The 55,826-nt window shown below is 72.3% G+C and carries 53 protein-coding genes and 4 pseudogenes (2 of these 57 only partly in view); 25 read left to right on the top strand and 32 right to left on the bottom strand.

All coding sequences use genetic code 11. The features are described 5' to 3' along the window. The 4 genes and pseudogenes from FHX73_RS44280 to FHX73_RS47475 form a co-directional block, all read left to right on the top strand. On the top strand, positions 1–1,126 hold the 3' portion of the coding sequence (locus FHX73_RS44280; RefSeq protein ID WP_170305364.1) for a DDE-type integrase/transposase/recombinase. The gene continues 608 nt to the left of window position 1, outside the view; the window shows 1,126 of its 1,734 coding nt (coding positions 609–1,734); its start codon lies off the left edge, out of view; it ends in the stop codon at positions 1,124–1,126. Next, the gene (locus FHX73_RS44275; protein WP_145911799.1) at positions 1,123–2,364 is read left to right on the top strand and encodes a TniB family NTP-binding protein; all 1,242 of its coding nucleotides are present in this window, start codon (positions 1,123–1,125) and stop codon (positions 2,362–2,364) included. Before FHX73_RS44280 ends, FHX73_RS44275 begins: the two co-directional genes overlap by 4 nt. Then, positions 2,361–2,801, top strand: a pseudogene (locus FHX73_RS47770) (TniQ family protein); the annotation flags it as partial. The gene FHX73_RS44275 and the pseudogene FHX73_RS47770, both read left to right, overlap by 4 nt. A gap of 278 nt (positions 2,802–3,079) precedes the next feature. After that, complete coding sequence (locus FHX73_RS47475; RefSeq protein ID WP_281292797.1) at positions 3,080–4,264, top strand: hypothetical protein; 1,185 nt, start codon at positions 3,080–3,082, stop codon at positions 4,262–4,264. Positions 4,265–4,407: 143 nt separating this feature from the next. On the opposite strand, the gene FHX73_RS44265 is transcribed toward FHX73_RS47475, so the two are convergent. Genes FHX73_RS44265 through FHX73_RS44255 form a run of 3 tightly spaced genes read right to left on the bottom strand, consistent with a single transcriptional unit; the run spans position 4,408 to position 8,079 of the window. Beyond that, positions 4,408–5,115: a helix-turn-helix domain containing protein gene (locus tag FHX73_RS44265; protein ID WP_145911797.1), complete on the bottom strand. Its 708-nt coding sequence runs from the start codon at positions 5,113–5,115 to the stop codon at positions 4,408–4,410. After that, positions 5,112–7,481, bottom strand: coding sequence for a hypothetical protein (locus tag FHX73_RS44260; protein WP_246214264.1), 2,370 nt, complete (start codon positions 7,479–7,481; stop codon positions 5,112–5,114). Before FHX73_RS44260 ends, FHX73_RS44265 begins: the two co-directional genes overlap by 4 nt. Positions 7,482–7,488: 7 nt before the next feature. Further along, entirely contained in the window at positions 7,489–8,079 is a 591-nt protein-coding gene (locus FHX73_RS44255) for a DNA-binding protein (RefSeq protein WP_246214263.1), read from the bottom strand. Between the two features lie 667 nt (positions 8,080–8,746). Between FHX73_RS44255 and FHX73_RS44250 the strand changes: the two genes are divergently transcribed. Next, positions 8,747–9,334, top strand: a complete 588-nt coding sequence (locus tag FHX73_RS44250) for an SMI1/KNR4 family protein (protein ID WP_170305362.1) — start codon at positions 8,747–8,749, stop codon at positions 9,332–9,334. A 45-nt stretch (positions 9,335–9,379) separates the two neighbouring features. Here the strand turns inward: FHX73_RS44250 and FHX73_RS44245 are convergent. Continuing rightward, positions 9,380–9,811 (bottom strand): annotated as a pseudogene (locus tag FHX73_RS44245) (DUF4328 domain-containing protein); the annotation flags it as partial. Between the two features lie 39 nt (positions 9,812–9,850). Continuing rightward, complete coding sequence (locus tag FHX73_RS44240) at positions 9,851–10,228, bottom strand: MerR family DNA-binding transcriptional regulator (protein WP_145911794.1); 378 nt, start codon at positions 10,226–10,228, stop codon at positions 9,851–9,853. A gap of 75 nt (positions 10,229–10,303) precedes the next feature. On the opposite strand from FHX73_RS44240, the gene FHX73_RS44235 reads away from it, so the two are divergent. Next, positions 10,304–11,032, top strand: coding sequence for an SDR family oxidoreductase (locus tag FHX73_RS44235; protein WP_145911793.1), 729 nt, complete (start codon positions 10,304–10,306; stop codon positions 11,030–11,032). A 590-nt stretch (positions 11,033–11,622) separates the two neighbouring features. Here the strand turns inward: FHX73_RS44235 and FHX73_RS44230 are convergent. From FHX73_RS44230 to FHX73_RS44215, 4 genes are all read right to left on the bottom strand, one after another. Beyond that, positions 11,623–12,561: a hypothetical protein gene (locus tag FHX73_RS44230; protein ID WP_145911792.1), complete on the bottom strand. Its 939-nt coding sequence runs from the start codon at positions 12,559–12,561 to the stop codon at positions 11,623–11,625. A gap of 139 nt (positions 12,562–12,700) precedes the next feature. Beyond that, positions 12,701–13,138 (bottom strand): hypothetical protein, encoded by a 438-nt coding sequence (locus tag FHX73_RS44225; protein WP_145911791.1) that lies wholly within the window; start codon positions 13,136–13,138, stop codon positions 12,701–12,703. 36 nt (positions 13,139–13,174) lie between these two features. Beyond that, on the bottom strand, positions 13,175–14,122 hold the full coding sequence (locus FHX73_RS44220) for a hypothetical protein (protein WP_145911790.1): 948 nt from the start codon (positions 14,120–14,122) through the stop codon (positions 13,175–13,177). 42 nt (positions 14,123–14,164) lie between these two features. Next, on the bottom strand, positions 14,165–14,602 hold the full coding sequence (locus tag FHX73_RS44215) for a peptidase inhibitor family I36 protein (RefSeq protein ID WP_145911789.1): 438 nt from the start codon (positions 14,600–14,602) through the stop codon (positions 14,165–14,167). 199 nt (positions 14,603–14,801) lie between these two features. Here FHX73_RS44215 and FHX73_RS44210 point away from each other — a divergent pair, with 199 nt between their 5' ends. After that, positions 14,802–18,017, top strand: a complete 3,216-nt coding sequence (locus FHX73_RS44210) for an AfsR/SARP family transcriptional regulator (protein WP_145911788.1) — start codon at positions 14,802–14,804, stop codon at positions 18,015–18,017. Between the two features lie 234 nt (positions 18,018–18,251). Here FHX73_RS44210 and dacB read toward each other — a convergent pair whose 3' ends face one another. From dacB to FHX73_RS44195, 3 genes are all read right to left on the bottom strand, one after another. Beyond that, entirely contained in the window at positions 18,252–19,742 is a 1,491-nt protein-coding gene (gene dacB / locus FHX73_RS44205; protein ID WP_170305361.1) for a D-alanyl-D-alanine carboxypeptidase/D-alanyl-D-alanine endopeptidase, read from the bottom strand. A 350-nt stretch (positions 19,743–20,092) separates the two neighbouring features. Beyond that, positions 20,093–21,433: an FtsX-like permease family protein gene (locus FHX73_RS44200; RefSeq protein WP_145911786.1), complete on the bottom strand. Its 1,341-nt coding sequence runs from the start codon at positions 21,431–21,433 to the stop codon at positions 20,093–20,095. Continuing rightward, entirely contained in the window at positions 21,430–22,209 is a 780-nt protein-coding gene (locus tag FHX73_RS44195) for an ABC transporter ATP-binding protein (RefSeq protein WP_246214262.1), read from the bottom strand. The genes FHX73_RS44200 and FHX73_RS44195 overlap by 4 nt, the downstream gene beginning before the upstream one ends. Before the next feature lie 111 nt (positions 22,210–22,320). Between FHX73_RS44195 and FHX73_RS44190 the strand changes: the two genes are divergently transcribed. Both FHX73_RS44190 and FHX73_RS44185 read left to right on the top strand, forming a co-directional pair. After that, complete coding sequence (locus FHX73_RS44190; RefSeq protein WP_246214261.1) at positions 22,321–23,487, top strand: sensor histidine kinase; 1,167 nt, start codon at positions 22,321–22,323, stop codon at positions 23,485–23,487. A 36-nt stretch (positions 23,488–23,523) separates the two neighbouring features. Then, positions 23,524–24,189: a response regulator transcription factor gene (locus FHX73_RS44185; protein WP_145911785.1), complete on the top strand. Its 666-nt coding sequence runs from the start codon at positions 23,524–23,526 to the stop codon at positions 24,187–24,189. Positions 24,190–24,435: 246 nt separating this feature from the next. Here FHX73_RS44185 and FHX73_RS44180 read toward each other — a convergent pair whose 3' ends face one another. Continuing rightward, the gene (locus FHX73_RS44180; protein ID WP_145911784.1) at positions 24,436–25,158 is read right to left on the bottom strand and encodes a hypothetical protein; all 723 of its coding nucleotides are present in this window, start codon (positions 25,156–25,158) and stop codon (positions 24,436–24,438) included. An 827-nt stretch (positions 25,159–25,985) separates the two neighbouring features. After that, positions 25,986–26,531 (bottom strand): hypothetical protein, encoded by a 546-nt coding sequence (locus FHX73_RS44175; RefSeq protein ID WP_145911783.1) that lies wholly within the window; start codon positions 26,529–26,531, stop codon positions 25,986–25,988. A gap of 316 nt (positions 26,532–26,847) precedes the next feature. On the opposite strand from FHX73_RS44175, the gene FHX73_RS45445 reads away from it, so the two are divergent. The 3 genes from FHX73_RS45445 (at position 26,848) to FHX73_RS44160 (ending at position 29,246) form a co-directional block, all read left to right on the top strand. After that, positions 26,848–27,381 carry a hypothetical protein gene (locus tag FHX73_RS45445; protein ID WP_170305359.1) on the top strand — a complete coding sequence of 178 codons (534 nt, stop codon included), beginning with the start codon at positions 26,848–26,850 and terminating at the stop codon, positions 27,379–27,381. 149 nt (positions 27,382–27,530) lie between these two features. Next, complete coding sequence (locus FHX73_RS44165; protein ID WP_145911782.1) at positions 27,531–28,736, top strand: MFS transporter; 1,206 nt, start codon at positions 27,531–27,533, stop codon at positions 28,734–28,736. A gap of 159 nt (positions 28,737–28,895) precedes the next feature. Beyond that, complete coding sequence (locus FHX73_RS44160; RefSeq protein WP_145911781.1) at positions 28,896–29,246, top strand: hypothetical protein; 351 nt, start codon at positions 28,896–28,898, stop codon at positions 29,244–29,246. Between the two features lie 133 nt (positions 29,247–29,379). Here the strand turns inward: FHX73_RS44160 and FHX73_RS44155 are convergent, their stop codons facing one another. From FHX73_RS44155 to FHX73_RS44145, 3 genes and pseudogenes are all read right to left on the bottom strand, one after another. After that, positions 29,380–30,102 carry a DUF6193 family natural product biosynthesis protein gene (locus FHX73_RS44155; protein ID WP_145911780.1) on the bottom strand — a complete coding sequence of 241 codons (723 nt, stop codon included), beginning with the start codon at positions 30,100–30,102 and terminating at the stop codon, positions 29,380–29,382. A gap of 46 nt (positions 30,103–30,148) precedes the next feature. Then, positions 30,149–30,646 carry an SMI1/KNR4 family protein gene (locus tag FHX73_RS44150; RefSeq protein WP_145911779.1) on the bottom strand — a complete coding sequence of 166 codons (498 nt, stop codon included), beginning with the start codon at positions 30,644–30,646 and terminating at the stop codon, positions 30,149–30,151. Positions 30,647–30,715: 69 nt separating this feature from the next. Next, a pseudogene (locus FHX73_RS44145) lies at positions 30,716–30,971 on the bottom strand (IS21-like element helper ATPase IstB); the annotation flags it as partial. Between FHX73_RS44145 and FHX73_RS47590 the strand changes: the two are divergent. Beyond that, positions 30,965–31,090 (top strand): annotated as a pseudogene (locus FHX73_RS47590) (transposase); the annotation flags it as partial. The pseudogenes FHX73_RS44145 and FHX73_RS47590 sit on opposite strands and share 7 nt — an antisense overlap. 7 nt (positions 31,091–31,097) lie before the next feature. Here the strand turns inward: FHX73_RS47590 and FHX73_RS44135 are convergent. From FHX73_RS44135 to FHX73_RS45435, 4 genes are all read right to left on the bottom strand, one after another. After that, positions 31,098–31,382, bottom strand: coding sequence for a DUF3027 domain-containing protein (locus FHX73_RS44135; protein ID WP_145911778.1), 285 nt, complete (start codon positions 31,380–31,382; stop codon positions 31,098–31,100). 681 nt (positions 31,383–32,063) lie between these two features. Further along, positions 32,064–32,489, bottom strand: coding sequence for a PH domain-containing protein (locus tag FHX73_RS45440; RefSeq protein ID WP_170305358.1), 426 nt, complete (start codon positions 32,487–32,489; stop codon positions 32,064–32,066). A 22-nt stretch (positions 32,490–32,511) separates the two neighbouring features. Continuing rightward, positions 32,512–33,516: an IS3 family transposase gene (locus FHX73_RS44125; protein ID WP_170304840.1), complete on the bottom strand. Its 1,005-nt coding sequence runs from the start codon at positions 33,514–33,516 to the stop codon at positions 32,512–32,514. 20 nt (positions 33,517–33,536) lie between these two features. After that, on the bottom strand, positions 33,537–33,920 hold the full coding sequence (locus FHX73_RS45435) for a transposase (RefSeq protein WP_170304841.1): 384 nt from the start codon (positions 33,918–33,920) through the stop codon (positions 33,537–33,539). A 514-nt stretch (positions 33,921–34,434) separates the two neighbouring features. Here FHX73_RS45435 and FHX73_RS44120 point away from each other — a divergent pair. Beyond that, positions 34,435–35,160, top strand: coding sequence for a hypothetical protein (locus FHX73_RS44120; RefSeq protein ID WP_145911776.1), 726 nt, complete (start codon positions 34,435–34,437; stop codon positions 35,158–35,160). Positions 35,161–35,875: 715 nt separating this feature from the next. After that, positions 35,876–36,286 (top strand): hypothetical protein, encoded by a 411-nt coding sequence (locus FHX73_RS44115; RefSeq protein WP_145911775.1) that lies wholly within the window; start codon positions 35,876–35,878, stop codon positions 36,284–36,286. Positions 36,287–36,344: 58 nt separating this feature from the next. Here FHX73_RS44115 and thpR read toward each other — a convergent pair whose 3' ends face one another. Beyond that, positions 36,345–36,953 (bottom strand): RNA 2',3'-cyclic phosphodiesterase, encoded by a 609-nt coding sequence (thpR, locus tag FHX73_RS44110; protein ID WP_145911830.1) that lies wholly within the window; start codon positions 36,951–36,953, stop codon positions 36,345–36,347. A gap of 79 nt (positions 36,954–37,032) precedes the next feature. On the opposite strand from thpR, the gene FHX73_RS44105 reads away from it, so the two are divergent. From FHX73_RS44105 to FHX73_RS44095, 3 genes are all read left to right on the top strand, one after another. After that, positions 37,033–37,830, top strand: coding sequence for an endonuclease/exonuclease/phosphatase family protein (locus tag FHX73_RS44105; RefSeq protein ID WP_145911774.1), 798 nt, complete (start codon positions 37,033–37,035; stop codon positions 37,828–37,830). A 236-nt stretch (positions 37,831–38,066) separates the two neighbouring features. Further along, positions 38,067–39,809 (top strand): carbohydrate binding domain-containing protein, encoded by a 1,743-nt coding sequence (locus FHX73_RS44100; RefSeq protein WP_145911773.1) that lies wholly within the window; start codon positions 38,067–38,069, stop codon positions 39,807–39,809. A 131-nt stretch (positions 39,810–39,940) separates the two neighbouring features. Beyond that, complete coding sequence (locus FHX73_RS44095; protein WP_145911772.1) at positions 39,941–40,960, top strand: acetamidase/formamidase family protein; 1,020 nt, start codon at positions 39,941–39,943, stop codon at positions 40,958–40,960. A gap of 72 nt (positions 40,961–41,032) precedes the next feature. Here FHX73_RS44095 and FHX73_RS44090 read toward each other — a convergent pair whose 3' ends face one another. The 4 genes from FHX73_RS44090 to FHX73_RS44075 form a co-directional block, all read right to left on the bottom strand. Further along, a complete protein-coding gene (locus tag FHX73_RS44090) occupies positions 41,033–41,419 on the bottom strand; it encodes a barstar family protein (RefSeq protein ID WP_145911771.1) in 387 nt (128 codons plus the stop codon). Between the two features lie 100 nt (positions 41,420–41,519). Continuing rightward, positions 41,520–42,281 (bottom strand): dienelactone hydrolase family protein, encoded by a 762-nt coding sequence (locus FHX73_RS44085; RefSeq protein ID WP_145911770.1) that lies wholly within the window; start codon positions 42,279–42,281, stop codon positions 41,520–41,522. A 199-nt stretch (positions 42,282–42,480) separates the two neighbouring features. Further along, entirely contained in the window at positions 42,481–43,470 is a 990-nt protein-coding gene (locus FHX73_RS44080) for an alpha/beta hydrolase (protein ID WP_145911769.1), read from the bottom strand. A 151-nt stretch (positions 43,471–43,621) separates the two neighbouring features. Continuing rightward, positions 43,622–44,260 (bottom strand): SRPBCC family protein, encoded by a 639-nt coding sequence (locus tag FHX73_RS44075; RefSeq protein ID WP_145911768.1) that lies wholly within the window; start codon positions 44,258–44,260, stop codon positions 43,622–43,624. A 682-nt stretch (positions 44,261–44,942) separates the two neighbouring features. On the opposite strand from FHX73_RS44075, the gene FHX73_RS44070 reads away from it, so the two are divergent. Beyond that, a complete protein-coding gene (locus FHX73_RS44070; protein ID WP_170305357.1) occupies positions 44,943–45,968 on the top strand; it encodes a cytochrome P450 in 1,026 nt (341 codons plus the stop codon). 58 nt (positions 45,969–46,026) lie between these two features. Then, entirely contained in the window at positions 46,027–47,046 is a 1,020-nt protein-coding gene (locus FHX73_RS44065) for a JmjC domain-containing protein (RefSeq protein ID WP_145911766.1), read from the top strand. Positions 47,047–47,132: 86 nt separating this feature from the next. On the opposite strand, the gene FHX73_RS44060 is transcribed toward FHX73_RS44065, so the two are convergent. The 3 genes from FHX73_RS44060 to FHX73_RS44050 form a co-directional block, all read right to left on the bottom strand. After that, positions 47,133–47,564 (bottom strand): nuclear transport factor 2 family protein, encoded by a 432-nt coding sequence (locus tag FHX73_RS44060; protein WP_145911765.1) that lies wholly within the window; start codon positions 47,562–47,564, stop codon positions 47,133–47,135. 158 nt (positions 47,565–47,722) lie between these two features. After that, positions 47,723–48,049 carry a thioredoxin gene (gene trxA, locus FHX73_RS44055; protein WP_281292796.1) on the bottom strand — a complete coding sequence of 109 codons (327 nt, stop codon included), beginning with the start codon at positions 48,047–48,049 and terminating at the stop codon, positions 47,723–47,725. Continuing rightward, positions 48,042–48,509: a MerR family transcriptional regulator gene (locus FHX73_RS44050; protein WP_145911764.1), complete on the bottom strand. Its 468-nt coding sequence runs from the start codon at positions 48,507–48,509 to the stop codon at positions 48,042–48,044. The genes trxA and FHX73_RS44050 overlap by 8 nt, the downstream gene beginning before the upstream one ends. A gap of 111 nt (positions 48,510–48,620) precedes the next feature. Here FHX73_RS44050 and FHX73_RS44045 point away from each other — a divergent pair, with 111 nt between their 5' ends. Continuing rightward, positions 48,621–49,103 carry a macro domain-containing protein gene (locus FHX73_RS44045; protein ID WP_145911763.1) on the top strand — a complete coding sequence of 161 codons (483 nt, stop codon included), beginning with the start codon at positions 48,621–48,623 and terminating at the stop codon, positions 49,101–49,103. 30 nt (positions 49,104–49,133) lie between these two features. Here FHX73_RS44045 and FHX73_RS44040 read toward each other — a convergent pair whose 3' ends face one another. Then, positions 49,134–50,627 (bottom strand): S1 RNA-binding domain-containing protein, encoded by a 1,494-nt coding sequence (locus FHX73_RS44040; protein ID WP_145911762.1) that lies wholly within the window; start codon positions 50,625–50,627, stop codon positions 49,134–49,136. A gap of 157 nt (positions 50,628–50,784) precedes the next feature. On the opposite strand from FHX73_RS44040, the gene FHX73_RS44035 reads away from it, so the two are divergent. Beyond that, on the top strand, positions 50,785–51,438 hold the full coding sequence (locus tag FHX73_RS44035) for a hypothetical protein (RefSeq protein WP_145911761.1): 654 nt from the start codon (positions 50,785–50,787) through the stop codon (positions 51,436–51,438). Positions 51,439–51,505: 67 nt separating this feature from the next. On the opposite strand, the gene FHX73_RS44030 is transcribed toward FHX73_RS44035, so the two are convergent. Continuing rightward, a complete protein-coding gene (locus tag FHX73_RS44030; protein ID WP_145911760.1) occupies positions 51,506–51,751 on the bottom strand; it encodes a hypothetical protein in 246 nt (81 codons plus the stop codon). A 180-nt stretch (positions 51,752–51,931) separates the two neighbouring features. Between FHX73_RS44030 and FHX73_RS44025 the strand changes: the two genes are divergently transcribed. Continuing rightward, positions 51,932–53,689 (top strand): DUF1003 domain-containing protein, encoded by a 1,758-nt coding sequence (locus FHX73_RS44025; RefSeq protein WP_145911759.1) that lies wholly within the window; start codon positions 51,932–51,934, stop codon positions 53,687–53,689. A gap of 110 nt (positions 53,690–53,799) precedes the next feature. Further along, positions 53,800–54,009 (top strand): cold-shock protein, encoded by a 210-nt coding sequence (locus FHX73_RS44020; RefSeq protein WP_145911758.1) that lies wholly within the window; start codon positions 53,800–53,802, stop codon positions 54,007–54,009. 87 nt (positions 54,010–54,096) lie between these two features. On the opposite strand, the gene FHX73_RS44015 is transcribed toward FHX73_RS44020, so the two are convergent. After that, positions 54,097–54,471 carry a VOC family protein gene (locus tag FHX73_RS44015; RefSeq protein WP_145911757.1) on the bottom strand — a complete coding sequence of 125 codons (375 nt, stop codon included), beginning with the start codon at positions 54,469–54,471 and terminating at the stop codon, positions 54,097–54,099. A 328-nt stretch (positions 54,472–54,799) separates the two neighbouring features. On the opposite strand from FHX73_RS44015, the gene FHX73_RS44010 reads away from it, so the two are divergent. Beyond that, on the top strand, positions 54,800–55,826 hold the 5' portion of the coding sequence (locus tag FHX73_RS44010) for a serine/threonine-protein kinase (RefSeq protein ID WP_145911756.1). 776 nt of this gene lie beyond the right edge of the window; only the first 1,027 of its 1,803 coding nucleotides appear in the window; it begins with the start codon at positions 54,800–54,802; its stop codon lies beyond the right edge, outside the window.

Below are 55,826 nucleotides of genomic sequence, written 5' to 3'. Positions count from 1 at the left end.
GCGCCCGTTCTTCGCGCCGGAGACGGTGACCAGCGATCACGGAAGCGTCTACAAGAACCACCACCTGGTCCAGGTCGCCCGCACCCTCGGAGTGGCGGTCCTGCCCGCCCGTGCGATGCGGCCGCAGGACAAGGCCTCCTGCGAGCGGGCCTTCTGCGGGATCCAGTCGCTGCTGCTGGAACTGCTGCTGGGCTACCGCGGGCGCGATGTCGCGGACCGCGGTGCCGATCCGGAAGGCGACGCCGTCTGGACCGTGGACGAGATGGAGCACCTGCTGGCGACCTGGATCGTGAAGGTCTGGCAGAACCGGCGCCTCGACCAGTACGCGCCCGCCTGGGATCCGGGCGGCCGGCACAGCCCGAACACGCTGTTCGCCACCGCGGCCGCCCGGGACGGCATCGCCCTGCAGATCCCCACCCCGGACCTATACCACCATCTCCTCCCGGCCCACTACGTGAAGGTCCACGTCCGACGCGGGGTCAAGATCGGCGGATTCTGGTACGGCGCAGGCCACCCGGCCCTCGCCGATCTCGGCACCTCCCCGTCCCCGCGAAGCGGCCGCCACCGCGGCAAGTGGGCGGTCAACCGCGACCCGCGCGACTGCCGCCAGGTGTACTTCGAACGCGCCGGACACTGGCACACCCTGCCCTGGAACGGACTGCCCTCCAGCGGGGACATCCCCGCCTTCGGCGACGCGCGAGTCCAGCAAGTCCTGCGCGAGGCGGCCCGCGCCGGCCTCAAACCGCGCGAGGACAGCGAACTCCTCCCGGTGCTGCTCGACCTGATCTCCACCCACACCCCGGTGACCGCGTGGCCGAGCCGGCTGACGAAGGCCGAACGGACCGAGCGGGCCCGGGAAGCGTTCCGGGCCCGGGCCGCCGACCGCGACCGCACGGGCCCGGCTGCCAGCCACCCTCTGCCGGCCTTGCCCCGCCCCGTCGAACTCGCCCGGCAGAACCAACAGGCCATTGACGGCGAACGCCGCCGACGACGGGAGGCCGCGGTCCCCGAACTCCCCCCACACCCGGGCCTGCTCGGCGAAAACCTCCGTCGGCACAGCCTGTTCGCACTGCCTCCCGCCGACGACACGGACGACTACGAGTCAGTAGAGGAAAGGCCGCGATGACCTCCGGCGACACGGCACCGTTCGTACTGCCCGGCCCCTCTCCGGCCCGCGAAACCCTCGCCGGCTGGCAGCACTGGCGCCTGACCCGCCGGTCCTTCGTCCCGGCACCCGCCATGGACCTGGCCGCCTGGCGGCTGCTGAGCCCGAAGAAGAAGACACTCCACGACCTGCACCGCGCCGCGACCCATGCCAACCTTCCCCTGCTGACCACCCCGATGAGCCGCTCGGTCGAACGTCTCCTCAACGGCCGTATCGAGAGCAACGCCCTCAAGCTCAAGCCCGCCACCCGCGCCGGCGTGATGGTCTCCGGCGGCGGCTACCAGGGCAAGACCGAGAGCGTCTGCGAAGTCACCGCCGCCTTCGAGGACCGCTGGCTCGCCCTGCACCAACACCTCAACCCCGACGCCGCCCCCGGCTGCCGGGACCTGCACGCCCCGGTCGCCTACGTCCAGACACCGGTGACCGCGAAACCCAAGAGCACCTGCAAGGCCATCCTGAACTTCTACGACACACCCGTCAGCGCACGCATGGACCTGCCCGAACTGATCCACCAGGTCGCCGCATCCCTGCGCGACCACGGCACGAAGGTCCTGATCCTGGACGACATCACCCGACTGCGCATGCACCGCGCCGACGACCAGGACACCCTCGACCTGATCCGGGCCTTCATGAGCATGCACGTCACCCTGGTCCTGATCGGCGTCGACATCCCCGGCTCCGGACTGCTGCGCGAGGGCCGCCACGATGCAGCCACCGGCCAGTGGCACCTGCCCGCCTCCCGGCACGCCAAGATCCACGGCTTGGAAGCCACCCAGACCGAACGGCGCTTCGACCTGGTCGAGCTCGACCGCTTCCGCTACGACACCGCGCCGCAGATCGCAGCGTGGCTCCAACACCTGTGCGGCGTCCAGGCCGGCCTGCGGCTGCTCGACGCACCCGAGAACATGCTCACCACGGGCACCATGCCCGAGTACCTGTTCCAGCGCACCAACGGCGTCGTCGGCCTGCTGGAGCGACTGATCGAGGACGGCTGCCGCGAGGCCATCGCCACCGGCCTGGAGCGGCTGACCGAAGGCCTCCTCGAAGACCTGTCCATCGACCTGAGCCACGCACCGCACCGCGACCCCGCGGCCGGCGAGATCCCGGACGTCCCCACCAACCGCACAGCCCGCGGCACTCGCCGCGGCCGCAACACCGTCTTCGACGACCGCGGCCCAGCCGCAGCAGGCGCGTCATGACGGGGGACGACCCGGCCGCTCGGCAGACCCCACTGCCCCGCAGCCTGGACCCCCTGCCGGACGAGTGCCTCAACGGCTACGTCCTTCGGCTGGCCCACCGTTTGGGCGTCTCGCCCGACCACATCGCACGCCGCGCCGGACTGGGAGAACTCAAGGACAACGGCCAGACCGTTACCATGGCCGTCCGATCAACCGTGCTGCCCCCGACGATGGCCGCCGACTTCGCCGCCGCCACCCGGCTCACCCCAGCCGAGACCGCCCGACTCACCCTTGCCGACTGGGCCTCCCGCTACCCGCCCATCAGCCTCGTCCTCAACGGCCTGGGCCCCGGGCGCCACACACCCCAAATGGACTGGCTCTTCTCCACCACCACCCGCTACTGCCCGAACTGCCTGGCCGGCGACGGCTCCCCCGTCCAAGACCGGCACGGCGGCCCCTGGCAGCGCACCTGGCGCCTACCGGTGTTCTTCTCCTGCCTACGGCACCAGCGCTTCCTCGAACACCTCTGCCCCACATGCAAACAGCCCATCGCCGCCTCGGCCCATGGCCAGCTGATCACCCGGCCGAGCATCCTTGGCCTGCATCCCGCCCCGCCCTGGACAAGCCGTCACGCACACGCGAGGGCCTCTGCCAAGGCCGCCTCGACGACGCCCGCCTTCACCCCGCAGACCGCCCCGGCCCCGAACTCCTCGCCCTTCAGGCGAGGATCGCCGGGATGCTCACTCCGGAGCATCCCGCCGAACAGGCAGGCCACTACTTCACCGAACTCCAACTGGTCACCGCGCTGGTCATCATCACCTGGCCCCGGTCCCGGCCCCACCTGCCCGGCCCGGCGACGGCCGCGGCCGACCAGCACGTCACCCGGCACCACTCCCCCGACTCCCCCCAGCACTCCAACGCCCCGCCCGCCGACGCCCGTGCCTGCGCGGCCTTCCTCCACGCCGCCGACACCATCGTGACCTCCGACTTCCTGCGGGTCGCCCTCGCACAGCTCGCTCCGACGGAAAACCGGACCCGCACGGGCATCGCCCCCGTCCGCCACCACACCTGGGACCGCGCATTCAAGATCTACCGCGGCGACTGCTCGAAACGGTTCCAGCTCGCAGCAGAAACCCTGGTCCACACCTTCCGCCGCACCAAACCAGGCGGCCACCGGATCCCGCTGAGCCAGGTCGCCTACCGTCCCGAGCACGTCCCGGCGTTCATCCCCCGCCAATGGGCCGACCCGCACCTGGGCCACTTCACCGGCGCCAGCCAACGCCTCCTGCGGCGCACCGCAGCCACCTACCTCGTCCGACGCGCCCGCGGCGGATCCCTCGTCGATGCAGCCCGGTACCTCGGCATCAGGATCGGCCCGCAAGGAGCGATCGGCTTCGGCGGGGTCATCGGCAGATGGATCCGAGCTCAGGACAACCTGCACGCCTTCGAGTTCGCCGTCGACGCCATCGCCGCCGAACTCGAAGCCGCACCGAAGATCGACTACGAGCGCCGCCGCCGATACCTCGCCGACTGGGCCCTCCCGTCTTCAGACTGGCACCGCATGATGAGCCAACTACAGAAACAGCCCGGCAGCCGGGCCATCACCGACGACCGCAAACGCCTCGCCGTCTCCGCCTACCTTTGGGCCCAGGTCACCCAAGGCGAGTACTACTTCTCGCCCTGCCCACCACACATCGCCGCCGCCCCCGAAGCCCACGAGAAGTGGATGCGAGACCGCCGCGCCACCATGCGCAAACTCCAACGCACCGACCAGCATCCCCACTACCGCCGGCTCCAGCCGCTCCTTGACGACTACGCCGCCCAGCTCACCAAAGCCATCGACACCGAAATCCCCCATCCGACTACTCACCAGGCACCAGAGACTGAGTGCTTCAGTTGGCCAGTTGAGCGCAGCCGCTGACCAGCAGCGATAGACAAAGCCAAATTCCAGCAGACCAGACAATCGAGCTTCACGGCCCGCTGACCAGGCACAACACCAACACTCAACTGGCCAACTCAACCGCTCACCGGCCAACTGAAGCGCTCAGTCACAGCCGACCGGACCTACGGCTGGTCCCCGGGGACCCAGCCGCGGACTTCCAGGTAGGCGATGTCGGCGTCCTCCACGGCCCGGCCGGTCTCCACCAGCCACTCGCGCATCGCCTCGGTGACGTCCCCATGGTGGTCCGCGACCCGCCGGGACCACTCGGCCGCGTCGAACCCGCCGGTCGAGCTGGAGCCGTAGGTACGCTCCTCCGTGCCGTCCGAGCGGGGGATGAACCCGCGCCGGATGCCGCCGGAATCCTGCTCCGAACCGGCGCTGTAGACGTACTGGTCGGCCTTCATCCGCACCGTGAAGGCCAGACGGCCGCCGGCCTGCCCGGTGGCGTGGACCACCGGGGCGAGGTGGGAGGCACCGGAGCTGATGGCCTGCCTGCCCGCACGGCCGGCAATCGACTCGCCGGGCCTGCCGACCGTGTCCTTGCCGCGTACCCGCGCCTTCTGGCCGGTCTTGGTGCGGCGGCGGGCGGTGTTCGCCTCCGCGATACCGGACAGCGCCTCGGTGTCCCGCTCGCCGCCGCGCACCGCGCGCACCAGCTGACGCAGCGCGCCGACCATGCTCGCGCCCTTGCCCTTGGTGAAGAACTGGGAGACGAGCGAAGCATCGCGGCCGAGGATCTTGGCGACCTGACGCTTGGTGTAGCCCTGGTCGAGCAGCTCCTGGGTCAGGCGGGCCGCCTCGTTCGGCTGGTCCGGGTCGGCCGGGCTCACCGGTCAGCCCCCGTCTGCGCGAGTTCGGCACGGCCCAGGCCGCGCAGCTTCAGGTACTGCTCCTGGCTGGCCGGGTGCTCCACCGGGCCACTCAGGTGGCCCTTGAGGAGGTAGTCGCCAGGCTCGCCCCGGTACGGCCACATCTGGCGCTCCGTCAAGGCGATACCGTCCGTGCCGAAGTACACGACCGTGCCGGGCCTGGCGTGCAGCGCACCGGCGTGGCCGATGACCTCCTTGCCCTGGCGGTACTTCATGTCCAGCAGCGCCGCCCGGGCACCCGACCACACATAGGCCGCCCACTCCGGGTGCGCGTACGGGTCGCGGGAGAAGCCGGCCTGGCGCTGCCAGGTGACCACCGCCTCGTCCTGGCCGAGGATCTCCACCCCCGCCGGGAGCGCCTCGCCGATCGGCGTGGTGCCGGACACCAGGCGGGGGCGCTGCGCGAAGCCGCCCAGACCGAACAGCAGCACGGAGCGGACCGCGCGGGAGGCGAGGTAGGCCGCCTGCCGCTGCCGCTCGTCCCCGTGGATGCGGGAGAGGTTGGTCAGATCCGCCCAGGCCGCCTTCAACCGCTTGCCCCACTCATCCAGCGGCTTGCCGTCCTCGAACAGCAGACCGGACAGAACCTCGATCCGCCACGGCGCGAGGTGGTTCGACAGCGCGAGGTGAACCTCCGCGCCGCCCGCCCAGGTGGTGAACGTGGCGCCCGGTGTGGCCGGGTAGACCCAGGCGCGGTCACCGGTGACGGGAGCGGGCAGCAGGCCGACGTGGTTCCACCCGGCCGGGACGGTGACGCGCACGTTCCAGTGCGAGCAGGACATCAGCGCCTTCGTCTGCTCCTGCTCGGTCATCGCGGCGAACGCGGCGGCGGTGATGCGGCGCGGGGTGCCGACCGGCGACTTCCACAGGTGCTTGGCGTAGGCGAACGTACGGTCGTACTCCACCAGGGCGGGCAGACGCTCCGGGACGCGCGGCGGCAGGAGCAGCTCGGTACGGCCCTGACCGCCGGTCGCGTGCAGGAGACCCCGCAGCTCCTCCGACAGCACCGGGTAGCCGCCCGCCCACCTGCCGCTGGTCGGGATGGTGCGCGACCACAGGTCCCGGCCCGTCTGCGACGGCGAGCCCATCAGCACCGCGTCGTCCCAGTGGCGGCGCAGCGCCTGCCACAACAGCCGGAAGGCATCGCGGCAGGTGACGACGTCAGCGCCGTCCGCATCGAACCACTCCCCCATCGAGCGGATCTCCGTGCTGGTGCTGTCCGGGGCACTCGCGGGGGCGTAGCGGCCCACCGGCTGGCGCTGGTGGACGAAGTGCCCGGCCAGCTTGTCCCGGCCTGAACCCACCGCGGTGGTCCACCGCTCGGAGGGCGTGTTCAGCCACGCGGCGACCGCGTCCTTGAGGGTGGAGTAGCGCTCGGCGCCGTCGTGCCAGGGTGCACCGGCGGTGATGTAGACCCGCTCCGTACCCGGCGCGGTGGCCAGCACCGCGTCCAGGACCTCCCCCGGCGTGCGGGCACCCAAGTCGACCCGCACCACCTGGTCGCGCACCGCCAGCATCCCAGCCGCCGCGTCCAGGAACACCGTGGCACGGGCCTGCTGAACGAACCGCGGCCGGGTGGACACCAGGCCGGCCGCCACCGCCTCGAACCGCACACCCGACGCGCCCTCGGGGAGGGCGGGCAGCTCACGCGGACCGGCCTCGACCTCCGGACGCGGCGCGGCAGCGACCGGGGCGGCCGGAACGACCGGCGCAGGCTGCTCGGCGACGGCCTGGTCCTCGCCCTCGGTCGGTGCCTCGGTCACCGGGGCAGCCAGGGCCGGCGCGGCTGCGGGGGCCGGAGCCGACACGAGGGCGCACGAGTCGGCCTGTACGCCGGGTTCTGTCTCCCGGAGGCCATGCGCGAGGGCCGAAGCGGCGGCCCCGGGGAGTTGGGCGCAGGGCGACTCACCGGCGACGGCCCGGGCTTCGGCCGGGGCCAGAGCCGGTGGCTCGATGACAGCAGCGGGGCCGGTCAAGGCCGCAGCGACCGCGACAGCGGGCCCGGGCCCACCGGTCGGTGCCGACGCCCGGGCCGGCGCGGCGGCGCGGGCACGGTCCTCGGCCCTGGCGGTGCGGACGGCGACGGGGGTCGGGTCCAGCAGTGGGGCGATTCGCACCACATCGCCGACCGACAGCCCGGAGGCCTTCGCGATCGGCGCGGCCTGGGCGCCCTCGTACCCCGCGAGCCCGGCAACCCGGCGCGCACGGTGGGCGGTGAGCTTGTCCAGCTCCTTCTGCGCGGCGGCGACGGCCTTCTCGGCGGCCGTGATCTCGGTGCGCAGCTCGCGCAGACCGGCGAGCTCGGCGGTGTACGTCTTACGGTCCATCAGCAGGTCACTCCCCCGTCTCGGTACCGGGCCGACCGGTGGCCATGGTCGAGTTGGTGGTCATGGTCGAGTTGGTGGGAACGTAGGCGATCGGACCTCCGGACACCGACAGCAGGCGCGTGCCGAGCAGCAGGCCCGCCACACGCGCGTCCTCCGGACCAACCCGACCGACGACATTCGCAGGGGCCGTGAGGTCGCTCAGGTAGCCGGCCAGCCGCGCCTTCGGGAAGCGGTACCGGCCCGTGGTACCAGCGGTACCGTCGGACTCCCACCCGGCCAGGCCGGTCAGCACCGCGACCACGAAGGAAGCCACCGTCACCAGCAACACCCCACCAGCCGCGACCCGGGCCGGATCGCACCGCCACCAGCCCGACAACGCGGCCAGCAGCTGCGCCTCATCCAGCCCGGTGCCGAAGCCGATCCACTCGCGGTCCGGCTCGTCCACCCTCGCGGGGGCGTCCGAGCGCAGCACCGCGACCTCGGCCGTGCGGAGCACGGACAGATCCGCGGCCGGGCGGGCCTGCAACCGCTGGAGCGCGGCCAGCGGGAACACCTGCCGGCCCGTCTCGCGCACGCCCGGGACCACACCGGTGGCCATCAGCTTCCTCACCGTCGGAATCGAGCACCCGAGCGCCGTCCCGGCCTGCCCCGTCGTCACGAACACACCCACAACCCCCACGCCTATGCACCTCACGTGAAACGCTAGCGCGACCCTAACGCCTCCCACCAACCATCCATGCCTTTTTAGTAAGTCATACAAGCATGAGTCGGGGACGGCGGCGTCGGCGGGAGCGGTGAGACCGCGACCCGCCCGCCACCGCACGCAGGCCGGCGCGGGCTCCACGGCCCGCACCCGGACCGCCCCGGCCATGCGGTGCCGGGCCCTCCACGCCGCCCACCCTCGCCCCTCTGCGCCTCGCCGACCGCGGCCCGCGGCCCCTGGAGACGCCGGCCGGCGACCCGTTCGGTGACGGCCGGCCCCGGGGCCGCCCGCGCTCTCGACCGGCGCCCCGTGCAGACGCCCCCGCCCGAACCGGTGAACGGCATGCCGCCGCCGGCCCCCGGCCGCGGGACCGCCGGGCGAGGAACACCCCCCGAAGATCCCGCGGCCCGGCTCGACGCCCTTCCCGGCCATGGCCGCGTGGACCGGTACGGCGCTCGGGCGGGCGGCGTGGAGGGTGGTGGGCGGTGGGCCGGTGCCGGCGGTGTGGATCAGCGCGGCCCGACGTCGGTGGAACACAAGCGATCTGGAAGGCTGCGCATCCATGATCGAACCTCCACGCATCGGTATCAGTCCGGTGGTCGCGCCCGTGGCCGAGTCCTGGCACCTCATCGACGGCTGGCTGGCGAAGCACGCACCGGCCAGCCGGGCCGCGCTGCGTCCACCGGCCTCGCACCAGGCCATCGACCGGGCCGAGGAGCGGCTCGGCTTCACGCTCCCGCCCGACCTGCGCGAGTCGCTGCGGTGCCACGACGGAGACACCTCTCACTTCGGCGTTCTGCCCTGCGACCCCTTGTACTCCACGCAGCAGATCGTAGAAACCCGGAACGGGCGGATGAGCATCTGGGACGCCGATGACCCGGACCAGCTCGACGAGCCGTGGTGGGGAACGCTGTGGGTCCCGTTCGCGGGAAGCGACGGCGACGAGCACTTCATCGACGCAGGACCCGGACGGTGGCACAACCAGCTCGGGCACGCCGCCCACGACGACAGCGCCCACTTCCTCGGCTGGCCGAGCCTGGCCGTCTGGCTCCACTGCGTCGCCCAGGCGATGGTGCACCACGACGACCACGGCCGCATCGAGCCGGTCCACCCACCGCTGCTGCCCGGCGACGGAACAGTCGGCTGGTAGGCCGCATCCGCGAGTGACCTGCATGAGCGACGAGCTGAGCGGGCCTCAGGCGGACTGGGAGGCCCGCTCACCGAGCCCCGGGATGAGGGGAAGAGCGAGAGCCTCGACCATCCGGACGAAGGCCACCATCCTGACCAGCGCCAGCACGCACTCAACGAGGGCGGCCACCCGATGCAGGCCCCGGAACCCCGACACTGCGGCGCCCACGCAGACGGCCATGCCGACACCCCACCATGCGTTCACGAACCGGCCGTCCGGCAGGCCGCCCGCGCGCCGCAGATCCAGCACGACCCGCCGCGGCAGCCACAGCCGAACCAGCGGGACGAACCAGACACCAGCCACCCACCCGCGGCCGCTGCGCCGACTACCCGGGGCGAGCGCCTCCGCGCTGGTCCAGCACCACCGGATCCAGACGCTACGCACGATGGCGTCGGCCACCATGGCAAGGAGCGCGACCAGAACGAGGCACTCCGGCCGTGGATCGCTGGTCGCTGGTGCGACGTGCGACCGCCCCGTCTACGGGTGCGTGTCCGTGATCGCGATGACCTCGTCGAGGCGGTCCCGGGCGGCCCGCAGGTCGTCGATCTTGGCCTGGATACGGTCGCGCTCGGCGCGCAGCATGGCTCGTTGCTCGGCGTCGGTGTGCCCGGAGTCCCAACACGGCAGGAGTTCGGTAATCCTTCGGCTGGTCAGGCCGGCGGCGAACATCTGCTGGAAGAAGCGGACCAGGGGGATGGCGTCCTGTCGGTAGAGGCGCTGGCCGGATGGGCTGCGCTCCGCGATGAGCAGCCCCTGCTGCTCGTAGTAGCGCACGGCACGTACCGAGACGCCGGCACCCCGAGCCACCTCGCCGATGCGGATCAGCCGCTCGGCCGCGGCCTTGGTGATGGTCATGGTGGCTCTTCTCCCCCCGCCCTGACGAACCGGCACTTGCCTCTGACGTCAACGTCAGGTTTTAGCGTATCGGGCATGGACATCAACAACTCAGTTGCCCTTGTCACCGGAGCCAACCGCGGGCTGGGCCGCGCCTTCGCCCAGAGGCTGCTCGAACGGGGCGCCCGCAAGGTCTACGCGACGGCCCGCCGGCCGCAGAGCGTGGATCTGCCCGGGGTCGAGGTGCTGCCCCTGGACATCGCCGATCCCGCAGCCGTCAGGGCCGCCGCCGAGGCTGCCCCGGACGTCTCGCTGCTCATCAACAACGCGGGGATCCAGACGGGGACCGACCTGGTGACCGGTTCGCTGGACGCGGTGCGGCACGAGCTGGAGACCAACGTGTTCGGCCACCTGGGAATGATCCGGGAGTTCGCACCGGTGCTCGCCGGCAACGGCGGGGGCGCGATCGTCAACGTCCTCTCCGCCATGTCGTGGTTCGGGGGCAAGGGCGCCAATGCCTACCACCTCTCCAAGGCCGCGGCCTGGGCCATGACCAATGGCGTCCGCCTGGAACTCGCCGGGCAGGGCACGCTGGTGACAGCGGTGCACCTCGGCCTGGCCGACACCGATATGGCCGCGGGCTGGCCCGTGGCCAAGCTCGCCCCGTCGGACCTGGTCGACACGGCGCTCGACGGTGTCGAGGCGGGCTTGGGCGAGGTCCTCGCCGACCAGTGGAGCCGGGACGTCAAATCCCGGCTGCCGCTGGCGCCGGAAGAGTTCAACGCCGCGATGGACCGTGCCCTGGCGGCGCTGACCGCGGCCTGAGGACCCTCGGACCGCGCCGACCGCAGCCGGCTGCTCCGAGGCCGGACAGTAGTGCGTCCGCAGTGGATCCTCATGTCGCCGCGTCGGCGGTAGCGGCGGTCGCGGGCCCGGGCCCGGTGCCGGCGACGCCACAGGGACCAGCGCTGGCCGTAGCCGCGCCCGCCGGCACCGCCGCACCGGCCTCACCATCGCCAGGACGGCTGGTCAGACAACCTGCTGTTCGGCTTCGCTGACGGGCCGACCAAGCACAGGCCGTGGTCTGTCTCGTGCCGTCGGCTGACGGCGCTTCAGGCGGTCACCAGGGCGAGGAGCAGCCCATCGAACGGGTCACGGAGTTCGGCGGCGTCGATGGGATTGATCTCCACCTGCAGATGACCCACGTCGTCGTCACCGAGGGGAGTCAGGTACGCGGAGAAGGCGAACCTGTCCCCGACAGGTTCGGCGCCAAGCCCCAGCGGGTTGTTGCGGCCGGCAGTCAGCGCCGCCGAGAACCGAGGCCCCGACGGAGCACGCACACGGGCCCGAAGCCGCTCGCCCGAACGACAAGGCCACGACGCGCCGCCCGCACCGGGGGCCGGCGGGACGGGGGGTCAGCCGGCGGGCTGCTGTCCGGCGAGGGCGAGCTGGTGCTGTTCGGCGGCGCGGTCGTGGTCGAGCTGGGCCTGGTGCACGGTGATCTGGTGCTGCTGGTAGGCGGCGTCGACCGCGTACCAGGTGCCGATCAGGTCGGTCCGCTGCTTGCAGGCGATGTCGGCCAGGGCGGTGGCGATCTCCACGGGACCGGGGGCGGGGGACTTCCAGCGCGGGTCGTCGTAGGCGTCCACCGGGGTGGCGTAGGCGTAGCCGTTGGCCTTCATGCAACCGGACCAGGCGGCGAAGGCGGCCGTGACCCGCGGGTCGGCGGTGGCCTGGCCGTAGCTCATGCTGTTGATCTGACCGGCGAGTTGGGAGGAGCCCAGCGGGTCGGTGCCGGCCAGTCGGCGCTGCGCCTCGCCGTGGCAGCCGCCGGCGGGACCGCCCTGCGGCGAGCCGATCAGGGCCGCCCGCTCAGGGGCGGGCAGGTCGGCCGGCGCTGGTGGGCCGGACGGCTGCTGCGGGGCCGGTGCGGCGGTGTCGTGGTAGCCGAGCACAGCGGCCGCGGCCGGGTCGGCCGGGCCGTAGCGGCGGGCGGCCTCACCGCCGCTGCGCTGGCCGGCGAGCTCCGGCGGGGTCTGGAAGTCGAAACCCTGCCGCTTCATGCAGGCCGCCGCGAGCACCCACACCGCGTGGTTCAGCTGGGCATCCTGAGCCGGCGTCAGCAGGTAGTCCTCGATCGGCAGGCGCAGCGCGGCGAGGCCGGCCGGGGTGGTCGGGGCGGCGGTGCCGGCGACCGGCGCGGGTGGCAGCGGGGTGATCGGGGCCGCGCTGCCGCGGCGGGCGGCGGCCGGTCCGGGCGCAGCGGCGCAGCCGCTCGCCGTGCAGGCCAGGACGGCTGCGGTGAGGGCGAGAGCGGTGCGCACCGCCGGTCGGCGGGAGGACGGGAGGGACATGCCGGTGAACGCCTTCCCCGAGCGGACGGACGGACGAACGGGCGGACGGACGGGCGGACGGGCGGACGGGCGGGCGGACGGGCGGGTGCGCCGACTGCGGGCCCGCCCCGAGCAACTGGGGCGGGCCGGCAGGCCGCGGTCAGCCGCGGTAGTAGATCGAGTACGAGGCCTCGTTGTTGTAGGTGGTCATGAGGTTGCCCTCACCGCCCGGCTCGATCAGGTCGTACGCGCCCCAGCCGTAGGCGGCACTGTTCACGTAGACGTAGACGGACTGGTAGCCGCCGTTGGCGCCCCAGGCGGCGTTGTTCTTCACCAGGCAGCCGATGCAGTTGCCACCGCTGGTGGTGGGACCCTGGCCGAACTGGGCGCCGCCGAGGTCGGAGACCTCGGGGGTGTCCGAGTACCACTCGCTGCCCTCGCCATTGCTGTTGAAGGTGAGGCAGAGCTGGACGCCGCAGATGTCCTCGTCGCCGCCGGGGATGGTGCCGGCGCTGGCCGGGGTGGCCAGCATCATGCCGCCGGCGGCCAGGCCCGCGGTAGCCGCGAACAGGGCGATCCGGGTGTGCAGTGCGGTCATTGCTTCCTCCTGGAGGGTCGGTTCCTCGGTGGTGGGTCAGCCGGCGGAGCCGGCGTTGCGGACGGCGGTGTCGATGGACCGCCGGATCCGGGTCAGGTCCGCCGACCGGGCCCGGATGTCCTCGTTCTCCAGCCGCGACTCGGCGCCGAACCAGGCGGCGACCACGCCGGCCCGCTGCTTGCAGGCGACATCGGCACCGGCGGTGGCGATCTCCTGGGCCGACGGCGCGGGCGTGCGCCAGCGGGTGTCGTTGACGGCGCTCTGCGGGTTGTCGTACCAGTAGCCCCTGGCGGCCATGCAGCTCGACCAGCGGGCGAAGGCCGCCGTCACTGCGGCGTCGGTCAGGGAGCGCTGGTAGTCCTGGAAGTTGATGTCGACGGCGGTCTGGTCGTCCTGGACGATCCCGCCGCCGGCCGTCAGCGCGCGGTCCGCCTCGCCGACGCAGCCGCCGGGTGGGACGGCCAGCCCGTGGTAGGTGTCCGGGGCGGCCGGGGAACCGGGCGGCTGCGGTGCCCCGGCGCCGTGGCCGAGGACAGCGGCCAGGGCCGGCGGGAGCGCGGGCGCGCTCGGCCGCCCGTTCGCCGGGCGCTGGGCGTCCGGCGCGTGGTAGCCGTACGTCCGGGCGGTGTCCGGGGCGGTCGGGCCGTAGCGGTTGGCCATCTGGGAGCGGCCACCGGCGGCCACGGCGGGCGTGTAGTCGGCGCCGAAGCGCCTCATGCACGAGCCGATCAGTGCCGCCCTGGCGGTCTGGATCCGGGTCGAGTCGGCGGTGCTGAGCAGGTAGGCCTCGATCGGTAGGTGCAGGCCGGCGACCGGGTCGGCGACCGCCGGTGCGGTCGCCGTCACCGCCGCTGCCGGTGGCCGCGGCCCGCTCCCCGGCCCGGCGGCACACCCGGCGGCGGCCAGGCCGAGCGCGAGGCTCAGGCCCAGGGCGAGCAAGCCGTCGGCACCCCCGTACCCGGCCGACCCCGAGCGTCGTGGCACGGGTCGCCGCCCCGGCCGCTCAGCGGTCCCCCGCGCGGGTGCTCACCGGCACTCCTGGAAGAAGTCGAAGCACTGCGAGGCGTTGTTGTTCTTCAGGGTGGAGTTCAGGTTGGCCCCCGCGTCGGGGCCGATGGTCTGGCTCGGGCCGGCGTTGTTGGAGTTGTAGTAGATGGTCACGGAGTAGTTGATGTTGTAGTCGTACACCGACGCGGCATTGTTCTTGACGTACTGCCCGGCCCCGCTGCCGTTGCCGCCGCCGAAGGTGTACCAGCTGTTGTAGAGGTAGTTCTCGGGAGTCTGGCTGTTCCCCGCGCCGTCGCCGAAGTACGAGCCCTGGAAGCCCGAGTTGTAGAAGAGGCACGCGACGTCGGACGGACAGTCGCCGGGGCCGTCCGCGTAGGCGGGCGCGGCGGCCAGCACAGCGGCGCCCAGCGCCGCGGCCGCCAGCAGCCCGGCGAAGGTCCTGCGTCTGGCGTTCATGGGTTCTCCTCCGTGTGCTCGATTGGCTTAGAGGTGCGTGAACCCGGCGGTGCGTTCCGCCGGTTGACGGCGGCAACCACACAGGTACGGGGCTGCCGCGGCGTCGCCGACTCTATGGACAGCCGTCCTAGCTCCGTCCTAACGTCGTCCTGATGCATGGTCGGCGAACTAGCGGCGCGGGCGCGGTGAGGGCGGGGAAATGGGTTTCGGCCGCTTGGAGTTCGGTGTCCTGGGACCGCTGCAGGCGCGGATCGGCGGTCGGGAGGTGCCGGTCGGCGGACCGCGGCAGGCCAAGCTGCTCGCCGCCCTGCTGCTCGGCGCCAACCAGGTGGTCCGGATGGAGCGCCTGATCGAGGTGATGTGGGACGCCGACGGGCCCGCCACCGCCGTCCGCCAGATCCAGGACGTGGTCTCCGGGCTGCGCCGCAACCTGTCCGGGTGCGGCGCGCCGCCGACCCTGATCAGCACGCACCGCGGCGGCTACCGGATCGAACTGGCCGCCGAACAGCTCGACCTGACGGTCTTCGAGCGCGAACGGGAGCAGGCCCGCGGCCGCCCGGCACCGGCAGCCGTCGCCAGGCTCAGACGCGCGCTGGCCTGCTGGCGCGGATCGGCCCTGGCGGATCTGCCCGGACAGGCACTGGAAGCCGACGCCGCCCGGCTCGACCTCGCCCGGACGAGCGCGCACAAGGAGTGCCTGGAGCTCGAACTCGGCCTCGGACGGCACCGCGAGGTGGCCGAGGAGGTGACCGCCCTGCTGCTCCGCCACCCGCACGACGAGCAACTGGCCGAGCACGCCATGCTGGCGCTCTACCGCAGCGGCTGCCAGGGCCAGGCGCTGCAGGTCTACCGGACCACCCGCAGCCGCCTGGCCGACGACCTCGGCGTCGACCCGATGCCGCCGCTGCGCGAGCTCCAGCGCCGCATCCTGAACGCCGACCCCGCCTTGGCGGCGTCCGCGGGCCCGAGCCCCGGCCCGCCCGGCGGGCTCACGCCGTCGGGGCCGACCGCGCCGACCGCTCGGGGAACCCGCCAGCGTCCCGGCATCCGCTGCCAACTGCCCGTCGACACCCGCCTGTTCACCGGCCGGACCGGCGAGCTCGACGCCCTGCTGCGGGCCATCGAGGAGGCACCGCGCGGCAGCAGTGCGGGCATGGTGGTGATCTCGGCGATCGACGGCATGGGCGGTGTCGGCAAGTCGGCACTGGCCGTGCACGCCGCCCACCGGGTCCGCCCGATGTTCCCCGACGGGCAGTTCTTCCTCGACCTGCACGGCCACACCCCCGGCACCCCGCCGCTGCCCGCCGCCGACGCGCTGGCCTGGCTGCTGCGCTCGCTCGGCGTGCCCGCCCAGCAGATTCCCCAGGACCTGGGCGAACGCGCCGCGCTCTACCGCGACCGGATCGCCGACACCCGGACCCTGATCGTGCTGGACAACGCCGCCGGCACCGCCCAGGTCCGCCCGCTGCTGCCCGCCACCCCCGGCTGCCTCGTGCTGATCACCAGCCGCAAGCGGCTGACCGGCCTCGACGACGCACACCTGCTGCCGCTCGACGTGCTGCCGCAGGCCGAGGCCGTGGCCCTGCTGCGCGAGGCCGCCGGCCCCGGCCGGATCCCCGCGGACCACCCCGGGTGCGCCGAACTGGCGGCGCACTGCGGCCGGCTGCCGCTGGCGATCCGGATCGCGGCCGCCCGGCTGCGCCACGACCGGACGCTGCGGCTCGACCAGCTGAACGAGGAACTGCGCGACGGGCAGCAGCGGTTGTCCCGGATCAGCGACGAGGAACGCAGCCTGGCGGCGGTCTTCGAGACCTCCTTCAGCGCGCTGCCGCCGGCCGAGCAGGAGCTCTTCCGGCTCCTGGGCCGGTTCCCCGGCCCGGACTTCGACGCGTACGCCGCCGCCGCACTGGCCGGCACCGACCACCGCACTGCCGAGCGCCTGCTGGAGTCGCTGCTCGACCACAGCCTGCTCAGCCAGCACACCCCGGAGCGCTACCGGTTCCACGACCTGGTGGGCCTGTACGCGAGCGACCTGGCCGAGAGCGCACCCGATGACCTGGCGATGCGTCATGAGGAGGCCCTGGAACGGCTCTTCGGCTACTACCTGCACACCGTCCGGCTCGCCGACGGCCACCTCGCCCGCCGCCCCCGACCGGATGCGGCACCGGCCGCCGCGCCGTCGACCGTCGCACCCCGGCTGCCCGACCGGACCGCCGCACTGGCCTGGCTGCGCGGCGAGCGCGGCAACCTGCTCGCGCTGAGCGCGGCAGCGCCCGCTGTCGCGTCCACCGCACGGAGCGGGCCCGCCCGGCTGGCCCGCACGGTTTCGCTCGGCTCCGCCCTCGCCGCCTTCCTGCTGCTGGAGGGCCTGTGGACCGAGGCGGCCGACCTGCACCGACGTGCGGCGCAGGCCGCCCGGGAGCTCGGCGACCCGCTCGCCGAGGCGGGCGCGCTGTGCGACCTGGGCCGGGTGCAGCACGCCACCGGCGACTACCAGGCCTCGGCCGAGCTCTACGAGCAGGCGCTCCCCCGCTACCAACACCTCGGCGACCACCGGGGCGAGGCGGCCGGCCTGCACGAGCTGGGCCGCATCCGCGTGCTGACGGGGGACTACCTGGCCGCCGCCGAACTGCACGAGCGGGCGGTGGCCATCTTCCGCACGCTCGGTGACCGCCCCGCCGAGGCCCGTGCGCTGTGCGACCTGGGTCGGGCCCGGCACTCCACCGGCGACTCCCCCGCGGCCATCGCCCTGATGGAGCGGGTCCTGACGATCCATCAGGAACTTGGCGACCGCCGGGGGGAGGCGGGCGCGCTGCACGACCTCGGCTACGTGCTGCACGAGACCGGCCACTACCCGGCGGCCATCGGCCTGCACGAGCGGGCACTCGGCATCTACCGGGAACTCGGCAGCCGTCAGGGCGAAGCGACCGTGCTGTGGAGCCTGGCCCGGGCCCGGCACGAGACCGGCGACCACCCGGCGGCGGTGGGACTCTACGAGGACGCGTTGGCCATCTGCCGACGGATCGGCAGCCGGCAGAGCGAGGCCGACTCCCTGCACGGCCTGGGCCGGGTGCGGCACGCCGACCAGGACCTGTCAGCCGCCGACCAGCTGTACCGGCGGGCGCTGGCCATCTACCGGCAGATCGGCAGCCGCCCCGGCGAGGCCACGCTGCTCGCCGACCTGGCCGCACTGGTCGCCGACACCGACGGACCGGCGCGAGCCCTCGACCTCTACCGGCAGGCCCTGGCCCTGGCCCAACAGATCCACAGCCCCAGGGACGAGACCCGCGCCCTGGAAGGCCTCGCCCACTGCGCCACACTGCTCGGCGACCACACCACCGCCCGCACCGCACTGCGCCAAGCCGCTGTCCTCCACCAGGGCCTGGGCACCGGTGCACCCAGCAGCCCGGGGTGAGTGGCGACCAGGCCCACCGCCCGGACCGCTCCGTGCCGGGCGGCGGTCCACAGCCGCAAGAAGCCGACGAGCAGGCGCGGGCCGAACGCAGGAGAACACCTGCGAACCACCCAGTCCTACGCCCTTTCGGCCGAGATCCAGGTCATGGAGGACGGGCTTGCACCACGTCGCCGCCGGTGCACGCAACGGCGTTGGTCTCCGGCTGCTGAAACGATCACCTGCTCGGGCTGCCCATCACGCCTTGGGCGACTCGTAGATGCTGGCGGCCATCGCTCCCAGTTGCTTGTTCGCCTTGAGCGCGAGGTCGATGGCATCGCTCACGGAGTCGCTGGGCACCGGAATGTCGTTCACGTAGATCGCGAAGGCGTAGCGGCGGCCGTCCTTCGCATCGATGTAGCCTGCGAGCGCCTTCGTGCCGAGGGCCAGCTTGCCCTGGTAGGAACTGACCAGGGTGCCGGTCTTCGCACGGATGTGTCCTGCGGCGGGATCGGTGCGCTCGATGACGTCGGCGAGCGAACCGTCGACGCCCATGCTCGGCATGGAGTCGTAGAAGACGTCGAAGTCGTCCTGTCGTGCCAGGTGCCGCAGCAGCGCCACCTGGGCGGTCGGCGTCGCCTTGTCGCCGGGGAGGCCCTGGGCATCGACGAGGCTCACTGAATTCGGGTCCACGCCCGAGTGAGCGAGGAACTCCTCCTCGATCTTCATGCCGTCCGCGTAGGTTCGTTGACCGTTGTGTGCTGCCATCAGCGGCGGCAGAAGGTTCGCCCCGAGATTGTGGCTGACCTTGTTGATCAGCTTTGCGTACTCCTTGAAGGGCGGAGAAGTGTAGGTCGCCGATACGGGCAGCGAGCTCACTTCCGTCGACGGAGGAAGCCTGCTGTCGGGGTTCGCTCCCAACGAGGGGGCGGATACGCTGACGCCGTTTCTGGCGAGTGCCTCGATGAGGACGGTGCGGGCGAACGCCGCCGGGTCGGGAACCTGGTAGGTCGTCACGAAGGGGGCCTTCACGTCCGCGGGCACGGAACCTCGGACCCGAATATGACCAGGACTCACGCTTTCGGTCGTCACCGCCGGCTTGCTTCCGGCGGGCGTGGTCGTCACCTGCGCGTCGACGCCGAAGGCGGCCGTCTTCGGGCGCCAGTCGACCTTGGCCGGCTCGCCGGGCGCGCCCGGCATGATGAGCACGTCGATCAGGTTGTCGTTGACGATGGTCGGAGTGACCGGCACCCCGCCGATCGACACCGGATCCCAGAGTCGGTTGTCGATCACCACGTCGCCGTCGACCTGGCGGACTCCACTGGCCGCGACCTGTCGGGCCAGCTCGTCGACACCCGCCAGCGGATCCTCTTCGGTGACGGTCGCCATGCCGGGTACGGCGTTGGCGTCGTAGTGGTCGAAGTCGGGGACGTCCAGTCCGCCTGACGCGGTGGTCCGCCCACCGAGCGTCAGATCGCCGCTGCCGACCAGGATGAGATCGCCGGAGAGCCGCCCGTCGGCGGAGATCGTACCCGAGTGCACCACGGGCGTACGGAAGCGATGGTCGTCGCCCAGGACATCGAGCGCAGCACCGACCGCGAAGGTCTTGGCCGTCGAACCGGTCATGAACTGGGAATCGGCGCCCTTGGATTGGACGACCTGCCCCGTCTGCAGGTCGGCGACCTGCAGGCCCCACCGGCCCGACGACCACGGCGCGGTACTCATGAGCTTCTGCAGGTCGGCGCTCACCCGCGTGGCACCCGGTGCCGGAGGGGCTGAGGTGTCCGTGGAGTTGGGGTTGTGGGAGCACGCCGTCATGGCCACGGCAGCCGTCATCGAAGCGGCGAGCGCCAGGGCTGTGCGCCGCCGTGCCCGAGGCGTCTTGATTCCGGAGAGGGAGTTGCTTGGCATTCGTTCTTTCCTGTTCGACTTTCGCGCTCGATCGAGCGCTTCCGGCCTGGCTGCTGCGCGGCGGCTAGGACTTCCCGCCCTTGCCGAGGGGCGCGGCTGCGCCGAGGGCGAGAAGCGTGCGCGTGGTCGGTTCCCTCGAATTCTTCCTTCGTCGACGAACACGGTGGTGTGGATCCCCGCACCCCGGTTCACGAGCGCAGCGCCCGGACCGCGACCGTGCGCGACACCCGGGCCGCCTGCAGGACCAGCGCGAGGCAGGTGGTGACCAGCGTCCCGGCGGCGAGCGCCCCGAGCGTGGCCCAGGGCAGGCCCGCCAGGACCCGGGCGACGTCGATCCGGGCGCCCAGGGCGATGGTGAGACTCGACACGGCGAGGAACAGCGCGCCGAAGACGATCGCCGTCCCCGCGTAGATCACCCCCTCGTAGACCATCGACCGGGTGACCACGCCCGGCCGCGCACCGGCCACCGTCACGACGGCGCAGTCACGGGCGCGCTCCCGCCCGACGAGGGCGATCACGGCGAGGCCCCCGACCCAGGAGACGACGAAGACCCAGCCCAGCACGACCAGGATGTTGCCCAGCCCGGCGCTGCCTCCGGGCATGGCCTTGCCCATCACCATGAAGAGGCCGACGAACGACAGGGAGAGCGCGAAGGGCAGCACCGTGGTGACGCTCCGCGCCGCGCGGGCCCGGCACGACTGCACGGCAAGGTGCCAGGCGACGCCGCGCGAGGGCACCAGCGCCGTCCAGAGCTTCATCAGCGGGGTGAACACCCACGGCCCCATCAGCAACAACAGGCAGACGAGGAAGAGGTTCCCGGCGAACGCGAAGGCCGTCCGCTGGGCGAGCCCGCCCTTGAGGTCGAGGCCCAGACCGGGGACCCACATCCCGACCACACCGGCGAGCAGGCACAGGGCGAGGCCACTGCGGGCCACGCCCGGCCGCGCCGGGGGATCGGAGCAGTCCCGGAAGGCGCGCATCTCCGGCGTCCTGGCGGCCCGTCGGGTGACGCCCCAGCCCCCGAGCAGGCACGGAACCAGTCCGAACAGCACGCTCACGCCGACGTACCAGAACCGGAACCCGACCGCGGCCCCGTGCAGTTCGAGACCCGTCCCCTTCCACTGCGCGAGGGTGACACCCGCGACCAGCAGGGCGAGCGGTGCGGCCAGCGCGCCCGCCACCGCGCCCAGCACCACCATCTCCGCCCGCAGGACGGACTTGACCCGGTGGCGCGGAATCCCGAGGATCACCCACAGGGCGTGCTCGCGCCGCTGGGTCGTCAGCGTCAGACCGACCGCGGAGGCGACGATGCCCACGGCGGCGAGCACGGTGAAGAAGACGATGTTGCCGCCGAGGGCGATCGACGCGGAGACCATCCGTGCGTCACCCGCCGCCCGCGCCGCCGAGACGGCGGTGAACATCGCGATGGCCGAGCCCGCCGAGCACGCCGCGCCGACCGTGGCGCACAGGAGCGTCCACCACCACATCGACGCCTGCAGGCGGATGTCCGACAGTACGAGCCGGATCACGACGCCTCCCCGCCCGCTTCGTCCGCCGACTGCGCCGCGAGGACGGCGTCGCCCACCGCGCGGGAGTCGCCACCGGGGATGACGGCGTGCACCCGCCCGGACCCCATCACCACGACCTGGTCGGCCCGCGCGGCCGCATGAGGGTCGTGGGTGACCATGAGCACCGTGCTCCCCTGCGCGGGAAGTGCCTGCAGCCAGTCGAGCACCACGTGACCCGACTTGAGGTCGAGCGCACCCGTCGGCTCGTCGGCGAAGACGATCCGCGGCTGGTTCGCCAACACCCGGGCCACCGCGACGCGCTGGCGCTCGCCACCGGAGAGGCGGTCGGGGCGGCGCCGCGCGTGCTTGGCGATGCCGAGCCGCGCCATGGCGTCCTCGACCCGCGCCCTGGGCACCCGGCGGCCGGCGAGCCGCGCTGGCAGGGCGATGTTGTCCTCGACCGTCAGCGAGCTGACGAGGTTGTACTTCTGGAAGACGAAGCCGATGTTCTCGCTGCGGAACGCGGCCTGCTTGCGGGGGCTGAGTGAGCGGACGTCCGTCCCGAGGATCTCGACGGACCCCGCGGTCGCCGGCTCCAGCCCGGCCGTGCAGAGCAGGAGCGTCGACTTGCCCGAACCGGAGGGGCCGACGACGGCGGTCAGCCGGCCCTCGGGAATCTCCAGGTCGATGTCGTGCAGGACGCGCGTCGTCTCGCCCCGGCGGCCGGGAATGGGGAATTCCGTCCGAAGGCCGCGCAGACGAATGCACGGCACGGGAGCGGTCGTGGAAAATGTCATGAGTCAAGGAAAGCAAGGCCGGGCAGTGGAGTGCACGAGTGCCTGCACTGCTATTGGAGGTAGACCTGGATCTACCGCCCGACCGGTCCGAACTGTGCGAAAATGTTGATCATGGCGCAGATCCGTGTTGCCCGGAGGCTGCTGACCGAATTCGTCGCAGCGGCCGCCTTTCCGATTCTCCTGATTTCCGTTCTCGTTGCGCCGGTCTCGGTTCCGGTGGTGGCCGAACTGGACCGCTCCAGGGCGCAGTGGTGCGGAGTCCGCACGATGCCGCTGCGACCCGCCGGCCGCAGCTGGCCGCAGTGGGTGGCCGGTCGGCTGCGGACACGGTCGGTGTGGCGGACCGACCTCCCCGTGTTCGTCACCGCCGCACTCCTGTCCGTGCTCTCGCTGCTGGTGGGCTTCTTCGGATTCGTCGGCGCTCTGGCGCTGGTTTTCTCCCCCATCTTCTGGGGTTTCGGCATCGCCGCGAAAGTCGGCCCGTTCACACCGGCCGCCCTGTGGGAAACCTTGGTGGCGGTGCCCGCGGGAATCGCCCTCGGTGCGGTCACCGTGGGCGCGCTGGCCGGCATCTCCCTGCTCCGCGACCTGCTCCTGCGGGCCTTTTCGGGGAGCCGGAACCCCGACCTGCTCGCGAAACTGGAGGAACTCCGCGCCAGCCGGTCCTCGCTGACTGCGGCCTTCGAGAACGAGCGCCGGCGCATCGAGCGCGACCTGCACGACGGCGCCCAGCAGGAACTCGTCGCCCTCGCCATGCGCCTGGGAATCCTGGAAGCCGCAGCGACGGCCACCGACCAGGAACGGATCGTCCAGCTGGCCCGCCAGGCCCAGGCCCAGGCGGAGCGCGCGCTCGAACGGCTGAGGGAGACGGTGCGCGACATCCACCCCAGCGAACTGAGCGACCTCGGTCTCATCGCCGCCGTCCGAGAACTGGCGGCCAGATCACCGTTGCAGGTCGAACTGACCAGCACCGGTACCGACGCCCGGCTCTCCTCGCCGATCGCCACGGCCGTGTACTTCACGGTCTCCGAGGCCCTGACGAACGTCGCCAAGCACGCGGGCGTCGGGAGCGCCCGGATCGAGATGCTGTGCACCGAGAACGGCGTCCGCGTCCTGGTCGGCGACGACGGCGCCGGCGGCGCGCGGATCAGCACCGGATCCGGGCTCTCCGGGCTGCGTGAGCGGATGCGAAGCGTCGGTGGCAACCTCGAAATCATCAGCCCGCCGGGCGGCGGAACACAGGTCGTGGCATCCGCCCCGGCCCAACCCCCGTGGTGACGGAATTCGACAGGGAAAAGCGATGGGAAATCGATTGTGAGAATCATCCTGGCGGACGACAGTCTGCTGATACGCGCCGGAATCCGGGAGATCCTGGTTTCCAGTGCCCACGACGTGATCCGCGAATGCGAGGACGCCGACGAACTGGTCGCCGCCGTCGACGACCTCGCCGCCGCCGGAGCCACCCCCGACCTGGTGATCACGGATGTCCGCATGCCGCCCGGGAACACCGACGACGGACTCCGGGCCGCGATCGACATTCGGTCGCGGCACCAGGGCCTCCCGGTACTGGTCCTCTCCGCCTACGTCACTGGCCCGTACGTGCGCGAACTCCTGAACGGCCCGGGCGCCGAAGGAGCGGTCGGCTACCTGCTCAAGGAGAAGGTGGGCAGAGTGGCGGACTTCCTGCGGGCCGTCGAGACGGTCTCCGGCGGCGGAGTGGTGATCGACCCCGAGGTCGTTCGCCACGTCACCCACGCCGACCCGCCCCGGGGCCCGCTCGCCCGCCTCACGGCCCGCGAACAGGAGGTGCTCGCCCTCATGGCCGAAGGCCGTTCCAACGCGGAGATCGAGGCAGAGCTGTTCCTCTCGGGCGCCGCCGTGGCCAAACACGTGGGGAACGTCTTCCTGAAACTCGGCATGCCCTCCGGCGAGGACAACCGCCGGGTGAAGGCCATCCTGACCTGGTTCGAATACAACTAGTACTCCAGCGCCGTTGCGTTCACCGGCGGCGGCGTGAGGAAAGGCCGTCTTCCATGACGTGGATCTCGACAGGCGAAGCCTTGCAGGGCGTCGGCCAGGTCGGCGGCGGAGGTTGCGGTGCTTTGTTGGGTCGTGTCGTAGGTCTGCCACGGGATGGGTTGTCGGCATGTGAGGCAGGTGCCGGTCCAGGCGCTGACGCTTCTGGGCGGGTGCGCTGTTCGATGAGGAACGGGTCGACGGGGCGTCTCAGTACTGCTCGGCGACTTGCCCGGCGATCGAGAACTCGGCGCCGCACTCGCCGCACGTTCCGTCCCCGAACAGGTAGGTGAGGGCGAGCGCGACGGTGTCGGCGCCGGCCTCGCTGGCGGCGGCGTGGAGCAGGCGCGCAGGCCCCTCCAGGTCGGCCGGCGCGGCGGGGCGAAGCGGTGAGCCTTGGGGGTCGCCGGGCTCCCAGTCGCCTACGGCGGAGAAGTAGCCGGTCTCACCGATGGAGACGAAAACCCCCATCTCGCATTCGGGGCAGAACGCCTCGACGTTCCCGTCGGCCAAGCCCTCCAGGGCCGAGGACCAGACGGGGACACCGTCGAGCGCCATGGCGGTCTGCAGCAGATGGACGTAGAGGGCGGGCTCCGCCGGTCGGCGGATCCGAGCGTGGGCCAGAGTCCGCAGCCGCTCGATCGACGCACCGTGCCGGTCGCGGGTCTCGTCATCGGCAGCAGCGGCGATCGCTCCGGCAAGGAGTAGGGCGTTGTCACCGTCCTTGCCCGTCTCGGCCCCCAGGTCGGCCAGCAGGGCGAGGGAAGCGAAGCTCGCCGGGTAGACGGTTCCCTGATGGCACAGCCGTGACCACAGGTCGCTCCAGGCCTCGTCGTTGGGCTCGGTGTCAATCCGTTCGAACAGGGCCGGGATGTCCTCGGCGGTGCCGTACGCGTGCTTCAACTGCGACCAATCCGTCATGCGGGCATCCAACCAAGCCGTCCCCCGCCAGCCTGCAGCAGGTCTGGCCTCCAACGCTCACCGCAGGCCGCCGCTGAATCGCCAGCGCCGCAGTAGGCCTCGGCTCGGGACGGTCCTGCGCGCGGGGGCTGCTCGTGGAATCGGCGTGGTGCCGTTGGGTCAGGTACGTCGTGGGGACAGCCTCCGGACACTCCTCGCAGTGGTGGACGGGCCGTCAGACCCTGATCCACCTGTGCCGCGCATGGGCAGAGTTGTGGCGGCAAGGCCCTCAGCTGCCCCTGCAGATCTGCGCGGTGCCAGCCGTGGCTTGGGTTGCCGCCGCTGTGCACGACCGCGACGGCGACCGGGCCCGCCGGTGAGCCAGCCCACCCCGCGCTGGGCTCCCCGGCAGGGCGAGCGCGTGGTCTGATACTTGATCAGCCCGACTCGCGGCCTACAGGGAACCGTGGCCCCCGCCCGTGCGTGGACCACACGGCGGCACGAGGGGGCCCTGGATGAGCGCGTCCGGAATCGTCGGCATGGTCGGGATCGTGGTGCTGGTCCTGTGCGTGGGTGGGGTCGTGGCCGTGTGGCGGACCGGGTCGCCGTTCCCGCCGGGGCGGGCGGAGGGGTCGGGGCCGCCGGGCTGTGTCGCATGTGGGCACGGCGCGTACAGCCATGGCTCCCGTGGTGCCTGCGGCGAGACCGACTACGACGGCCCGGACCGATACGACGGTGGCGGCAACTGGGTCGGCACCTGGGGAGAGCGTCCGTGCCCGTGTCCGGGGTTCAGGACGGAGTGAGGCGAGCGCCTGATCCGGTCCAAGGAGTCGGCCGTGGGATCGGGCCGCCGTCTCGGTTCAGTCGGTGTCGGCTTCGGTGCGGGCGAGGTCCGCCAGGCGGGTGGCCAGCTGGCGGAGCAGGGCGGCGGCCAGGGACAGTGAGGCGCGCCTGGGCGGGAGGTCTTCGCCGAGGCTGGGGCCGTAGTGGTGGGCGAGGAGGGCGGAGGTGGTGGCCTGGGCGTCGCGGGCGGCGGCCAGGGTCTGGCTGTCGGGGTGGTGTTCGTCCGGGCCGGCCGCGCGGGTGAGGTCGTCCAGCAGCATCGCCGAACGGACCGTCAGGAGCAGCCGCTGCGGGTCCGCTTCGACTCCCGGGGGCAGCGCGGCCTGGACGACCTCCTCGCGCACCGGCCCGTACGCGGTGCGCAGTGCCTCCACGTCGGCGCCCGCTTCGAAGGCGTCGATCTCGGCGTCGACCAGGTGCGCCTCGGCCGCGCCCAGCAGGGCGGTGGCCAGCATGACCGCCAGCACCGAGGCGTCGGTGACGGCGTCCGGCTGCCAGTCGATGCCCAGCACGCGCAGCGCGGCCAGCAGTTGGTCGGCGTGCTCGCGGGCGTCCTCGGCCATCCGTGTCACCTCTCGCCGGCGTCGATGCGCGCCGCGTTCGCGGGTGCGCCTGCTCCGAAGGTAGCGGGCCCGTGCCCGGGGCGGGCTACGTCCGGTCCGTGTCGAGATTTGCCCCGGCGAAGATCCGCAGTACGGACGGTGTCGCTCCGGCTCATCGGAGGTGTGCGGGAGCCAGCAATATTGAACGCGTTCGAAAGTGAGTCTAGAGTCGTTCTCGCGACCCCTCGGACCGGGGGCAGCCGCGCTGTTCGACGCTTGCTTGGGGGGAATCTTGTATTCGCGACCAGCTGTTGTCGCTTCAACCGCCGCTCTGGGCATGGCCTTCGGTGGGCTCACCACCGCCGTGCTGTTGGGCCTGTGGGTGCTGATCCAGTCGGGCGGGGATCCGCTGGTGTTGGTGGTGATGCTGGCGGTGGTCCCGTTCGCCGCCCTGTACGGGGGTGCCGTCGGACTGTTGCCCGGGCTCGCGGCCGGGCTGGTGCTCGCCGGCTCGCGGCGGCCCGGCCCGGCACGCGCCGGGAGCCGGGGCTGGCTGGCGGGCCTGGCCGCGGCGGGCGTCCTGGTGCTGGAGGGGGTGGGTCTGGCGGTCGCGTTCCAGGCCGGTGACTTCCTGGGACCGTTCTTGGTCGCCGCCCCCGTCGCCGTGTTCGTTCTGCCCGCTGTGGCAGCCAGGCTGACTTCGCCGCGCAGCCCGGCCGCGGAGTTGGCTTGGGACCCGGCGCCGGTGACGCCGGCTCAGCGCGTGGGACGGGCCAAGGCCTCGTCCGTAGGTGACCGGCTCACGCGCCTGCCGCTGCTCAGGGGGCTGGGGACTTGTCGAATGGGGCGCTGCATCATCCGTTCGGTGTGAGGGCGCACGGCTCGCGTCGCTGAGCCGGGTGCGGCGGACCGGGTGGTCGGGCCGGGGCCGGCGACGGTCACCTGGTCGGGTCGGGGCCGTTCGGGTGTCCGGCCCCGCCGTGCCGGGGTCCACCCGAACCGGTCCTCTAGGGTGGGTGGATGACGGATCGTCCGACGGGTGAGCCGGCCGCGGGCCGGGCCGGCTACCTCGCGGCCGCGGCCGCGTTCGCCGTCTGCATGGCCGGCACCACGCTGCCCACCCCGCTCTACGGCCTCTACCAGGACCAGATCGGCTTCTCCGAGCTGACGGTGACGGTCGTGTTCGCCATCTACGCCTTCGGCGTGATCGGTGTGCTGCTGCTGGTCGGCAACGCCTCCGACACCGTCGGACGCCGCCCCGTCCTGCTCTGCGGGCTGGCCTTCGCGGCCGCGAGCGCGGTCACCTTCCTCGCCGAGCAGGGCCTGCGCGGGCTGCCGCTGCTCTTCCTGGGCCGCCTGCTGTCCGGGCTGTCGGCCGGCCTGTTCACCGGTACCGCCACCGCGTACGTCCTGGAACTCGCCCCGCCCGGGCGCCGGGCCCGGGCCGGCTTCGTCGCGACCGCCGCCAACATGGGCGGCCTCGGCTGCGGGCCGCTGCTGTCGGGCGTGCTCGCGCAGTACGCGCCCGGTCCGCTGGTGCTGCCCTACGTCGTGCACCTGGCCCTGCTCGCCGCGTCGTTCGCCGTCACCTGGTTCCTACCGGAGACCGTGCCCGCGGCACGCCCGCTGCGCAGCGCCCGGCCACGACGGCCCACGCTGGCGCCCGAGGTGCGCGGGGTGTTCGTGCCGGCGGCGGTCGCCGCCTTCGCGGGGTTCTCGCTGCTGGGCGTCTTCACCTCGGTCAGCCCCACGTTCGTCACCAAGGACCTGGGGATCCACAACCACGCGATCGTCGGTCTCGTCGTCTTCGCCGCGTTCTCCGCCTCGACCCTGGGCCAGCTCCTGGTCCCGCGCCTGGGCACCGCCCGGGCCGTCCCGCTGGGCTGCCTGGTGCTGATCTGCGGCCTGGGCCTGCTCGCCGTCTCACTCGCCACGGCCACCCTGGCTCCGCTGGTGCTCAGCGCCGTCGTGGGCGGCGCGGGCCAAGGCCTGGGCCTGCGCGGCGCGGTGGGCGAGATCGCCGCCGCCGCTCCCGCCGAGCACCGCGGCGGCGCCCTGTCCGCGCTCTTCGTGGTCGCCTACTTCGGCATCTCGATCCCGGTCATCGGCGTCGGCCTGCTCAGCGGACCCCTCGGCCTCGCCCACGCGGGCCTGGTGTTCACCGCCTGCATGGGCGTCCTCGCCGCCGTGTCCGGCGGTTACCTGCTGCGCCGCGCCCGGGCTTGAGCCCGGGTATCGGGCATCGTCGGTGTGACCGGCGCCGGCGGCCAGGGCGTCGTCCCCGCGTGATCGGCCGCGCTGCCCGGCGCGTGCGGCGGGCCTCGTGCACCCGGCAGCGGGGACCGCGACTGGCGCAGACGGGGTTGGGCCAGGCAGGGTGTGCACATGTCCGAACGCCGCAACCGCCGCCGCCTGCACGCACGAGCCCGCGCCCTCGGGGTCCCCCTCGAACAGGTGCCCCGCCGAGGCGGCCCGTCCCGACGGCCCGACCGCTCGTCGGCCGCACCGTTCACGGACACGCCCCGCTGGGCGGACACCTGGACTCCGTACCGGGAACCGGCGGCCTCCCAGGACGACGACGCCCGCTGGGACGACCCGACCGACTTCGAGCCCCACCGCTCGCACACGCCCCGCTGCTGCGAGACCGTACTCACCCGGAAGCTGACGGACGGCGGCACGGTCGTCATGCTCACCACGCACCAGGCCGAGTGCCCGATCTGGTCCACCCGGCTGTAGCTGGTGCCGGGTCTGACGGTCTGTGGGCCGGGCGCGCGAGTCCCCGGTTCTGCCGGGAACTCGGGTGGGCAACGGTCCCGGGTACCCCGGCGGTGCGCGTGACGATCAACCGAAAATCGAGCTCGCAGGGTGATCAGAACGTCTGGAGCAGGTCGGCAGGGATCCGGTCAACGGCGATGGCGATCGCTTCGGCGGCTGTGGCGACGTGATGGAGGGCGGGGCCGTTCCACCACTCTCTGATGGTGTAGTCGCCGGTTCCCCGGGGTGAGCCGATCGAGACGAAGGACGGGGCGGAGTAGGGACCGTCGGGCTTCTCGGCGAACCCCAGAGCCCAGTGGCTGGTGTAGGGGTAGAGCCTGCGGAGCTTCGGTTCGGCGTGGGCGGACTCGATGAGCGCCTGGTACTGCGGCCAGTCGGCGCGACCAGCGTCCTTCAGCAGCCACTGCCACTCCGAGGCGATGACCTCGGCGGGGTTGTTGTCGGGCACCTCGAAACGTCCGGTCAGAAGGTCGAAGGTCGCGGTCTTCCCGATCTCGTCGAGGCTGGCCCCGTCCACCCAGCCTCGGACCACTTGGGGAAGCTCACGCATGTCCTTGGTGCTGCCGCAGATCATGAGCCTGTTGTTGGACGAGCCCCAGAAGGTCCAGCTTCGCTCGTGGTGCCACGCCCCGACGTAGGACGAGTGGCGATGCGGTACGACACTGGTGATCGCGGAATGGCGCAGTGGATCGGACGAGCTGACGGCCAGGGGAAGGGACATGCCTTGGGCCGCGGCTTCGGCTTGGAGTGCCGCGGCGAGGCTGCCGTGGGCGGCCACATCCGGGTAGAGGACGGCCGGGTCCGGTTCGCGACTCATGATGTTCCGATCCTCATGCTGGTGTGGTGCGCGGGTCGGCCGATAATCAGGGCTGGTTCCCGATCCGTTGGCCGAGCTGTTCGAGGAACGCCTGCAAGCTGGCCGCAACGACGTCGAAGCCGTCGACCCAGGAAGCCGTAGTGGACTTCCAGACTTGCCCGCTGTCCCCGATCGCGAACAGGCGGCCCCCGCCATCACTGGCGAACACCAGCGCGATCCACTCGCTGTCGATCACCACGGGGCCGTACTCGCGAAAATGACCCACCACCGTCGCGGGTGCGTGGATGAAGTACCCGCTGTCGACATCGGGCAGGGAAGCCTCACTGATCACCCAGTAAAGCGTGGTCAGGTCGGAGGGAATCGGTGTCAGGTCGACGAGCGCGCCCGTCGCCTGGTGGCTGCCGTCGGTCGCGAGCAGCACGGCGTTGCGACCGGGCGGAAAGCCGTGTGTCACGAGGAACGACTCCATCAGCTTCGTCAGCGCCGCATCGGCCTGCTCCCGCCAAGATCGGACCCACTCCGCGTCAAGCCTCTCACCAGGCACGGCTCCCCCTCACACGCGCGTGCGACTCGCCGGCGCGAGTCCAGAGGAACATATCGAAAGGCGGTGATGGTACGCCTCGTTGGAGGCGATGGCGACGCTGTTCTTCTCCTCGCGTTCGATGGGCACCCGGAGGAGCAGCTCGGCGCCACGGCGGTCCAGTTCCATCCAGCCGACTCCGTTGACGCGGAGCAGGTCGACCCGGCCGTAGCGGACGATGCTCTTGGTCGCCGATCGGGCAGATCGACTGACTCTTCTTGATCCACTCACAGCCGGCGAGGGCGTTGACCACGGCGGGGTCGATGTTGGGTTCGGCGTCGAGACGGTACCAACCACGCCGGCCACAAGGCTCAGGGCAGCATGATCCACCGATACATCATCTGGCGGAACAAGCGCACCGCCGATGACCGCCTTCGCAAGGTCGTGACCAGAGCCAACGCCGCCTGACCGACTACTACCCGAAGGATCCGTCAGCGCGGCCGGCGAAGCTCTCACAGCCGTCGTGCTCGAACCGAACTCGCCCATCGAAAGACGAACCGGGGTTGCTGCACACCCCGTAGTCCTGGCCAAGTCGTCCGCTCAACGCGATCCAGAAGCGGCATCCTCCGCACTGGGCGTCATACCACTCGTCCCGGTATTCGGTTTGGGTCGTCGAGCGGTTCAACGACGCTCGCCAGCGCGCATGGCACCGATCGTTGTGATCTTGATCGTCACCGGTCCAAGCCTCACCAACGGTCACCCTCGTTTCCTCCCCGTCCCGATTTACCCACGGCCGCCCAGTCCCGGCGCTCGCCAATGATCCTCTCACCGAGAACCTGGGCCAACGTTGCCTGATGCGGCACTCGATCCCGAAGGCCCCGACCACCGACAGCAGTTCAGCAACCGCAGGATCGTGTTCACCGGCGCTCCCTCAACGGCGAAGCAACGCTCGGTCCGCTGCTCGCACCGGGCCACAGCCCCGCAGAACGTCCCGGCGGCGACGGCGACGGCGGTATGGGACAGCGTGTGCGGGTCGATGATGACCAGAATCCCGGGCTGACCCCGCACCCCGTGGAACTGCAGGGGCAGTGCAGCGGACAGCCTGACTTGAAGTCACCGTGTCGTGCCCATAGCCCTGTCGAGCCACGCCGCGCGGGTGTCGGCGAGTGGCGGCACGCCGTGCGAGGGCCTGACCGTGAGCGGCAAGGGGCACAGCAGCCCGATGCCGACCGACGCCCTGGAGGCTACAGATGCAGTTCAGCGAACGTGGCGGCCATGGCCCGAGCGTGCGGCTGCCCCGCCAGCCGGCTCGCGAACAGCGACGCACACGACGCGACGCCCCCATCGCAGGCCCCCAGCACCGTCCTGACGACCCGCCACTCGACGGACTCCATGCAGCCGTTGCCGCACCGCTCAGCGCGATGGTTGAGGGGATCCGGGACTATCCGATCGCCGCATCGGGTCGGGCCGCGGCCCACGCGGCCCGCAGTTCCACAAGGCGCGAGCGGAGCTCAGGGTCATCGGCGCTCGACGCGACCATGCCCGGCAGGACCACCGCCCGCCCCCGGTGCAGGCGGACCTCGACGAGGCAGTGATCGATACCGCGGTCAACGTCGGACGAGACCCTGAACGCCTGCACCTGCGGCCAGGTGACCACACGTGTCCTCAGCAAGGTCCTCAAGGTCAGGCCCGCCGAGGTCACCGTGGTGCTGCCGCAGAAGGGACCGACAAAGGAAGCGGCGATGACGTAGGCAACGAGCAGAGCGACCGCGAAGAGCGCAGTCACCACGGGATTGCGGCTCTTGGCGTCCGCGGTGATGACGAGAGCCAGCGCACAGGCCAGCGTGGTCGGAACGGAAGATTTCAAGTCCAGTGAGACGGTCGTGATGCTATGAGGTTTGTGGTGTGGGTTCCCTGCGCTTGCTGGGGTCGTTGATCCATGCTGTCTGCGGTATCTCGGGCGGCCGGGGACGGCGTCCGAAGCGTTCGGGATGCCGGGCGTATGCCTCGGCGAGGGTGACGGCCCGCTGGTCGCGGACCTGTTCGGCGGTGCCGAAGTGGACGCTGGCGGGCGTGTGCAGGCCGATGCCCGAGTGCCGGTGCTCGTGGTTGTAGTACGAGATGAAGGCGTCGAACCATTCACGTGCATGGGCCAGGGAATCGAAGCGCGGCGGGAAGTCGGCCATGTACTTGACGGTCTTGAACTGGGCCTCGCTGTAAGGGTTGTCGTTGGAGACCTTGGGGCGCGAGTGGCTCCTGGTGACGCCGAGGTCGGTCAGCAGCTGGGAGACCTTCTTGGAGGTCATGGAAGTGCCGCGGTCGGCGTGCACGGTCTCGGGGACGATGCCGTTGCGCTCGATGGCCTCGCGGATCAACTCCTCGGCCCGTTCGGCCGATTCGACCGGCTCGACGGTATGGCCGACGATGTAGCGGCTGAAGATGTCGATGATGACGTAGGCGTGATACCAGATGCCCTTGCGGGGGCCGGCGGCCTTGGTGATGTCCCACGACCACACCTGCGAGGACGCGGTGGCGACCAGTTCGGGAACCGTCCTGGCCGGGTGGGTGGCCTGCCTGCGCCGCTCGCCCGACTGCCCGCGCTCGCGCAGGATCCGGTACATCGTGGAGACCGAGCAGTGGTAGCGCCCGGTGTCCAGCTCGCGGGCCCAGATCTGCGCGGGCGGCAGCTCGGCGTACTCGGGGCTGTTCATCAAGGCCAGTACCGCATGCCGTTCTTCGGCCGTCAGGGCGGAGGGCTGGACCTGCGGAGATCGGGGCCGGCGCGCGGGCGGCGGTTTCAGTCTTCGGTAGTGGGTGGCCCGGGAGCGGCCGGTCAGCCGGCATGCGGCCGTGGTGCCCAACTCGTGTTCGACGGCGGTGAACGCCTCGTCCACGACGGGGTCGGCGGCGTGTGTCAGTCCGCGCTCTCGGAGATCATTTCCAAGAGCGCCGACGCTTTTCCCAGGACCTCCAGCGCGGCCTTGTTCCGGGCGAGTTCCTTCTCCAGCCGTTCCACCTGCCGGCGCAGCTTCTCGTTCTCGGCCTCGGCGGCGGACTTCTTCGGGCGGGCCGGGCTCGTGCGGTGGTCGACCAGCCTCTCCAGGGCCCCGGCGTCGCGCGCGGCCCGCCACTCGGTGACGTGCGAGTGGTACAGGCGCTCGCGGCGCAGGACCGCACCCTTCTCGCCCTCGGGCGCGGCGTCGTACTCGGCGACGATCCGCAGCTTGTACTCGGGGCTGAACGTGCGGCGCTTCGGCCGGGGAGCCGGGTCAGTGGCGGACGGATTACTGCTGGTCATCAGGGGTGAAACTCCTACTCGGGCCCTCTCAGGCTAACCCGACAAAGCGGGATGTCTCACCCAAGGCTGACAGAGAGGGGAAAGAGCACCAACGTCCGCCGGCCCATCCGCCGGTACCGGACCGGCGCCTTGAAGCAGTGCCGCCCGCCACGCCGATCGCTCACAAGTCCCCCACTCTCCGTGCCACCTACCGTCATTGTCGCGGAGTCACCGAGCCGCACACCAATCCTCCAAGCCACACCCGCGCAGACCGGAAGGCACAGGGCTGGCCAACCGGTCCCTGTTGAACGAACCGGCCCGAAAGGCCCGCCCCGGCCTGCCGGTGACAATGGCCAGCCATGCAGTTCAGTTCCAACCCCACCAACGGCCCGCACCTCGTGGCGCGTCCGCACATCCAGCTGGACCGAGTTCGAGGTCGTTTCAGAACGAGTTGAGCCGCGAAGCACTGACCTGGGGGGATGCCGCAGGCGGTCAGGACTTGCCTGCGGATGCTGATGTTGGGGAGGGTGCCTCGGTGACTTCCTTTACGCAGCGGTACATCAGTGGTGACCATGACGGTGTCTGGGCGGACCTGCGCCGTCTTGGCCCGGTTCCAGACGCGCTCGACGAGGACTGCCGAGGCGTGGCGTTCGCGACGATGCAGCGGGTGGCACGCCATGTGGACCGTCTCGCGGAGCAACTGACCGCCCTCGGACTCGTGCCTGTCATGCCCGTCCGGGAACCCGCCACGGCCGAGGACCTGCGGGATCTCGATCTTCTTCATGCCGAGATCGGCTCCGTGCCCCCGGCCCTCGACGCCTGCTTCCGTCAGGTCGGCGGCGCGTGGTTCGCCGGGGACTGCGCGGCGCTGAGCGAGTTTTATTCCGCAAGAAGCCAGTACAGCGCCGCCCCGATCCTTCCTGACCCGCTGGTCCTTCCGACTGTGCAGCACCTGCGGGAGAGCTGGGACGACTACCAGGACGCCGTTGAGGATGACCCCGAGGTCGGCGAGGACGGGTTCTTCTTCGACTTCGCCCCAGACGAGTTGCACAAGGCCAACATCAGCGGCGCCGCCCACGAGATCGAGATGGCCCAGTACGTGGCCGACCCGGTCATTCACGGCGTGACCGGCCGATCCGGCATCACCCTGGTCGAGTACCTGCGGGTGTCGATCGCCTGGGGCGGCATGCCCGGCTGGTCGTTCAAGCCAGACCAGGCGCCGGCCGCCCTGGCGGCGCTACGCGTTCACCCCGACTTCTGACCAGCAAGGCCCAGATCGCACCAGCTACCGGCCGATCCGAACCCCACGACCGCGTTTAGACACGGCCGGACGGCGGCCTCGGTCCGATCCCGCAGCCGACGCCACGCGGCACCCCTACGAGGGCCGCCCGGTCGGGCACACACAGCCGACCCGGGTAGCCGTGACGTCGCGACGGCTCGGCAGGTCCTTCAAGCTGACCGTCTCCCGGCTGACCGTCAGGGAGCGCATGCCTGGCGCTCGGTTCGGACCCGGATGTTGGGTATTGGACAGGCGGTACGAGCCGGTGCTGGTCTCAGCGACGGTGCTGTTGAAGGCGAGGCGGGCCACACTGGTCGCGCAGACCAGATGAGCTGACGCCCCCTCTGATGGCAGGGCCGGCGGGCGAGCGGTCGGTGGTGCCGGCGATGCGTGGAAACCTCTTCGAACCCGCCTGCAACCTCCGGCGGACACGCACGTCTATGGAAGTGAAGGCAGCAAGAACGACCGGCCCGACCAGCACGACCAGGGCCAACAGCACCATCGCCTTCGCCCAACCCACCTCCGACACACGCACCTTGAAGGAGCACGCCCTCACGCGCCCGATATATCCCTTTTGCGAAGAACACCAGTATCCAACGACGAAGCTCCGCCGCACTACGCGGCCGTGCCGGACGCCCGGGCCGTACCCGTACTCGATTACACGCATTCACCCAGTCATGTCCTTGGAGGGCACATCATGAACCGCATCATCAAGCACGCCGCCGCCGTTCTCCTCGCCGCCTGCTCGATCGGCGCGCTCAGCGCCACCACCGCCAGCGCGCAGGACGGCGGCACCGTGTACAGCGTCGCGAACCTGAACCACTGTCACGGCCAGATGAACACCGTCTCGATGCCGAACCGTCAGGTCCAGCTCGCCGTCAGCGCCGACGACGTCGCCGGCACCGCCGTTACCTGCACCGCTCAGCTCTACACCTACCAGGCCGGTGCCACCGGGCCCGTGGTCACCGCCACCAACGGCACCAGCGTCCAGGGCGACTGGGCGGACGACAACGGCACCTACAAGTACGTCTGCGTCAGCGAGATGGACATCAACCTGGCCACCGCCCAGCCCAGCGGCAGCTACGCGGGCTGCACGATCATGTACTGATCGCACAGCCACCAACGCGGCCACACAAGGTGCCTGGTGAGTTCGAGCAGGACGGAACTCACCAGGCACCACCCCGATCGCCTCGGACTCCGGCGCCGAACCGCCATGCCTCGATGTCGCGGTAGCGGATCGGCCCGGGCCCCCGGCCGAAGTTGCTGCCGACCAGGTGCAGGCGCTCGGCCACCCACGGCCGGCCCACGAAGCCGGCCAGCCCCTCCGCAGCCTTCGGCACGCTGGACGGATCGTCACGACGGGACCGTGCCAGTGTCAGATGGGGGCTCAGCGGGCGGTCCCGGAAACCGACGCCGCAGGACTCGACCCGTTCCCGGACTCCCTCGGCGAGCAGGTGCAGCCCTTCAAGGTCTCCGCCGATCCCGCTCCACAACAGCCGCTGATCGAAATGGCCGGCGCCGTGCAGGCCCAGGCGCACCGCGTGGCGCGACGCCGTCCAGTCGCCCAGCGCCGACCGCAGCGACGGCACCACCTCGACGGGCACTTCGCCGAGGAAGGCCAGCGTGATGTGCCAGTCCTCGATCCGGTTCCACCGCAGTTGGGGGCACTGCGCGTAGACGGGGCGCAGGAACCGGGCCAGTTCGTCCTTCGCGTCATCGGGTGGGGCCAACGCCACGAAGACGCGAACGGTCGAAGGCTCCGAGTGATCATCCACGAGGGAGAAGGCTAACCGAGCCCGAACCGCACCGGGATATGCTCCGGTCGGCCCGGGCGACCGGCGGGGAGGGACGACGATGACGACGATCCGGCTGCTGACCTTCAACACCCTCTTCCGCGGCCGGGCCCGGGAGCGGCTGCGCGCGCTCGGTGCGGTCCTGGAGCGGTCCGACTACGACCTGGTCTGCCTGCAGGAGTTGATGTCGCCGCGGAACCTGGCGGCGCTGCGCGCTGTCGCGCACTCCTACGGGTACGCGGCACGTGCGCGGGCCTATCCGCTGGTGCGGGGCGGGCTGGTGACGCTGTCCCGGACGCCGCCGCAGCGCCAGCACTTCACACCGTTCCGGCCTGCCCGGCCGCTGCGCAGTGAGTGGATCATGCTCAAGGGTGCGCTGGCGACCGAGTACCGCGTGGCGGGGCAGCGGCTGGTGGTGGTGAACACCCACCTGTCGTCGAACCGGGACGACGACTGGTCGCCCGGCAACCGCTACACCCAGGTCCAGGCGCGCGAACTCGCCCGGCTCGAAGAGCTCGTGCGGGCGACCGACCCGAGCGCGCTGCTCGTGGTCGCCGGGGACTTCAACGTCCCGCGCGACAGCTCGACCTACCAGCGCTTCACCGCCGCCACGGGACTGCGCGACCTGCTGGCCGGGGACCGTGAGCCGACCTACCGGCCCACCCGGCGGTGGCCGAACCCGCCCGCCCTGGACCAGGTGCTGTTGCGCGCGCCGGCCGGGGTGAGGGTCGACGGCACCGCCCGGCTGGTGCTGCGCGAGGCGGTGGCGCTGGCGGACGGGACCGAGGCGTACCTCTCGGACCACTACGCGATCGAGGCCGTCCTGCGGATCGAGCCGGCCGCGGCCCGGCGCCGCTGACACCCGCTCACACCCACTCATACGCGCTGACATGCCGTCAAACCCGTTCGTCGGCACACCACCGCACCGAGCACGAGCATCCCCGGGCAGGGCGCGAAAGGTGGGTTGTCTAGTCCTCTTGACGCCGCGTGGGACAGGCGGTTTGGTATGTACCAACGAGGGTTCCGCCCGCGTTTCCTTCCCCCACCCCACCCCCACAACGCCCGACGGGCGTGCCCGAAAGGGGTACCACTGTCATGCGTACGGCAAGAATCGCCGCCTCCGTCAGCGCTGTCGCGCTGGCCACGGCCGGCTCGATGGTCGCCCTGGCCCCCACCAGCAGCGCGGCCGCCGGCGGTAGTGCAGTCAGCAGCAGTGCAGTAGGCAGCAGCGTCTACTCCGTGGCGCCCTACGTCGACATGTCGAACGGTCAGGAGGGGCTGCTCGACACCGCGATCACGGCGCACGGGCTCAAGGCCTACACCGCGGCGTTCGTGCTCGGGTCGGGCTGCAACCAGATCTGGGGGGACACCCTCCCGATCGGGGCCGACTCGTTCACCGATCCGCTGATCGCCAAGGCGAAGTCCGAGGGGGCCTCGCTGATCATCTCCTCCGGCGGTGCGTCCGGTGAGCCGCTCGCGTGGACCTGTACGACGCAGAGCAGCATCGACGCCGGCTACCAGGCCCTGATCAACGACTACGGCGTCACCCAGCTGGACTTCGACGTCGAGGGTGCCGCCGTCGCGGACACCGCCTCGGTGGCGCGGCAGATGCAGGCGATGAAGGACCTCAAGGCGACCAACCCCGGTCTGCAGTTCTCGATGACGCTGCCGGTGCTGGCGAACGGTCTCACCGGTGACGGCGTGAACATCCTCACCGCCGCGAAGAACGCGGGCATCAAGATCGACGTGGTCAACATCATGACGATGGACTACTACACGGGCACCGGCACCGAGATGGGCCAGGGCTCGGTCTCCGCCGCCCAGGCCACGCTGGCCCAGATGCAGTCGGTCGATCCCAGTTACACCTACGCCAACCTCGGGATCACCCCGATGATCGGCAAGAACGACGACGGCTCGACCTTCACGCTGGCGGACGCGCAGACGGTGGAGGGCTTCGCCGCCCAGCACGGCGTCGGCCGGCTCGCCTTCTGGTCCGTCAACCGTGACCAGCCGTGCAGCGGTACCGCCAACTCGCTGTCCACCTGCACCCAGCTCGGCCAGGCCAGCCTGGCCTTCACCGACGCGTTCGTCCCGTACGCGGGCACCGGCGGCGGGGGCGGTGGCGGGACGACGAGCAGCGACTTCTCGCTCTCGCTCGCTCCGGGGTCGGCCTCGGTGGCCCAGGGCGGCTCGGTCACGGCGGCCGTGTCGACCGCGGTGACGGCCGGGAGTGCCGAGGCGGTCAGCCTCTCCGCCTCCGGTGCGCCCGCCGGCGTGAGCGTCTCGTTCAGCCCGGCCTCGGTCAACTCCGGTGCCGGCTCGACGCTGACGGCGACGGTCGGCTCCTCGGTGGCGCCCGGCTCCTACCCGATCACCGTGACCGGCGCCGCGAGCTCCGGCAGCCACAGCGCGACCTACACGCTCACGGTCACCGGCAGCGGCGGTGGCGGGACGGGTGGCGGCGGCCTGCTCGCCAACCCCGGCTTCGAGACCGGCAACCTGAGCCCGTGGACGGGCGCCGGCGCGGTGGTCGGCAGCCCGGTCCACTCCGGCTCCTACGCGCTCCAGGTGACGCCCACGGCGGGCAGCACCGGCGAGACCGACCAGACCGTCACCCTCTCCCCCAACCACAGCTACACGCTGACGGCGTGGGTCCAGGGCCCGTACGCCTACGTGGGCGTCTCGGGCGGCGCGACGGCCAGCGCCTGGTCCAACAGCACGACCTGGACCCAGGTGACGGTGCCGTTCACCACCGGCAGCAGCGGGACCGTCACGGTCTACGTGCACGGCTGGTACGGCCAGGGCGCGGTGAACGCGGACGACTTCGCGCTGAACTGACACCCCCTCCGCCGCGGTCGGCTGCCCTGGACGGCGGCCGGCCGCGGCGGCGTGTCCGGGGGTCGGGTCGCGGGCAATATGTTCATCGTGCGGGGCGTCACCGCCCCCACCCCCACCGATGAGGAGACCTCGTGAGCCTGCCCGAGACCGTCCGGCTGACCCCGCAGCCGCAGGACCTCGCCTACACGTTCGGCGGGCGCGCGCCGCTGGTGACCGTCCGGCCCGGCACCGTGGTCGAGTTGACGACCGAGGACTGCTTCGGCGGCGCGGTGCGCGGGGTCACGGACCTGCCCAGCCAGGTCTGCGTCTTCCCCTACCTCAACCCGGTGACCGGGCCGATCGCGGTGCTCGGCGCCGAACCCGGCGACACCCTGGCGGTGCACTTCGTGGAGATCACTCCCGCCCGCGACCACGGCGTGTCCAGCACCTTCCCGCACTTCGGCGCCCTGACCGCCACCCACACCACGGCGATGCTGCACCCGCCGCTGGAGGAACGGGTCTGGCTCTACGAGTTGGACACCGCGGCCGGGACCTGCCGGTTCCGGGCCCGGCACGGCGACTTCACGGTGGACCTGCCGCTCGATCCGATGCACGGCACCGTCGGCGTCGCCCCGGCCGGCGGCGAGGTGCTGGCCTCGATCACCCCCGGTGCGCACGGCGGCAACCTGGACACCCCCGAGATGCGCGCCGGGACCACCGCCTACTTCCGGGTCAACGTCGAGGGCGGCCTGCTCGCCCTCGGTGACGGGCACGCCCGCCAGGGCGAGGGCGAGGTGTGCGGCACGGCCGTCGAGGCGGCCATGCGCACCACGGTGATCGTCGACCTGGTCAAGGGCCGGGGCCCGGCCTGGCCCCGGCTGGAGAGCGACGGTCACCTGATCACCACCGGCTCGGCCCGCCCGCTGGAGGACGCCTTCCGGATCAGCCAGCACGACCTGGTCGGCTGGACCGCCGAACTGCTCGACCTGGACCTGCTCGACGCCTACCAACTGGTCAGCCAGGCCGGGCTCGCGCCCGCCGCGAACGTCTGCGACACCAACTACACGATGGTCGCCAAACTGCCGAAGACCCTGCTGGGCCGCGCCCGCGCCTACAGCGGCCTGCACGACCACCTGCGCGAGCGCGCCGCGGCGTACCTGCGCCACCGCTAGGCGGCGGGAGCGGCGGGTGGCGACCGGTCGGCGGGCGATCGGTCAGCGGGCGATCGGTCAGCGGTCGGCGGGCTACCGCAGCCGCAGGACGCCGGGGGCGCGCTGCTCGAAGATCTCGACCAGCCAGTCGAAGACCGTCGGCCCGTGCCCCGCGCGGGCGGCGGCCAGGTCGGCGCCGACGGCCTGACGGTTCGTGGGATGGCAGCGCGCGAGGCGCAGCTCCAACTGGCGGACGGTCTCCGGGTATCCGAGGTGTTCGCGGGAGGTCTCGTGGTCGCGCCACTCGACCACGTAGTCACCGTCGTCGGGCTGCCCGAAGCCGCCGCTGAGGCAGTCGGCGAACGCGTCGAGGTTCCTGCCGAAGTAGCCCCCGGGGCCGTTGACCGCTTCGCCGATGAGCCGCCAGAAGTCTTCGAGCGTGCCGACCCGGCTGCCGTCCAAGGTGTACGTCACTGTCACAGCCCGCAGGATACGTCCGGCGCTGCGGCCCGCTCCGCCAGGGGCTGGCGGGGCGGGCCATTGCCTTCGCTACGTCAGGAGGCAGCGTCAGGAAGCGGCCTCAGGAGGCGGCGAGGCCGGTCTCCAGCAGCGGGAGCAGGCGCTCCCAGTGGCGCCGCAGCGCGTCGGCGCTGAACGCGCTGGTGTCGGACATGGTGAAGCCGTGGAAGGTATCGGGGTAGATCTCCACGGGGTCGGCCACGCCGGCGGCGGCCAGCACCTGGCGCAGCTCCTCCAGCGCCCCGGGCGACAGGTCGCCCGGGGCGGCGCCGAGGTGGACCGGGGCGGTGACGGTGGCCAGCAGGCGGTGCGGGCTGTCGGGCGCCTCGGTCACCAGGCGGCCGGGGTGGAAGCCGGCGACGGCGCCCACCCGGTCGGGGTGGGCGGCGGCGGTGCGCACCGCGTGGACGGCGCCCATGCAGTAGCCGATCACGCCGACCTTGCCCGTGCGGACGTCCGGGCAGGCGGCCAGGAAGTCGAGGTAGGCCTGGGCGTCGGTCAGCACCCGGTCGGTGGTGTGGGCGTGCAGGATCGGCATCAGCTGCTCGACGAGCCCGCCGCGGTTGTCGCCGTCGATGTAGGCGGGCAGCTCGACCAGCGGGGCGGCGCCGCCGCGGTAGAAGACGTTGGGCACCAGCACGTAGTAGCCGTGCGCGGCCAGTTCGCGGGCCTTGGCCTCCAGCTCGGGCCGCAGCCCGAAGATGTCCATGTGGAGCAGCACCGCCGGGTGCGGCCCGCCGTCGGCGGGGAAGGCGACGAAGGCGTCGGCCTTGCCGTCCGGGGTGGGGATGTCGAGGGTCGTCGTGGTGAGCGGGGTGGTCATGGTTTCTCCGGTCGTGTCGTGGTGGGTGTGCCGTGCCCGTGCTCGGTCCCACGGGGGCGCCCGAGGCGCGCTCACCACAGCGCCGTGCGGTCACCGATTCGCACACGGCGCGTAGCCGTCCCGATAATCATCGCCGTACAGCGTAGCGGATCCCCTCCGCCGTGAGCTGACGGTGAGTCAGACGATCGCGGGGGTGCGGTCAGGCGGTCGCGAGGGTGTGTCCGAGCAGGCCGATCGCGTCGGGCAGGACCCGTCGCCAGAAGCCGTCGGTGTGCAGCCCGTCGGGGAAGTGGGCCTGCCGGGCGTGGGCCTGCCGGGCGAGGTCGCGGGCGGCGGGACAGAACGGGTCCTCCTGGCCGCACCACACGCCCAGCGAGCCGACCCGCAGCGCGTCCAGGCGCAGCATCGGCTCGTGGGCCTGCCAGTCGGCCTGGCCGGCGTAGCCCCCGGTGGTGCGGGCGTCGGCCCAGGTGCGGAAGACGGCCGGGCTGAGCAGGGCGACGGCGTCCAGGTCGTGGCCGCCGCCGGTGCGGCCGATGGCGTACTGCAGCGCGCCCGAGCCGCCCATCGAGATCCCGAGCGCCGCACGCGGCGAGGCGAGTCCGCGGGCCTGGAGCCAGCCGGGCAGTTCCCGGGCGAGCATCGCCTGCGGGTCGTCGCCGTCGCCCGGGGCGTGCTGGTGCCAGTAGCCGGCGTCGCCGCCGTCCAGGGCGACGACGGCGAACGGCGGCACCCCGTCGGCGACCGCGGCGGCCAGGAACTGCGGCGTGCCGAGCGCCACCATCCCCCGCGCGTCGTTGCCGCGGCCGTGCAGCATGACGCAGACCGGCAGGTCGGCGCTCGGGCCGGCGCCGGGCGGCAGCATGGTGACCATGGTGACCTCGCGGCTCCGCGCCGCCGAGTGCACCTGCTCGACGTGCACCTGGCCCGGTGTCACGGACGGCACCGTGCCGTCCGTGCCGGTCATCCCGAGCGCCCGCTTCAGCTGTACCCCGCCCGGTACCCAGCCGGCGAGCATCCCGCCCGCCGCGCCGGCCCCGAGCAGCGCGCCGCCGCCGAGCACGCCGGCGCCGAGGCGCAGCACGCGTCGGCGGGCGAGCGGGCGGGCGGTGCGGTCCGCCGAGGTCTGCTCGGTGGGGCTGCCGCCGATGGGGTTGCCGCCGGTGGGGTCGCTGGCGGGTGTGGTCATGGTGGTGGGCCTTTCGCCGCTCGGCAGGTACGGGCGGCGCGCGGCTGATGGACCATCACCTGCCCGCTTCCCCCCGTTCGGCCGGTCCGGCCGATCATGAGCTGGGGACGACGGACCGGGCCGTGTGGTTGCACCAGGCCTACGCCGCGGGTCAGCGGCGGGGCGGCCGGGGCGGGGTGTGCCGGGCGCGCTGCTCGGCGGTGGTGCGCAGCGCGGCCAGCCAGGCGTCCAGGCCCTGCTTCAGGATCGCGGTGGCGGTGGGGACGTCGGCGTCCACCTGGGGACCGGTGTGGGTCTCCTCGGTGCTGACCAGGACGCCGCCGGGCACCTCGGTGAAGTTCCACACGTGCACGCCGTCGATGTGCAGTCCGGCGCCGTCGGCGGGGCCGGTCCAGCGGATGCAGGAGTCGTGCGCGAGCTGACGCACCGTCGAGGTGATGACCAGCGTGGTGGCGGGCAGGCCGGCCGTGGGCGGGACGGGGGTGGTCCAGCGGAACGCCGAGCCCGGGCGGAGCGGGCCGTGGTCCAGGCGCACCGCGCTGGTGACGGGCTGCTGCCAGGAGGGCCAGTGCGCCACGTCGGTCTGCACGCCCCAGACGGTGTGCAGCGGCGCGTGGATCACGGTCGAGGCGCGGTAGCGGACCGCGGCGTGCGGGTCCACGCCCTGGCCGCGGCAGGTGAGCGGAGCGGCCGGGCGCGCGGTGGTGGCCGCGCCGGCGGGCGCGGTGGCGCCGGCGAGCAGGGCGGCGGCCAGCGGGAGGGCGAGCAGGGCGGTGCGGATCGCGGGCATGGGGGCCTCTTCTCCGGTCGGTCTCTCCGGTCGGACGGTTCGGGGTGCACGGACGAGTGAGAGACACGTTCAATCGATAGTGAGAAGCTATAACGACTCTGACACCCAGTCAACGTCCGGCGCGGCCATGGCCGAACAGCCAGGACCGTCCACCTCGCCGGACTTCCGTGACGGACAAGGGAACTGACGTTCCATCACGTAAATCCACACTCCCCCGAAGGGCGTTCCAACCGCCCGCACGCACCTCTCCGCTACTGCCCGCGCGACTTCGCGCAATGCCCTGTCGGACCACGCACGATGTCCGAACGACCACTGTCCCCGAAACTCGGCACTGGGCTTGAATATGGCCATTCGGCGCCCAACCGGAATGCCGAATTCAACGAGGGTGCGGACATCCCCGCTTTCCCGGAAAAGGAGTGGCCATGAAGCTGGTCAAGGCGATCATCAAGAAGTTCAAGCAGGACGAGGACCTCGCCAACCACGCGTGGGTTCTGCACGTCATCTGACGTGCCCGGGACGGCGGGGGACGCGGCGCCGAGCGCCGCCTCCCCCGCCGCAGCGGCAAGCGCGGACCGGTGCGGGACCGGTCGGCCGCGCGGAACGACATTTCACCACCATTCCTGGATCCGGAGGCGGGATTCTCGTGGAAAAAATCGCGCCGCCCGTGGCGCACGACCATTCCGTGGTATTCGCTCCGCGAATTCAGGAGTTGCTGGCCCGGGAGCCGAAGGTATTCCGGATAGACGCCGGCACCATCGGCGTCTCCGACTGCGACCTGATGGCCGAAATCGTTGCGGCCCGGCCCGTGCTGACCACGGAGCGCTCCGTCTTCAAGCCCGCCGCCGGCGCCGACGTCTCCCAGGAGAGCGCGACCCGGACCATCCGGGCGCTGGGGCAGGACGTCACCTCGGGCATCCGCACTCCCCCACCGCCGGTGCGCGGGCTGTCCGGAGCCTGGCCGTACACGGCCACCTCGTACCTGCGCCGGTGGCTCTTCGCCGCCGACCCGCTGCCGGTCTCACTGCTCTCCAAGCGCGGCGTCACCCGCTCCGACACGCTCTCCCGACTCGTCGACCGGGCCGTCGCCGGCTGGCCCGGACCGGGCGGCGAGGGCGGTGAGGGCGGGGGCACCGCACTCGCCGCGCAGATCCGCGAGGCCGGCGACGTCCAGGAGCGCCGGCAGGCCATCGCGCTGTACCGGCGGGCATCCGCCACCCTCTGCGACGGCGTGGCCGCACTGGCCGGCAACGCGCTCTGGCTGCTGGGGCCGGTGCGCGAACGGGCGCAGGCCCCCGCCGACCTCGCCCCGGTCCTGTGGGAGACGCTGCGCCTGCTGCCGCCCGCGTGGATGCTCTACCGCAAGGGCGGCGCCGCCTACACCGAGCTGCACCCGCTGATCGGCCCGGCCGACAACGTCGCGCTCTTCCCGCTCCTGATGCACCGCCATCCCGACTACTGGTCGCGCCCGTTGGAGTTCCGGCCCGAGCGCTGGTCGGGGGTGGCCGAGCCGGAGAAGACGCCCGCGTTCATGCCGTTCGGCTTCGACGGGGCCCGCTGCTGGGCCAAGCACCTGGTGGTGCCGCTGGCCGAACGCCTGCTCACCGTCGCCCTCGACGCCCGGTTGGCCGTCCACCGCCCCGGGCAGGACGGGCAGGTGCCGCTGCGCTCCCTGCTCTCCGTGCGGTTCGACGCCCGGCTCGGGGGCTGACGTGGACACCGGCACCGGCGCCACGAGCACGTCGCTCCCCCGCTCCACGGGACCCGCCATGGATTCGCCCACGCTGGCCGGCTGGGTCGGCGACGTCGAAGGCTTCACCGACCGCCAGTGGCAACGCGCGCCCGCACTGTTCACCGCAGCGGCGCCCGCCCCGCCGTTCGACCTGGACGAGTTGGACGCCGCCTTCGACTCGGGGCTGCTGCGCACCCCGTACCTGGAGATGGTCCGCTCCACCAAGGTCACCGTCCCGCCCGAGGCCTACACCACCTCCCGCGTGGTCAACGGCACGCCGCACCACGGCTTCGCCGACCGGGCGAAGGTCCTCGCGCTGCTGCGCGGCGGGGCGACCCTGCTGCTGCGCTGCGTGGACCAGTGGCACCGCCCGACCGCCGACCTGGTGGCGCGACTGTCGCGGGAGCTCGACCGGCGGGTGGAGGCGTTCTTCTTCGTCACGCCCGCCGGCGGCCAGGGCCTGGCCGTGCACCGGGACGACGCCGACGTGTTCGTGCTCCAGGCCGCCGGGCGCAAGACCTGGTACGTCCACGACGCACCGGCGGTGGCCGACTGGTCGCCGGGCGAGCTCCCGGACGACGAGCGGTCGGCGCGGCTGCTGCACGGCGTCCTGGAGGCGGGCGACGTGCTCTACGTGCCGCGCGGCTCCGCGCACCGCGCGGTGGGCGCGGCCGGCCTGTCGGCCCACCTGTCGCTGACGGTCCGTGACATCTCGTTGCAGGACCTGCGCGCAGCCCTGGAGCAGCGGCTGTCCGAGTCCTTGCGGCTGCCGGCCCGCCCGCTCGGCGAGGCCGCGATCGCCGGGGCCTGCGCCGCCGTGCTCGACCACGCCCGCACCGAACTCGGCACCATCGGCACGGCGGAGCTGCTGCGCGCTGCCCGCGCCGCCCAGGTGCGGCCGCCAGCCGCCGCGACGCCGGCCGGGACGCCGGCCGGGACGTTCGCCGAGGCCGCCCGGAGCTGGCAGGGCACGGACGCCGGTCCGGGGCGCGCGGGCCTCGCTTCCGTCGGCCGCACCTGGCGCCGGCTGCGCTCGGCGACCGGCGGCACGACCTGAGGCGCGCCGCGCGGGGCGTGCGGTGCGTGCCGTGCGTCGACCCGGCGCGGCAGGGCGGCACCCGCGTGGTGCGCGACGATCCCGCCTCAGCCGGCCGGCTGCGCGGCGGGCACCTCGGCCACCAGCGCGTCGTGCCAGTGCTGGGTGTCGGCGTACTCGCGCATGCTGGTGATCCGGCCCTCGCGCACGGTGAAGACGCCGCTGTTCTTCTGCTGGTAGGGCCGACCGGTGCGGCCGGTGGCCCAGGAGTCCCACTCGACGAAGACCTGCTCGCCCTCGCCGAACAGGTTGGTGACGCGCAGTCCGATCTCGCGCTCGGGGTCGAGGTGGGCGAAGGCGGTGGCGAGGAAGCCGTCGATCACCTGGTCGCGGCCCTGCCAGGTGCCGGAGATCGGCAGCTCGCCGGCGTACCAGCAGCTGCCGTCCTCGGCCCAGGAGTCCACGACGGTCTGCTGGTCGCCGGCCGCGAGCGCGGTGAAGTAGCGGCGCACGACGTCCTTGGGCTGGATGCTGGTCATGAGCGGTTCCGCCTTCCTGGTTGGTCCGTCCCGGCCGGTTCGGCCTGAGACAGAGTCAACCGGAGGGCGGGCCGGTGACCCAGACCCGATTCGCACCGCCGGCGATCACGAATCGTGATCGCCGGCCGCAGCGTTCACCCCCGCGCACCGCCCAAGTGTCAGAGCACCTGGTCCAACTCCCGCAGCAGCCTCGCCTTCGGCCGGGCGCCGACCATGGAGGCCACCGGCTCGCCGCCCCGGAAGAGCATCAGGGTCGGCATGGACAGCACGCCGTAGGCGCTCTGGGTGATCGGGTTGTGGTCCACGTCGAGGGTGACCACGCGCAGCTGCTCGGCGCGCTCGGTGGCCACCGCGGCGAGCACCGGTGCGATCATCCGGCAGGGCGGGCACCAGTCGGCGGTGAAGTCCACCAGCACCGGGAGGTCGCTGGACAGCACCTCGCGCTCGAAGGTCTCGTCGGTCACCAGGGTCAGGCCGTCAGCCATCGTCGTCTTCCGTCCACTCGTCGGTCGGTCCGTCGGTCAGTGAGCCGCTCGGCCCGTCGCCCGGGCCCGCGCTCAGTTCGCAGCGCGGCTCGGCGGCGGTGCTCGCCACGGTCAGTTCGGCCCGGGCGAGCTGGCCCGCGACCTGCTCGCGCACCTCGCCCAACCGGGCCAGGCAGGTGTCGAGTTCGGCCAGCTTGCGCCGGTACACCTCCAGCGAGGCAGGGCAGGCGTCGCCCTCCGGATGTCCGGCTTGCAGGCACTCCACGAAGGGGCGGGTGTCCTCCAGCTCGAACCCGAAGTCCTGCAACAGCCGGATCTGCCGGACCGTCTGCAGTTCGGCCTCGCCGTAGCTGCGGTAGCCGTTGCCGCTGCGCCGCGCGGTCAGCAGGCCGCGCGCCTCGTAGTACCGCAGCGTGCGGGTGGTCGTCCCCGCCAGCTCCGCCAGTTCACCGATCCGCATCCGCTCCTCCTGACCGCTCCTGACCGCGTGCTCGGGCTCGACGGTAGACCTTGACGCCGACGTCAGGGAAAGCCCGTGCCGGATGTCGGTTCGAGGACCTAGGGTCCCGGCATGGAGCAATCGATCCGGTACCTGCGCGGGGACGCCACCGACCCGCAGGCCAAGGGGCCCAAGGTGATCGCCCACGTCTGCAACGACCTGGGCGGGTGGGGCAAGGGCTTCGTGCTCGCGCTGTCGAAACGCTGGCCGGAACCGGAGGCCGCCTACCGCCGCTGGCACCGGGAGCGGGCCGGCAACGACTTCGGGCTCGGCGCCGTCCAGCTGGTCCAGGTACGCGAGCGGCTCTGGGTGGCGAACATGATCGGCCAGCGCGGCATCCGCACCGGCCGCTCGACCGGGGCGCCGGTGCGCTACGAGGCGATCGGGACCGCCCTGGAGCGCCTGGCCGGCCCGGTGCTCGACCTGGGCGCCTCGGTGCACCTGCCGCGGATCGGCTGCGGGCTGTCCGGCGGCCGCTGGGAGCGGGTCGAACCGCTGCTGCTCGACCGGCTGGTGGCCCGCGGCATCGAGGTCACCGTCTACGACCACGACTGACCCCCTCCCGGCAGCTCCCCTGACGGAGCGTCAGCCCGTGCTCGGCCGGGCGGGCGCGAGCGTGATCCGCCGCGCCTCGGGGTCGACCTCGACGAGCTCCACCGCCAACCGGTCCCCGACGCCGACTCCCCCGCCCACGCCGACGCCGACGCCGCCGTCCGTGCCGGGCAGCAGCCCGGTGAAGCCGTCCGGCCGGTCCTCGATCCGGACCAGCAGGCCGGCCGGCACCCGCCCGGTCACCTCCCCGGTGACCACCTGGCCCACCCGCTCGGCGAGCTCGCGCAACGGGTCCGGCCGGGCCGCCTTGAGCGAGAGCGGCACCCGTTCCCTGACCAGGTCGACGTCGAGGATCCTCGCCGTGATCCGCTGACCCACCGTCACGACCTCGCCGGGGTCGCGGAACGGGCGCCAGGACAGCTCCGGGATGTTGATCATCGCGGTGAAGCCGCCGATGTCGACGAAGGTGACGCCGAAGTCGGCGACCCTGCTGACCGTGCCGGTCACCAGCTGCCCGCGCCGCAGGGTCTTCAGGAAGGCCCAGTCGCGGTCGCCCGGGCACGGGTCGGTCCGCCAGCGGGCCCGCAGCACTCCGTCGGCGTCCGGCAGGACGCCGGTGAACAGCGGTCGGCGCTCGTCGACGTACACCGGGAGCACGGCCGCCGCCCGCGCGTCGCGGATCCGGTCGGCCAGCTCGGCGAAGCCGTCCTCGTCGGCGACCGCGCTGGTGATCCGGCCGTCCAGGTCCTCCCAGACGAATTCGAGCAGGCCCTCCTCCGGGAGCCCGGCCAGCACGGCGGCGACGTCGGCGGACAGGTCCGGCCAGAGCGCCAGCCGCGCCCGCGGGGCCAGCCGGGCCCGCACCGCCGCGATCCCGGCGCGGTCGGCGAGCCGGTGCCAGCGCGAGGCGTTGGCGACGTGCGACTCCTCCAGGAGCAGCGTCCGGTGCTCCGTCACGCACCAGCGCACCCGCTCCCAGAACTCCTCGTCGGCCGGGCGCTGCCGGCCCGCCTCCTCGTCGGGCTCCAGCTCGTGGCCGGTGGCGTCCACCGGCTCGGGGAAGAGCCCCAGCGCTCGGGCGCGCGCCACGGCCGCCGCGCAGGGCACGGCGCTGGCCACGTGGACGTACTGGTCCCAGCCGACGTGCACCTCGAAGGCGTCCTCGGCCTCCAGGCGGCACCAGGCGCCGTTGTCGCGCAGCATCGCGCGCACCAGTTCCAGGGCCACCGGCAGCGTCACCGAGGCGCCGTCGTGGTAGCCGGTGAGGTCGGCCGGGAACAGGCCGGCGAGCCCACCGCCGGCGACGGCAGGCTCCAGCCCGAAGTGCACGGAGCCCGGCGCGACCTGCGGCTCGCGGACGGCCAGCCGCCGTGCCCCGCTCTCCTCGGCGAACGCGGCCACGGCCGCCAGGTAGGCGGCCTCGACGGGCCCGTGGTCGCTGGTCGAGTCCAGCGCGCCGACGTAGACGCCGCGCTCGTCGCGGTCGGCGGGGTCGTACTTGGTGATCCGGTGGACGTACGGGAGCACCTCAGCCCCTGGTGGGGCGCGCGTGCGGGAGAAAGGTGGTCACCGCACCATCCTGCCGGAATCACCACACTTCCCGTCACCAGGGAGTCACATGGGGCTCCTGAGGTTCCGTTAGAGTCTGTTCCGCTAGTTTCAGAACTTCACGGGGGATTTTCCTTTGCGTACCACCACGTTCCTGCGCGCCGCCCTGCCCACCGCCGCGATCGCGCTGCTGCTGACCGCCTGCGGGCCCGACGAGACGCCCGGCACCGCCAACCCGGCCCCGAGCTCGGCGGCTCCGAGCGCGGGCGCGAGCCACACCGGCGGCGCCGCGCCGTCCTCCGCCGCCAGCGCGAGCGCGCCCGCGGACAACGGCGGTGCCGGTGGCGCGGGCACCTACCAGAGCCCGCTCGGCGCGAGCGCCACCGCCCACTCCAAGGACAGCCACAAGCTGGCCATCACGCCCGTCTCGGTCACCAAGGCGACCGCCGCCGACGTGGCGCCGCTGCACTTCCAGCCGTCCGACCTGGCCGGCAAGACCCCGTACTTCGTCACGGTGGAGTTCACCAACGAGAGCGGCGCCACCGTCCCGGACTTCGGCTACAACGACATGCGGATCTGGGTGCACACGGCGGCCGACGACAGCGGCGTCATCAACAGCAGCTCGCCGACCTACCACATCCCGCAGTGCCAGTCCCCGGCGACGGCGCCCGCCGCGAACGGCAAGGGCGACCGCGAGTGCGGCGTCTACCTGGTGCCGAACGGCCAGGCCCCGAAGTTCCTCTCCTACGGCGCCCCGATGGACACGCCGATCGTCTGGAAGGTCGGCTGACGGTTCGTCACGTGACGGCGGGGCGGTCCAGTGGGCCGCTCCGCCGAGCGCTGTCCGGGGTGGGCGGTCAGGTGCTCAGTCGCACGGCCGTGACGGCCAGCGTCACCACGACCGCGAGCACGATCAGCGCGATCAGCACGACGGACCAGCCGCCGCGCACGTAGCGCGAGGCGGGCGGCGCGAGCGGCGCGTGTGCGGGCGGCACATGGGCGGGCGGCGCGGCGTGCTCGGCGGGCCCGGCCCCGGCGGTCCGCCGCTCGGACGATCGTTCGTGCTGGTGCGTTTCGTGCTGGTGCGTTCGGGAGCCCGTCATCGCCTTCGCCCTTCCCGGCGTACGCCCTCTCGCTGAGCCGATGCCCCGTTGACCGGACGCGAAACCGGTGTTAACGAGTTGTCAAAGATCGGAGCGGGTGGTCACCTGCTGTCATCATGTCCGGGGCTGCGCGGGCAGTCCGGAGACGAACCGTGGGGAGCGCGCGTGGGTGCAGCCGGGATGGGGACCGATCGGCCGCCGCAGCCGGTGCGGATGGCGGACGAGCGGGTCGGGCTGAACGGGGCCGTCGCCGCCGCCCTGACCAGGGTGGTGGGGTCGATGCCCGCGCTCTACGTCGCGCTGGCGGTCTTCGCCGGGTGGATGGCGCTGGCCACCTGGGGGCCGCTGCACCGCATCGACCCCTACCCGTTCGGGTTCCTGCTGTTCCTGGACAACGTGGTCCAACTCGTGCTCTGCCTGGCGATCCTGGTCGGCCAGCGGGTGCTCGGCATGGCGGCCGACGAGCGGGCGGTGCAGACCTACGAGAGCGCCGAGGCGATCTTCGAGCGGGTCGCCGACCTCCAGGCGCACCTGGACCGCCACGACCGGGCGCTCGGCCGCGGGGTGAGCCTGCTGGAGACCAGCCAGCACCCGTGGATCCAGCGGCACCGGGTGCAGCGGCCGCCGCAGGCGCTCGACCAGGCGACCGGGGTCAACGGACGGATCGCCGCCTGGCTGACCCGGCGGCTGGGCAGCATGTGGGCGTTCTACGCCGCCGCCGTGACGCAGCTGCTCTGGATCGGCCTCGCGGAGCTGGGCGTCCAGCGCTTCGACCCGTACCCGTTCGCCTTCATGAGCTTCCTGTCCACGCTGGCCCAGCTGATCTTCATGATCGTGATCATGGTCGGCCAGGACGTGCTGGGCCAGGCCGGCGACCGCCGCTCGGAGCAGACCCTGCTCGACGCCGAGGCGATCCTGCACGAGTGCCGCCGGATGAAGGACCGCATGGTGGCGCAGGACCGCCTGATCGACACCCTCGCCGACTACACCAGCGCCCAGGTCACCGAGCAGCTGGCCCAGGCCATCTACCGCGGTGGTCTGGAGAGCGGCGACGGCGCCGGCGCGGGGACGGCCGGCCGGGCGGTCCTGCCGCTGCGCACCTGGGCCGAACTGCCCACCCGGCTGCGGCAGGCCAGGCGCCAGCAGGCCCGGCGGATCGGTGAGCACCTGGCTGCGATCGGCTGCCTGATGGTGCCGATCTCCGAGCCGGCGCCGCCGGTCGCGTTCACCGAGCAGGAGGCGCTGCTGCTGGCCCGGTTGGAGTACGAGGGCCGGGCGGGCGGGGTGTCGGTGGTGCCCGGCCAGCGGGCCGGCCTCCCCCGCTACCTGGTGCCCTGGGAGGAGTTGCCGGACTCGGCCCGGGCGGCGGAGCTGGTGGCCGTGCGGCGGATCCCGGCGGTGCTGGCCGAGATCGGCTTCCAGGTGCTGCGCACCGGCGGGGGCGACGGCGGGGCGCAGGAGCGGGACTTCACCCCCGAGGAGTGGGCGACTCTCGGCCGCTCCCTGCTGGCGGCGGGCGTGCTGGTCGCGCTGGCCGAGGGGGTCGCCGATCCGGAGGAGCTCTTCGTGCTGGTCAAGCTGCTGCGGGAGGCCGGGGTGAGCCACCCCAGGCGTTTCATCCGCGAGCTGGCGGCGTCGTCGACCTTCGAGACCGGGCTGCGCTCCGACACCAGGTACGCCGACTACGCGGACCCGGCGCTGCGCACGATCCGCGAGGCCACCGGGATCGTCGCCCGGGTGGCGCCCGACGAGGTGGACGGGTTCCGGGTCTTCCTGATGGAGATCGCCACCGCCGTGGCCGACGCCAACGAGGAGGGCGGCTTCTTCGGCCTGGGCGCCCGGACCCGGGTGCCCAACGAGCTCGCGGCCATGGCGGCGGTCCAGGCGGCGACCGAACTCGGCACGCCGCAGCGGGAGTCCCCGAGCCGGGCGGGATGACCGCGGCCCGGGTTTGACGGGCCGCCGGCGGGCGAAGACCTCTCGTGGGCGGTCCGCGAGCACGCCGGACCGGGCGCCCACCGCCAGGGAACCGCCGGAGGGAGTCGGGCATGAGCGATCGGGCCAGCGGCGTGGTCAAGTGGTTCAACCAGGCCAGGGGCTACGGGTACATCGACGCGGACGACGGCAGCGAGGTGCGGGTCGCGAAGGAGGCCCTCGACGACTTCCCGTTCCTCACCGAAGGCCTGAGGGTCACTTACCTGCCCGTCGCGGACGCCGACGGCTCCGTGCACGCGGAGCACGTCCGGGTCGTGGAGTAGCCCGGTATTAGCGCTGACGGTCCGTCACCCGGACGGCCCGGGTGACGGATCATCAAGGTTCGGCACGGATCGTCGGTGCCGGCGCGCTCAGTGCACGCAGAGGCAGAACGGATGGCCGGCCGGGTCCGCGTAGACCCGCCAGTTGGCGCCCGGGCGCACCTGGTCGGTCCGCTCCAGCAGGGTCGCGCCGAGCGCGAGCGCCCGCTCCTCCTCGCCGTCGAGGTCGTCCACGTCGAAGTCCAGGTGGAGCTGCTGCGGGCGCCCCTGGCCGGGCCACTCGGGCGGCTGGTAGCCGTCCACCCGCTGGCAGGCCAGCGGCGTGCCCTCGAACCCGTGCACCTCGATCCACCCCGGCTCGTCCGGGTCCGGCTCCACCCGGCCGCCGAGCAGGTCCGCGTAGAACTGCGCGAGCCGTACCGGGTCGGCGCAGTCCAGCGCGACCATCTGCAGCTTCCGAATCATCTCCGGCACCCCTGTTCCGTCGGCCGCTGGCGCGGCTCCCCCGTTGGCGGGTCGATCGTACCCACCGCAACCGTTCCCGAACACGCACGGACCGCACGGGACCCCGAGGGCGCCCCGCTGACCTGGGCGGACGCGACCGGTCAGCAATGACCGGTGCGCTGGCCTGGTGGTCCGTCAGACCTGCGGCCACGATCGGGATGTCGGGTCGGATCGAAGGGACGGGGCCGTGGGCGCCCGTGCCGTTGTCGAGGGTTGCTGAGAGAGACATGCTGACTGTGCTGGGCGACCGGCGTTCGAGGTCCGGAACGGGTCCGACGGGGGTGGAACGGTGAAGGCGCTCCAGGACGGCGATCCCCGGCGGGTCGGGCCGTACGAGCTGGTCGCCGTGCTCGGCTCGGGCGGGATGGGCAAGGTCTACCTGGGGCAGCGCGACGGCGTCTCGGTCGCGGTCAAGGTGATCAACGAGGAGCTGGCGCACGACGCCGACTTCCTCGCCCGGTTCCGCCGCGAGGTGGCCGCGACGCGGGCGGTGTCGGGCCCGTACGTGGCCGCCGTGGTGGACCACGACGTCGACGCAGAACAGCCCTGGCTGGCGACCGAGTTCGTGCCCGGCCCCTCGCTGCACGCGGTGATCGCCGAGCACGGCCCGCTGGGCGTGGTGCCGGTGCGGGCCTTGGGGGCGCGGCTGGCCGAGGCGCTGGCCGCGATCCACGCGGCCGGGCTGGTCCACCGCGACGTGAAGCCCGGCAACATCCTGCTGGGTCCGGACGGGCCCAGGCTGATCGACTTCGGGGTCGCGCGGGGCGCGGCGGTGACCACCCTGACCCAGACCGGGGTGCTGCTGGGCACGCCGCAGTTCATGGCGCCGGAGCAGTTGCAGGGGCGCGGCCGGGTCGGGCCGAAGGCCGACGTGTTCGCGCTCGGGCTGGTGCTCGCGTTCGCGGCGACCGGCCAGCACCCGTTCGGGCAGACCGACTCCTTCGGCTTCGGGTTCCGGATCGTGTACGAGGAGCCGGACCTTGAGGCGGTGCCGGCCGAGTTGCTCGGCGCCGTCCAGCGCTGCCTGGCGAAGGATCCCGAGGAGCGGATCGGTACCGAGGAGCTCGGCGAGGCGCTGGGCCTGGGCGAGGCGACGCTCGACCTGAGCGGGGTGACCAGCCTGCGGCGGTTCGCCCATCCGCCGACGCTGCCGGTCACGGTGCCGGTGCCGGCGGGGCCGGGGAGCGGCGGCGCCGTGTCGCGCCGCCGGCCGGTGCTGATCGCGCTGGCGGCGGTGGTGGTGGCCGGCCTGGTGGTGACGGCGGTGCTGGGACTGGACGGGCGCACCCCGGCGAACACCCAGGGGCTGCGCGGTC

The organism is Kitasatospora viridis (assembly GCF_007829815.1).
GTDB classification, from domain to species: domain Bacteria; phylum Actinomycetota; class Actinomycetes; order Streptomycetales; family Streptomycetaceae; genus Kitasatospora; species Kitasatospora viridis.
Note: the sequence above shows the minus strand (reverse complement) of the source record. Positions and strands in the feature narration are given on the sequence as shown.

What these genes read in the sequence shown, in the direction of transcription:
- FHX73_RS44190 (WP_246214261.1), top strand. Translation starts at nt 22,321, where the DNA reads ATGGCGCAGATCCGTGTTGCCCGGAGGCTGCTGACCGAATTCGTCGCA.
- FHX73_RS44210 (WP_145911788.1), top strand. Translation starts at nt 14,802, where the DNA reads ATGGGTTTCGGCCGCTTGGAGTTCGGTGTCCTGGGACCGCTGCAGGCG.
- FHX73_RS44275 (WP_145911799.1), top strand. Translation starts at nt 1,123, where the DNA reads ATGACCTCCGGCGACACGGCACCGTTCGTACTGCCCGGCCCCTCTCCG.
- FHX73_RS44260 (WP_246214264.1), bottom strand. Translation starts at nt 7,481, where the DNA reads ATGGACCGTAAGACGTACACCGCCGAGCTCGCCGGTCTGCGCGAGCTG.
- FHX73_RS44080 (WP_145911769.1), bottom strand. Translation starts at nt 43,470, where the DNA reads ATGACCACACCCGCCAGCGACCCCACCGGCGGCAACCCCATCGGCGGC.
- FHX73_RS44075 (WP_145911768.1), bottom strand. Translation starts at nt 44,260, where the DNA reads ATGCCCGCGATCCGCACCGCCCTGCTCGCCCTCCCGCTGGCCGCCGCC.
- FHX73_RS44250 (WP_170305362.1), top strand. Translation starts at nt 8,747, where the DNA reads ATGATCGAACCTCCACGCATCGGTATCAGTCCGGTGGTCGCGCCCGTG.
- FHX73_RS44025 (WP_145911759.1), top strand. Translation starts at nt 51,932, where the DNA reads ATGGGGACCGATCGGCCGCCGCAGCCGGTGCGGATGGCGGACGAGCGG.
- FHX73_RS44085 (WP_145911770.1), bottom strand. Translation starts at nt 42,281, where the DNA reads ATGACCACCCCGCTCACCACGACGACCCTCGACATCCCCACCCCGGAC.
- trxA (WP_281292796.1), bottom strand. Translation starts at nt 48,049, where the DNA reads ATGGCTGACGGCCTGACCCTGGTGACCGACGAGACCTTCGAGCGCGAG.
- FHX73_RS44230 (WP_145911792.1), bottom strand. Translation starts at nt 12,561, where the DNA reads ATGTCCCTCCCGTCCTCCCGCCGACCGGCGGTGCGCACCGCTCTCGCC.
- FHX73_RS44050 (WP_145911764.1), bottom strand. Translation starts at nt 48,509, where the DNA reads ATGCGGATCGGTGAACTGGCGGAGCTGGCGGGGACGACCACCCGCACG.
- FHX73_RS44255 (WP_246214263.1), bottom strand. Translation starts at nt 8,079, where the DNA reads ATGGCCACCGGTGTGGTCCCGGGCGTGCGCGAGACGGGCCGGCAGGTG.
- FHX73_RS44160 (WP_145911781.1), top strand. Translation starts at nt 28,896, where the DNA reads ATGTCCGAACGCCGCAACCGCCGCCGCCTGCACGCACGAGCCCGCGCC.
- FHX73_RS44015 (WP_145911757.1), bottom strand. Translation starts at nt 54,471, where the DNA reads ATGATTCGGAAGCTGCAGATGGTCGCGCTGGACTGCGCCGACCCGGTA.
- FHX73_RS44175 (WP_145911783.1), bottom strand. Translation starts at nt 26,531, where the DNA reads ATGGCCGAGGACGCCCGCGAGCACGCCGACCAACTGCTGGCCGCGCTG.
- FHX73_RS44195 (WP_246214262.1), bottom strand. Translation starts at nt 22,209, where the DNA reads ATGACATTTTCCACGACCGCTCCCGTGCCGTGCATTCGTCTGCGCGGC.
- FHX73_RS44225 (WP_145911791.1), bottom strand. Translation starts at nt 13,138, where the DNA reads ATGACCGCACTGCACACCCGGATCGCCCTGTTCGCGGCTACCGCGGGC.
- FHX73_RS44215 (WP_145911789.1), bottom strand. Translation starts at nt 14,602, where the DNA reads ATGAACGCCAGACGCAGGACCTTCGCCGGGCTGCTGGCGGCCGCGGCG.
- FHX73_RS44045 (WP_145911763.1), top strand. Translation starts at nt 48,621, where the DNA reads ATGGAGCAATCGATCCGGTACCTGCGCGGGGACGCCACCGACCCGCAG.
- FHX73_RS44235 (WP_145911793.1), top strand. Translation starts at nt 10,304, where the DNA reads ATGGACATCAACAACTCAGTTGCCCTTGTCACCGGAGCCAACCGCGGG.
- FHX73_RS47475 (WP_281292797.1), top strand. Translation starts at nt 3,080, where the DNA reads ATGCTCACTCCGGAGCATCCCGCCGAACAGGCAGGCCACTACTTCACC.
- FHX73_RS44165 (WP_145911782.1), top strand. Translation starts at nt 27,531, where the DNA reads ATGACGGATCGTCCGACGGGTGAGCCGGCCGCGGGCCGGGCCGGCTAC.
- FHX73_RS44155 (WP_145911780.1), bottom strand. Translation starts at nt 30,102, where the DNA reads ATGAGTCGCGAACCGGACCCGGCCGTCCTCTACCCGGATGTGGCCGCC.
- FHX73_RS45435 (WP_170304841.1), bottom strand. Translation starts at nt 33,920, where the DNA reads ATGACCAGCAGTAATCCGTCCGCCACTGACCCGGCTCCCCGGCCGAAG.
- FHX73_RS44030 (WP_145911760.1), bottom strand. Translation starts at nt 51,751, where the DNA reads ATGACGGGCTCCCGAACGCACCAGCACGAAACGCACCAGCACGAACGA.
- FHX73_RS44060 (WP_145911765.1), bottom strand. Translation starts at nt 47,564, where the DNA reads ATGACCAGCATCCAGCCCAAGGACGTCGTGCGCCGCTACTTCACCGCG.
- FHX73_RS44100 (WP_145911773.1), top strand. Translation starts at nt 38,067, where the DNA reads ATGCGTACGGCAAGAATCGCCGCCTCCGTCAGCGCTGTCGCGCTGGCC.
- FHX73_RS44240 (WP_145911794.1), bottom strand. Translation starts at nt 10,228, where the DNA reads ATGACCATCACCAAGGCCGCGGCCGAGCGGCTGATCCGCATCGGCGAG.
- FHX73_RS44105 (WP_145911774.1), top strand. Translation starts at nt 37,033, where the DNA reads ATGACGACGATCCGGCTGCTGACCTTCAACACCCTCTTCCGCGGCCGG.
- FHX73_RS44020 (WP_145911758.1), top strand. Translation starts at nt 53,800, where the DNA reads ATGAGCGATCGGGCCAGCGGCGTGGTCAAGTGGTTCAACCAGGCCAGG.
- FHX73_RS45445 (WP_170305359.1), top strand. Translation starts at nt 26,848, where the DNA reads ATGGCCTTCGGTGGGCTCACCACCGCCGTGCTGTTGGGCCTGTGGGTG.
- FHX73_RS44065 (WP_145911766.1), top strand. Translation starts at nt 46,027, where the DNA reads ATGGATTCGCCCACGCTGGCCGGCTGGGTCGGCGACGTCGAAGGCTTC.
- FHX73_RS44115 (WP_145911775.1), top strand. Translation starts at nt 35,876, where the DNA reads ATGAACCGCATCATCAAGCACGCCGCCGCCGTTCTCCTCGCCGCCTGC.